The sequence below is a fragment of the Mycolicibacterium rhodesiae genome, assembly GCF_002086695.1.
Classification (GTDB): domain Bacteria; phylum Actinomycetota; class Actinomycetes; order Mycobacteriales; family Mycobacteriaceae; genus Mycobacterium; species Mycobacterium rhodesiae.
On record NZ_MVIH01000021.1, the window covers coordinates 1 to 56,141 of the forward strand.

General features: G+C 67.3%; 57 protein-coding genes and 1 tRNA gene (1 of these 58 running past the window's edge). 32 read left to right on the top strand and 26 right to left on the bottom strand.

Annotated elements, in window-relative coordinates; all coding sequences use genetic code 11:
* Positions 1 to 230 precede the first annotated feature (230 nt).
* From murG to BST42_RS25965, 11 genes are all read left to right on the top strand, one after another.
* Positions 231 to 1,361, top strand: coding sequence for an undecaprenyldiphospho-muramoylpentapeptide beta-N-acetylglucosaminyltransferase (murG, locus tag BST42_RS25915; RefSeq protein WP_110918790.1), 1,131 nt, complete (start codon positions 231 to 233; stop codon positions 1,359 to 1,361).
* A gap of 50 nt (positions 1,362 to 1,411) precedes the next feature.
* Positions 1,412 to 2,821: a UDP-N-acetylmuramate--L-alanine ligase gene (gene murC, locus BST42_RS25920; RefSeq protein WP_083122636.1), complete on the top strand. Its 1,410-nt coding sequence runs from the start codon at positions 1,412 to 1,414 to the stop codon at positions 2,819 to 2,821.
* Positions 2,818 to 3,759: a cell division protein FtsQ/DivIB gene (locus tag BST42_RS25925; RefSeq protein WP_083122579.1), complete on the top strand. Its 942-nt coding sequence runs from the start codon at positions 2,818 to 2,820 to the stop codon at positions 3,757 to 3,759. The genes murC and BST42_RS25925 overlap by 4 nt, the downstream gene beginning before the upstream one ends.
* Positions 3,760 to 3,946: 187 nt before the next feature.
* Positions 3,947 to 5,113: a cell division protein FtsZ gene (ftsZ, locus tag BST42_RS25930; RefSeq protein ID WP_083122580.1), complete on the top strand. Its 1,167-nt coding sequence runs from the start codon at positions 3,947 to 3,949 to the stop codon at positions 5,111 to 5,113.
* 30 nt (positions 5,114 to 5,143) lie between these two features.
* Complete coding sequence (pgeF, locus tag BST42_RS25935; RefSeq protein ID WP_083122581.1) at positions 5,144 to 5,848, top strand: peptidoglycan editing factor PgeF; 705 nt, start codon at positions 5,144 to 5,146, stop codon at positions 5,846 to 5,848.
* Positions 5,845 to 6,591 (top strand): YggS family pyridoxal phosphate-dependent enzyme, encoded by a 747-nt coding sequence (locus tag BST42_RS25940; RefSeq protein WP_083122582.1) that lies wholly within the window; start codon positions 5,845 to 5,847, stop codon positions 6,589 to 6,591. Before pgeF ends, BST42_RS25940 begins: the two co-directional genes overlap by 4 nt.
* Positions 6,592 to 6,655: 64 nt before the next feature.
* Positions 6,656 to 7,336 (top strand): cell division protein SepF, encoded by a 681-nt coding sequence (locus tag BST42_RS25945; RefSeq protein WP_036344684.1) that lies wholly within the window; start codon positions 6,656 to 6,658, stop codon positions 7,334 to 7,336.
* A 112-nt stretch (positions 7,337 to 7,448) separates the two neighbouring features.
* On the top strand, positions 7,449 to 7,739 hold the full coding sequence (locus BST42_RS25950; RefSeq protein ID WP_005144500.1) for a YggT family protein: 291 nt from the start codon (positions 7,449 to 7,451) through the stop codon (positions 7,737 to 7,739).
* 205 nt (positions 7,740 to 7,944) lie between these two features.
* Positions 7,945 to 8,763 carry a DivIVA-like cell division protein Wag31 gene (gene wag31, locus BST42_RS25955; protein WP_083122638.1) on the top strand — a complete coding sequence of 273 codons (819 nt, stop codon included), beginning with the start codon at positions 7,945 to 7,947 and terminating at the stop codon, positions 8,761 to 8,763.
* A gap of 26 nt (positions 8,764 to 8,789) precedes the next feature.
* Positions 8,790 to 9,185, top strand: a complete 396-nt coding sequence (locus BST42_RS25960) for a phage holin family protein (RefSeq protein WP_083122583.1) — start codon at positions 8,790 to 8,792, stop codon at positions 9,183 to 9,185.
* A gap of 62 nt (positions 9,186 to 9,247) precedes the next feature.
* The gene (locus BST42_RS25965; RefSeq protein WP_083122584.1) at positions 9,248 to 10,600 is read left to right on the top strand and encodes a TIGR01777 family oxidoreductase; all 1,353 of its coding nucleotides are present in this window, start codon (positions 9,248 to 9,250) and stop codon (positions 10,598 to 10,600) included.
* A gap of 2 nt (positions 10,601 to 10,602) precedes the next feature.
* Here BST42_RS25965 and BST42_RS25970 read toward each other — a convergent pair whose 3' ends face one another.
* The 10 genes from BST42_RS25970 to BST42_RS26015 all read right to left on the bottom strand — a co-directional run bounded on the left by BST42_RS25970 (position 10,603) and on the right by BST42_RS26015 (position 21,562).
* Complete coding sequence (locus BST42_RS25970) at positions 10,603 to 12,417, bottom strand: pyruvate kinase (protein ID WP_083122585.1); 1,815 nt, start codon at positions 12,415 to 12,417, stop codon at positions 10,603 to 10,605.
* A gap of 98 nt (positions 12,418 to 12,515) precedes the next feature.
* Positions 12,516 to 13,739, bottom strand: coding sequence for a serine hydrolase domain-containing protein (locus BST42_RS25975; RefSeq protein ID WP_083122586.1), 1,224 nt, complete (start codon positions 13,737 to 13,739; stop codon positions 12,516 to 12,518).
* A 5-nt stretch (positions 13,740 to 13,744) separates the two neighbouring features.
* Entirely contained in the window at positions 13,745 to 14,458 is a 714-nt protein-coding gene (locus BST42_RS25980) for a type 1 glutamine amidotransferase (RefSeq protein ID WP_207569579.1), read from the bottom strand.
* 26 nt (positions 14,459 to 14,484) lie between these two features.
* Entirely contained in the window at positions 14,485 to 15,234 is a 750-nt protein-coding gene (locus BST42_RS25985) for an SDR family NAD(P)-dependent oxidoreductase (RefSeq protein ID WP_083122588.1), read from the bottom strand.
* Positions 15,231 to 16,433 (bottom strand): alkyl sulfatase dimerization domain-containing protein, encoded by a 1,203-nt coding sequence (locus BST42_RS25990; protein ID WP_083122639.1) that lies wholly within the window; start codon positions 16,431 to 16,433, stop codon positions 15,231 to 15,233. Before BST42_RS25990 ends, BST42_RS25985 begins: the two co-directional genes overlap by 4 nt.
* A 48-nt stretch (positions 16,434 to 16,481) precedes the next feature.
* Positions 16,482 to 17,750 (bottom strand): sulfotransferase family protein, encoded by a 1,269-nt coding sequence (locus tag BST42_RS25995; protein ID WP_083122640.1) that lies wholly within the window; start codon positions 17,748 to 17,750, stop codon positions 16,482 to 16,484.
* Positions 17,751 to 17,807: 57 nt separating this feature from the next.
* Entirely contained in the window at positions 17,808 to 18,212 is a 405-nt protein-coding gene (locus BST42_RS26000; RefSeq protein ID WP_083122589.1) for a RidA family protein, read from the bottom strand.
* Positions 18,209 to 19,243: an acetamidase/formamidase family protein gene (locus BST42_RS26005; protein WP_083122590.1), complete on the bottom strand. Its 1,035-nt coding sequence runs from the start codon at positions 19,241 to 19,243 to the stop codon at positions 18,209 to 18,211. Before BST42_RS26005 ends, BST42_RS26000 begins: the two co-directional genes overlap by 4 nt.
* A gap of 47 nt (positions 19,244 to 19,290) precedes the next feature.
* Positions 19,291 to 19,956, bottom strand: a complete 666-nt coding sequence (locus tag BST42_RS26010) for a response regulator (RefSeq protein WP_083122591.1) — start codon at positions 19,954 to 19,956, stop codon at positions 19,291 to 19,293.
* Complete coding sequence (locus tag BST42_RS26015) at positions 19,949 to 21,562, bottom strand: sensor histidine kinase (RefSeq protein WP_083122592.1); 1,614 nt, start codon at positions 21,560 to 21,562, stop codon at positions 19,949 to 19,951. Before BST42_RS26015 ends, BST42_RS26010 begins: the two co-directional genes overlap by 8 nt.
* A gap of 102 nt (positions 21,563 to 21,664) precedes the next feature.
* Between BST42_RS26015 and BST42_RS26020 the strand changes: the two genes are divergently transcribed.
* The 5 genes from BST42_RS26020 to BST42_RS26040 are packed head-to-tail and all read left to right on the top strand — an operon-like array spanning position 21,665 to position 26,111.
* Entirely contained in the window at positions 21,665 to 22,654 is a 990-nt protein-coding gene (locus tag BST42_RS26020) for a Bug family tripartite tricarboxylate transporter substrate binding protein (RefSeq protein WP_083122593.1), read from the top strand.
* Entirely contained in the window at positions 22,651 to 23,175 is a 525-nt protein-coding gene (locus BST42_RS26025; RefSeq protein WP_083122594.1) for a tripartite tricarboxylate transporter TctB family protein, read from the top strand. Before BST42_RS26020 ends, BST42_RS26025 begins: the two co-directional genes overlap by 4 nt.
* Positions 23,176 to 24,717: a tripartite tricarboxylate transporter permease gene (locus BST42_RS26030; RefSeq protein ID WP_083122595.1), complete on the top strand. Its 1,542-nt coding sequence runs from the start codon at positions 23,176 to 23,178 to the stop codon at positions 24,715 to 24,717.
* Positions 24,714 to 25,100: a universal stress protein gene (locus tag BST42_RS26035; protein WP_083122596.1), complete on the top strand. Its 387-nt coding sequence runs from the start codon at positions 24,714 to 24,716 to the stop codon at positions 25,098 to 25,100. Before BST42_RS26030 ends, BST42_RS26035 begins: the two co-directional genes overlap by 4 nt.
* 18 nt (positions 25,101 to 25,118) lie before the next feature.
* On the top strand, positions 25,119 to 26,111 hold the full coding sequence (locus tag BST42_RS26040) for a TerC family protein (RefSeq protein WP_083122641.1): 993 nt from the start codon (positions 25,119 to 25,121) through the stop codon (positions 26,109 to 26,111).
* A 2-nt stretch (positions 26,112 to 26,113) separates the two neighbouring features.
* Here the strand turns inward: BST42_RS26040 and BST42_RS26045 are convergent, their stop codons facing one another.
* The 5 genes from BST42_RS26045 to BST42_RS26065 form a co-directional block, all read right to left on the bottom strand.
* Entirely contained in the window at positions 26,114 to 26,641 is a 528-nt protein-coding gene (locus BST42_RS26045; protein ID WP_083122597.1) for a hypothetical protein, read from the bottom strand.
* 1 nt (position 26,642) lies between these two features.
* A complete protein-coding gene (locus BST42_RS26050; protein ID WP_083122598.1) occupies positions 26,643 to 27,980 on the bottom strand; it encodes a molybdopterin-dependent oxidoreductase in 1,338 nt (445 codons plus the stop codon).
* A 5-nt stretch (positions 27,981 to 27,985) separates the two neighbouring features.
* On the bottom strand, positions 27,986 to 28,294 hold the full coding sequence (locus BST42_RS26055; RefSeq protein WP_133057514.1) for a hypothetical protein: 309 nt from the start codon (positions 28,292 to 28,294) through the stop codon (positions 27,986 to 27,988).
* Positions 28,295 to 28,399: 105 nt separating this feature from the next.
* A complete protein-coding gene (locus BST42_RS26060) occupies positions 28,400 to 28,639 on the bottom strand; it encodes an anti-sigma factor family protein (protein ID WP_207569580.1) in 240 nt (79 codons plus the stop codon).
* Positions 28,636 to 29,271: an RNA polymerase sigma factor gene (locus BST42_RS26065; protein WP_083122600.1), complete on the bottom strand. Its 636-nt coding sequence runs from the start codon at positions 29,269 to 29,271 to the stop codon at positions 28,636 to 28,638. The genes BST42_RS26060 and BST42_RS26065 overlap by 4 nt, the downstream gene beginning before the upstream one ends.
* Before the next feature lie 181 nt (positions 29,272 to 29,452).
* Here BST42_RS26065 and BST42_RS26070 point away from each other — a divergent pair, with 181 nt between their 5' ends.
* Complete coding sequence (locus BST42_RS26070; protein WP_083122601.1) at positions 29,453 to 29,962, top strand: YkgB family protein; 510 nt, start codon at positions 29,453 to 29,455, stop codon at positions 29,960 to 29,962.
* On the opposite strand, the gene BST42_RS26075 is transcribed toward BST42_RS26070, so the two are convergent.
* A complete protein-coding gene (locus BST42_RS26075; protein WP_083122602.1) occupies positions 29,938 to 30,825 on the bottom strand; it encodes a LysR family transcriptional regulator in 888 nt (295 codons plus the stop codon). The two genes, BST42_RS26070 and BST42_RS26075, sit on opposite strands and share 25 nt — an antisense overlap.
* A 104-nt stretch (positions 30,826 to 30,929) precedes the next feature.
* Here BST42_RS26075 and BST42_RS26080 point away from each other — a divergent pair, with 104 nt between their 5' ends.
* Complete coding sequence (locus BST42_RS26080; RefSeq protein ID WP_083122603.1) at positions 30,930 to 31,598, top strand: O-methyltransferase; 669 nt, start codon at positions 30,930 to 30,932, stop codon at positions 31,596 to 31,598.
* 5 nt (positions 31,599 to 31,603) lie between these two features.
* Here the strand turns inward: BST42_RS26080 and BST42_RS26085 are convergent, their stop codons facing one another.
* Together BST42_RS26085 and BST42_RS26090 are read right to left on the bottom strand one after the other, a co-directional pair.
* A complete protein-coding gene (locus BST42_RS26085; protein ID WP_083122643.1) occupies positions 31,604 to 32,425 on the bottom strand; it encodes an alpha/beta hydrolase in 822 nt (273 codons plus the stop codon).
* 102 nt (positions 32,426 to 32,527) lie between these two features.
* On the bottom strand, positions 32,528 to 33,556 hold the full coding sequence (locus tag BST42_RS26090) for an alpha/beta fold hydrolase (RefSeq protein WP_083122604.1): 1,029 nt from the start codon (positions 33,554 to 33,556) through the stop codon (positions 32,528 to 32,530).
* Positions 33,557 to 33,638: 82 nt separating this feature from the next.
* Between BST42_RS26090 and BST42_RS26095 the strand changes: the two genes are divergently transcribed.
* Positions 33,639 to 34,583, top strand: coding sequence for a LysR family transcriptional regulator (locus tag BST42_RS26095; protein ID WP_083122644.1), 945 nt, complete (start codon positions 33,639 to 33,641; stop codon positions 34,581 to 34,583).
* Here the strand turns inward: BST42_RS26095 and BST42_RS26100 are convergent.
* Both BST42_RS26100 and BST42_RS26105 read right to left on the bottom strand, forming a co-directional pair.
* A tRNA-Leu gene (locus BST42_RS26100) sits at positions 34,537 to 34,622 on the bottom strand. The two genes, BST42_RS26095 and BST42_RS26100, sit on opposite strands and share 47 nt — an antisense overlap.
* A 62-nt stretch (positions 34,623 to 34,684) precedes the next feature.
* On the bottom strand, positions 34,685 to 35,374 hold the full coding sequence (locus BST42_RS26105) for a sensor domain-containing protein (RefSeq protein WP_083122605.1): 690 nt from the start codon (positions 35,372 to 35,374) through the stop codon (positions 34,685 to 34,687).
* A gap of 114 nt (positions 35,375 to 35,488) precedes the next feature.
* Between BST42_RS26105 and BST42_RS26110 the strand changes: the two genes are divergently transcribed.
* The 4 genes from BST42_RS26110 to BST42_RS26125 are packed head-to-tail and all read left to right on the top strand — an operon-like array spanning position 35,489 to position 39,902.
* Positions 35,489 to 36,814: a M20/M25/M40 family metallo-hydrolase gene (locus BST42_RS26110; RefSeq protein ID WP_207569581.1), complete on the top strand. Its 1,326-nt coding sequence runs from the start codon at positions 35,489 to 35,491 to the stop codon at positions 36,812 to 36,814.
* A gap of 22 nt (positions 36,815 to 36,836) precedes the next feature.
* On the top strand, positions 36,837 to 37,367 hold the full coding sequence (locus BST42_RS26115) for a YbhB/YbcL family Raf kinase inhibitor-like protein (protein WP_083122607.1): 531 nt from the start codon (positions 36,837 to 36,839) through the stop codon (positions 37,365 to 37,367).
* Positions 37,327 to 38,841 carry an alpha/beta hydrolase gene (locus BST42_RS26120; protein WP_083122608.1) on the top strand — a complete coding sequence of 505 codons (1,515 nt, stop codon included), beginning with the start codon at positions 37,327 to 37,329 and terminating at the stop codon, positions 38,839 to 38,841. Before BST42_RS26115 ends, BST42_RS26120 begins: the two co-directional genes overlap by 41 nt.
* Positions 38,835 to 39,902, top strand: a complete 1,068-nt coding sequence (locus BST42_RS26125) for a hypothetical protein (RefSeq protein ID WP_083122609.1) — start codon at positions 38,835 to 38,837, stop codon at positions 39,900 to 39,902. Before BST42_RS26120 ends, BST42_RS26125 begins: the two co-directional genes overlap by 7 nt.
* On the opposite strand, the gene BST42_RS26130 is transcribed toward BST42_RS26125, so the two are convergent.
* From BST42_RS26130 to BST42_RS26140, 3 genes are read right to left on the bottom strand one after another with little or no spacing between them, the layout of a single operon-like run.
* Complete coding sequence (locus tag BST42_RS26130) at positions 39,860 to 40,954, bottom strand: quinone-dependent dihydroorotate dehydrogenase (RefSeq protein WP_083122610.1); 1,095 nt, start codon at positions 40,952 to 40,954, stop codon at positions 39,860 to 39,862. The genes BST42_RS26125 and BST42_RS26130 overlap by 43 nt on opposite strands.
* Positions 40,954 to 41,208 (bottom strand): DUF5703 family protein, encoded by a 255-nt coding sequence (locus tag BST42_RS26135; RefSeq protein WP_083122611.1) that lies wholly within the window; start codon positions 41,206 to 41,208, stop codon positions 40,954 to 40,956. The genes BST42_RS26130 and BST42_RS26135 overlap by 1 nt, the downstream gene beginning before the upstream one ends.
* Positions 41,205 to 42,173 (bottom strand): YncE family protein, encoded by a 969-nt coding sequence (locus tag BST42_RS26140; protein ID WP_237159597.1) that lies wholly within the window; start codon positions 42,171 to 42,173, stop codon positions 41,205 to 41,207. The genes BST42_RS26135 and BST42_RS26140 overlap by 4 nt, the downstream gene beginning before the upstream one ends.
* Before the next feature lie 204 nt (positions 42,174 to 42,377).
* On the opposite strand from BST42_RS26140, the gene BST42_RS26145 reads away from it, so the two are divergent.
* The 7 genes from BST42_RS26145 (at position 42,378) to mshC (ending at position 47,880) form a co-directional block, all read left to right on the top strand.
* On the top strand, positions 42,378 to 42,689 hold the full coding sequence (locus BST42_RS26145; protein ID WP_083122646.1) for a hypothetical protein: 312 nt from the start codon (positions 42,378 to 42,380) through the stop codon (positions 42,687 to 42,689).
* A gap of 46 nt (positions 42,690 to 42,735) precedes the next feature.
* Positions 42,736 to 43,569: an undecaprenyl-diphosphate phosphatase gene (locus tag BST42_RS26150; RefSeq protein WP_083122647.1), complete on the top strand. Its 834-nt coding sequence runs from the start codon at positions 42,736 to 42,738 to the stop codon at positions 43,567 to 43,569.
* Complete coding sequence (locus BST42_RS26155; protein WP_083122612.1) at positions 43,566 to 44,258, top strand: histidine phosphatase family protein; 693 nt, start codon at positions 43,566 to 43,568, stop codon at positions 44,256 to 44,258. The genes BST42_RS26150 and BST42_RS26155 overlap by 4 nt, the downstream gene beginning before the upstream one ends.
* A 54-nt stretch (positions 44,259 to 44,312) precedes the next feature.
* The gene (locus BST42_RS26160; protein WP_083122613.1) at positions 44,313 to 44,897 is read left to right on the top strand and encodes an Rv2134c family protein; all 585 of its coding nucleotides are present in this window, start codon (positions 44,313 to 44,315) and stop codon (positions 44,895 to 44,897) included.
* Positions 44,894 to 45,721 carry an Rv2133c family protein gene (locus BST42_RS26165; protein ID WP_083122614.1) on the top strand — a complete coding sequence of 276 codons (828 nt, stop codon included), beginning with the start codon at positions 44,894 to 44,896 and terminating at the stop codon, positions 45,719 to 45,721. Before BST42_RS26160 ends, BST42_RS26165 begins: the two co-directional genes overlap by 4 nt.
* Before the next feature lie 58 nt (positions 45,722 to 45,779).
* Positions 45,780 to 46,541 (top strand): 3'(2'),5'-bisphosphate nucleotidase CysQ, encoded by a 762-nt coding sequence (locus BST42_RS26170; RefSeq protein WP_083122615.1) that lies wholly within the window; start codon positions 45,780 to 45,782, stop codon positions 46,539 to 46,541.
* Positions 46,542 to 46,641: 100 nt separating this feature from the next.
* A complete protein-coding gene (gene mshC, locus BST42_RS26175; protein ID WP_083122616.1) occupies positions 46,642 to 47,880 on the top strand; it encodes a cysteine--1-D-myo-inosityl 2-amino-2-deoxy-alpha-D-glucopyranoside ligase in 1,239 nt (412 codons plus the stop codon).
* Positions 47,881 to 47,885: 5 nt separating this feature from the next.
* Here mshC and BST42_RS26180 read toward each other — a convergent pair whose 3' ends face one another.
* Positions 47,886 to 48,989: an acyl-CoA dehydrogenase family protein gene (locus BST42_RS26180; RefSeq protein ID WP_083122617.1), complete on the bottom strand. Its 1,104-nt coding sequence runs from the start codon at positions 48,987 to 48,989 to the stop codon at positions 47,886 to 47,888.
* Positions 48,990 to 49,002: 13 nt separating this feature from the next.
* On the bottom strand, positions 49,003 to 50,178 hold the full coding sequence (locus BST42_RS26185) for an acyl-CoA dehydrogenase family protein (protein WP_083122618.1): 1,176 nt from the start codon (positions 50,176 to 50,178) through the stop codon (positions 49,003 to 49,005).
* Positions 50,179 to 50,315: 137 nt separating this feature from the next.
* On the opposite strand from BST42_RS26185, the gene BST42_RS26190 reads away from it, so the two are divergent.
* A complete protein-coding gene (locus BST42_RS26190; protein WP_083122619.1) occupies positions 50,316 to 51,596 on the top strand; it encodes an HNH endonuclease signature motif containing protein in 1,281 nt (426 codons plus the stop codon).
* A 1-nt stretch (position 51,597) separates the two neighbouring features.
* Here BST42_RS26190 and BST42_RS26195 read toward each other — a convergent pair whose 3' ends face one another.
* A complete protein-coding gene (locus BST42_RS26195) occupies positions 51,598 to 52,488 on the bottom strand; it encodes a PAC2 family protein (RefSeq protein ID WP_036344710.1) in 891 nt (296 codons plus the stop codon).
* 280 nt (positions 52,489 to 52,768) lie between these two features.
* Between BST42_RS26195 and metH the strand changes: the two genes are divergently transcribed.
* Positions 52,769 to 56,141, top strand: the 5' portion of a protein-coding gene (gene metH, locus BST42_RS26200) for a methionine synthase (RefSeq protein WP_083122620.1). Its footprint extends 392 nt past the window's final position; the window shows 3,373 of its 3,765 coding nt (coding positions 1–3,373); its start codon is at positions 52,769 to 52,771; its stop codon lies beyond the right edge, outside the window.

A 56,141-nucleotide genomic window follows, 5' to 3' on the forward strand; every position in this document is an offset into this window, starting at 1 on the left:
GGTTTCTTCTCCGGCCCGGCCCGCCCGGCCAGGCCGGAGAAGAAACCGGCCAAGAAGTCGGCCCGCACAACCCGGTCCACGCGTGACCGCGCCGCCCTATCTGCCGCTTCAACTGCTAAAACGAGGACGGCCCAGCGACCCACCCGACGCTCAGGGCATCATGGTGACGCTCCGCGTAACAGCGCGCAGCAGCCGGATCAGGGAAGCAGTCGCGCACGGCGGTCCCGCACATTGGAAGGTCAGCGTTACGGGTGAGTGACTCGGTGTCGGTTGTGCTTGCCGGTGGAGGCACCGCCGGGCATGTCGAACCGGCCATGGCGGTGGCTGATGCGCTCAGAGCGCTGGACCCGGGCGTCCGGATCACCGCACTGGGCACCGCGCGCGGTCTGGAGACCAGGCTGGTTCCGGACCGCGGCTACGACTTGGAACTCATCACGCCGGTGCCGCTGCCGCGCACAGTCAATGGCGATCTGATGCGTCTGCCGCTGCGGGTCCGCCGCGCGGTGCGGGAAACCCGCGCCGTGCTCGATGATGTCGCCGCCGACGTGGTGATCGGGTTCGGCGGGTATGTCGCCGTTCCCGCCTACCTGGCGGCACGGCGCCGTCGCATCCCCGTCGTCGTGCACGAAGCCAACGCGCGCGCCGGCATCGCCAACAAACTCGGCGCCCGCAACGCCCGCACAGTGCTGGCCGCCGTACCCGATTCGGGACTGCGGCACGCCGAGGTGGTGGGCATGCCGGTGCGGGCGTCGATCACCTCGCTGGATCGGGTCGGGCTGCGCGCACAGGCCCGCGAGTACTTCGGCTTCGCCGAGGACGCCACCGTGCTGCTGGTGTTCGGTGGGTCGCAGGGCGCGGCCTCGATCAACCGCGCGGTGTCGGCCGCCGCGGCCGATCTGGCCGGCGCGGGCATCGCGGTGCTGCACGCCCACGGCCCCAAGAACACCCTCGACCTGCGCAGCGCCGAGCCCGGGGAGCCGCCCTACGTCGCGGTGCCCTACCTGGACCGGATGGACCTGGCCTACGCCGCCGCCGACCTGGCGATCTGCCGGTCGGGCGCCATGACGGTGGCCGAGGTGTCGGCGGTCGGGCTGCCCGCGGTCTACGTCCCGCTGCCGATCGGCAACGGCGAGCAGCGGCTGAACGCGCTGCCGGTGGTCAACCCCGGTGGCGGGCTGCTCGTCGAGGATGCCCAGCTGACCCCGGAGTTCATCGCCAACGACGTGGTCGGGCTGCTGACCGACCCGCCGCGACTGCAGGCGATGACGGCGGCCGCCGCACGGGTCGGACACCGGGACGCCGCGCAGCGGGTCGCCGAGGTGGCCCTCGACATCGCACGCGGCGGAAAGGGTCGCCGGTGAGCGCGCCGGCGGGTCCCCGGGAGCTGCCGCCGGAGCTGCAGCGCGTGCACATGGTGGGCATCGGCGGCGCGGGGATGTCGGGTATCGCGCGGATCCTGCTGGACCGCGGGGGACTGGTGTCGGGTTCCGACGCCAAGGACTCCCGCGGTGTGGTGGCGTTACGGGCCCGCGGCGCGGTGATCAGCATCGGTCACGACGCGGCCAATCTGGACCTGTTGCCGGGCGGCCCGACCGCGGTGATCACCACCCACGCGGCGATCCCGAAGACCAATCCCGAACTGGTCGAGGCCCGCAAGCGGGCGATCCCGGTGATCCTGCGCCCGGTGGTGCTGGCCAAACTGATGGCCGGTTTCCGCACGCTGATGGTGACCGGCACGCACGGCAAGACCACGACCACCTCGATGCTGATCGTCGCGTTGCAGCATGCCGGACTGGATCCGTCCTTCGCCGTCGGCGGCGATCTCGGCGAGGCAGGTACCAACGCGCACAACGGAAGTGGCGACTGCTTCGTCGCCGAGGCCGACGAGAGTGACGGCTCGCTGCTCGAGTACACCCCGGATGTGGCGGTGGTGACCAACATCGAGGCCGACCACCTCGATTTCTTCGGCAGTGCCGACCGCTACACCGCGGTGTTCGACGCGTTCGTCGAACGCCTTGCTCCCGGCGGGGCGCTGGTGGCCTGTGCAGACGATCCGGGTTCGGCCGCATTGGCCGAACGCAGTGCGGCCCTTGGGGTTCGGGTCTTGCGCTACGGTGAAGGCCCCGCGGACGGACTGGCCGGTGCGCTGATCGGCTGGGAGCAGCACGGCACCGGCGCGGTCGCCCACATCCAGTTGGCCGGCGAGGCGCATCAGCGGGTGCTGCGGCTGGCGGTGCCGGGCAGGCACATGGCACTCAACGCCCTGGCTGCGCTGCTGGCGGCGGTCGAGGCCGGTGCGCCGATCGGCGAGGTGCTCGACGGGTTGGCCGGGTTCGAGGGGGTGCGGCGGCGCTTCGAGCTGGTCGGCACGGCCGACGGGGTCCGGGTCTTCGACGACTACGCCCATCACCCGACCGAGGTCAGGGCCGCTCTGACCGCGCTGCGGGCGGTCGCCCAGCAGGACCGGACCGGTCACCCCACGATCGTCGGCGCGCGCAGCATCGTGGTGTTCCAACCGCATTTGTATTCGCGCACAAAGACTTTCGCGCGTGACTTCGGCAGCGCGCTCGACACCGCCGACGAGGCGTTCGTACTCGACGTCTACGCGGCGCGTGAGCAGCCGATCGCCGGGATCAGCGGTGCGACGGTGGCCCAGCACGTCAGCGTGCCGGTGCACTACGTTCCCGACTTCTCGGCGGTGGCTGCGCAGGTCGCCGCGTCGGCCCGCCCGGGTGACGTGGTGGTCACGATGGGCGCTGGTGACGTCACGATGCTGGGGCAGGAGATCCTGGCGGCGTTGCAGGCCAAGGGGAATCGATGACCGAGCCCGAGGACGGGGAGGGCAGCGCCGAGGCGCCGCCCATCCTGCCCAAACCGACGAACGGCAGTGAAAGTGCGGGTGACGACGAGCAAAACGTCGATCTCGGCGAAGAAAATCAGGTCGTCGAAGGCCCCCGCATGCGGGAACGCCGCGAGCGGGCCGAGCGCCGCGCCGCGCAGCTCCGCGCCACCGCGATCGAAGAGGCACGCCGGGAGGCCAAGCGCCGGGTTCGCGGTGAGACCACCGACGCGCCGAAACCCCTGGGCAAGAGGACTGTCCGCGGTCTGCGGCTGTTCATCTGGCTGATCGTTCTCGCGATCATCAGTGTCGGGCTGGGATTGATCCTCTACTTCACGCCGGTCATGTCGGCGCGTTCGCTGGTGATCACCGGAATCGGTGCGGTGACGCGTGAGGAGGTCGTCGACGCCGCGAAGGTTCAGTTGGGCACGCCGCTGCTGCAGATCAACACCGACCAGGTGGCCGATCGGGTGGCCGGCATCCGGCGGGTGGCCAGCGCGCGGGTGCAGCGCGAATATCCGTCGACGTTGCGGATCACGATCGTCGAGCGGATCCCGATCGTGGTCAAGGACTATCCCGACGGCCCGCATCTGTTCGACAAGGACGGGGTGGATTTCGCGACGGCCCCGCCGCCGCCGGGGCTGCCCTACATCGACGTCGACAAGCCCGGCCCGAGCGATCCGCCGACGCGGGCCGCACTTGAGGTGATGACGGCGTTGCGCCCGGAGGTGGTGGGCCAGGTCAGTCGGGTGGCCGCGCCGTCGGTGGCGTCGGTGACGTTGACGCTGACCGACGGGCGCACGGTGGTGTGGGGGACCACGGACCGCACCGAGGAGAAGGCGGAGAAGCTGGCCGCGCTGCTGACCCAGCCGGGCAAGGTCTACGACGTCTCGAGTCCGGATCTGCCGACGGTCAAGTAGCCGGTCGGCGCAGGCCGGTGAGGAAATTCGCCGACGACACCCCGGCGCGCCTCCCACATCCAGACACCACCGGCCATACCGTTCTGGTTGCACGGCACTACTTGACATAACTCTAAGCCTCTGGTTGAGGTTGAGGGTTTGCCGGAAGGGCCGAAGACCCGATCCCCACCTGGGAGGAAGACAGACGATGACCCCCCCGCATAACTACCTCGCCGTCATCAAGGTCGTTGGCATCGGCGGCGGCGGCGTCAACGCCGTCAACCGCATGATCGAGCAGGGACTCAAGGGCGTGGAGTTCATCGCGATCAACACCGACGCCCAGGCGCTGTTGATGAGCGACGCCGACGTCAAGCTCGACGTCGGCCGCGACTCCACCCGTGGTCTCGGCGCCGGCGCCGACCCCGAAGTCGGCCGCAAGGCCGCCGAGGACGCCAAGGACGAGATCGAGGAGCTGCTGCGCGGCGCCGACATGGTCTTCGTCACCGCCGGCGAGGGCGGCGGCACCGGCACCGGTGGTGCACCCGTGGTGGCCAACATCGCCCGCAAGCTGGGCGCGCTGACCGTCGGCGTGGTGACCCGCCCGTTCTCCTTCGAGGGCAAGCGCCGCTCCAACCAGGCCGAGAACGGCATCCAGGCGCTGCGCGAGAGCTGCGACACCCTGATCGTCATCCCCAATGACCGGCTGCTGCAGATGGGCGACGCCCAGGTGTCGCTGATGGACGCGTTCCGCAGCGCCGACGAGGTGCTCCTCAACGGCGTGCAGGGCATCACCGACCTGATCACCACCCCGGGTCTGATCAACGTCGACTTCGCCGACGTCAAGGGCGTGATGAGCGGTGCGGGCACCGCCCTGATGGGCATCGGCTCGGCCCGCGGTGACGGCCGCGCTCTCAAGGCCGCCGAGATCGCGATCAACTCGCCGCTGCTGGAAGCCTCGATGGAAGGTGCGCAGGGCGTGCTGCTGTCGGTGGCTGGCGGCAGCGACCTGGGCCTGTTCGAGATCAACGAGGCCGCCTCACTGGTGCAGGACGCCGCGCATCAGGATGCCAACATCATTTTCGGCACCGTGATCGACGACTCGCTCGGCGACGAGGTCCGGGTTACGGTCATCGCCGCCGGATTCGACTCCGCGGGCCCGAGCCGCAAGCCGGTGGTCGGTGCCGCCGGTGCCGCCACCGGGGCGCAGCCCATCGCGCCCGGTGCGGCGGGCAAGCTCAGCTCGTCGCTGTTCGACCCGATCGACGCCTCGAGCGTGCCGGTGCACACCAACGGCGCGACGGTGAGCATCGGTGGCGGCGACGACGGGGGCATCTCCGACGACGACGTCGACGTGCCGCCGTTCATGCGGCACTGACGCTTTCCGCACTGCCGCAATACTGGGTTTGTGACAGTCATCCGCCGCGTGACCACCACCCGTGCCGGTGGTGTCTCGGTCCGACCGTTCGACACCTTCAATCTCGGTGACCACGTCGGCGACGATCCGAAAGCGGTCGCCGCCAACCGGAAACGGCTGGCCGCCGCGATCGGGCTGCCCGAGGACCACGTGGTGTGGATGAACCAGACCCACAGTGATCATGTCGCCGTCGTCGACGCTCCGCGTACCGACGCCGTGGACGACACCGATGCGCTCGTGACGACGACGCCCCGACTCGCCCTGGCCGTGGTGACCGCGGACTGCGTGCCCGTGCTGATGTCCGACGTCCGCGCCGGGGTGGTGGCCGCCGTCCACGCCGGCCGCGTCGGTGCCGCCGACGGCGTGGTGCTGCGAACCCTGGACACCATGCTGGCCAACGGTGCTCACGCGCACGACATCTCGGTGCTGTTGGGCCCGGCTGTCAGCGGCGCCAACTATGAGGTGCCCGAACAGATGGCCGCCGACGTCGAAGCACGGCTGCCCGGCAGCCGGACCCGGACCGCGAAGGGCACCCCGGGCCTGGATCTGCGGGCCGGGATCGCCAGGCAACTGCGCGACGCCGGGGTCACGGCCATCGACGCCGATCCGCGCTGCACGGTGGCCGACACCAAGCTGTTCAGCCACCGACGTGACGCTCTGACCGGTCGCCTGGCGTGTTTGGTGTGGATGGAATGACGAGCCCCACGGACCGGGAAGCTGAACTCGCCGGCGCCCTGGCCGCGCTGACCGATCGGCTCGCGGCAGCCGCGCGTGCCGCCGGTCGCGATATCGACGAGATCGACCTCCTGCCGATCACCAAGTTCTTCCCGGCGACAGATGTCGCCATCTTGTGGCGGCTGGGTTGCCGGGTGTTCGGTGAATCCCGCGAACAGGAGGCGTCGGCGAAGATCGCCGAGGTGGCCGATCTCACCGGGGTGAGCGACCTGCGCTGGCACATGGTCGGTCAGATCCAGCGCAACAAGGCCAAAGCGGTTGCGGCATGGGCGGACACGGTCCACTCGCTGAGCACCACCAAGGTGGCCGCCGCGCTGGATCGCGGTGCCGCGCTGGCCATCGAGGAGGGGGTACGGAGTGCGCCGATCAATGTGTTCGTCCAGATCAGCCTCGACGGGGACACCTCACGCGGCGGTGTGGACATCGGGGATCCGGCCGCCGTCGACGAGCTCTGCGCCCTGGTCGCCGAGGCCGGCGGATTGCGGCTGGCCGGCTTGATGGCCGTCCCGCCGCTGGGCGCCGATCCCGACGCGGCTTTCGCCGCGCTGGCCGACGAACACCGGAGGATATTGCGCAATCACCCTGCTGCGACAGCGTTGTCGGCGGGGATGTCCGGTGACCTGGAGGCGGCGGTGCGACACGGTTCTACGTGTGTGCGTGTCGGAACCGCGCTTATGGGACAACGTCCTCTAACGTCTCCCTGAGTAGTCACTCCAGTCACATCTTCATCACAGACACCGCACTTCACGCTTTCAGAAGGGTCCAGCGATGAGCACTCTCCACAAGGTCAAGGCCTACTTCGGTATGGCCCCGATGGACGACTATGACGACGAGTACTACGACGACGACGACCGCGGCGCTCACCGCGGTTACGCGCGCCGTGAGCGCTTCGCCGACGACGAGTACGAGCGCCCGGGCCGCTTCGACGACCGCGACCCGCGGATGGGTCGCGAGTACGAGGATCTCCGGGACCCGCGCGAGGCCGACTACGCGCCCACCGGCGGTTTCCGCGCCCAGTACGGCGACGAGCCGCGGTTCCGTCCGCGCGAGTTCGAGCACCCCCACGACATGCCGCGCTCGTCGCGGTTCGGCTCGCTGCGCGGTTCGACCCGCGGCGCACTGGCGATGGACCCGCGCCGGATGGCCGAGCTGTTCGAGGCGGGCAGCCCGCTGTCGAAGATCACCACTCTGCGCCCCAAGGACTACAGCGAGGCCCGCACCATCGGCGAGCGCTTCCGCGACGGCCAGCCGGTGATCATGGACCTGGTCTCGATGGACAACGCCGACGCCAAGCGGCTGGTCGACTTCGCCGCCGGTCTGGCCTTCGCCCTGCGCGGGTCGTTCGACAAGGTGGCAACCAAGGTGTTCCTGCTGTCGCCGGCCGACGTCGACGTCAGCGCCGAGGAGCGCCGGCGGATCGCCGAGGCGGGTTTCTACAGCTACCAGTGACCACATGGACGAACGACGCCACAGGCCTTAGGTAGGCTGACTGCGTCGCGCTGGCCTCAAACCAGCGATGTCGGCAATGTCACATCCGCTGTTGATTAAGGACCGGCTTTAGTTGTCGCTGTTCTTCGAAATCCTTGGCTTCGCGCTGTTCGTGTTCTGGCTGCTGCTGATCGCCCGGGTCGTCGTCGAGTTCATCCGGTCGTTCAGCCGGGATTGGCACCCCCGAGGACTCACCGTGGTGATCCTCGAATTGATCATGACGGTCACCGACCCACCGGTGAAGCTGCTACGTCGGCTTATCCCGCAGCTGACCATCGGTGCGGTCCGGTTCGACCTGTCGATCATGGTGCTGCTGCTGGTCGCGTTCATCGGAATGCAGCTGGCATTCGGCGCCGCCGCGTGAGGGCGGCAATCTACCCCAACGGGCCGCGAAATGCGATTAGCCACGCCGTGGAAGCGGTATCCAGAAAATTGAAATTAGCTCTTAATTAGGCAACCGGCGGTTCTGGTGTGACAGGATGGACGCCAGTTACAGTACGGACCGACGAACGTTCGACACGTTCTAGACTTTGCACCCGTTCAACCGTTCAGACCCGAGGGGGCAGATGATGCCACTTACACCGGCCGACGTGCACAATGTGGCGTTCAGCAAGCCGCCCATCGGCAAGCGAGGCTACAACGAGGACGAGGTCGACGCCTTCCTCGACTTGGTGGAGAACGAGCTGACCAGGCTCATCGAGGAGAACTCGGATCTGCGCCAGCGGGTCGCCGAGCTCGACCAGGAGTTGTCGTCCGCCCGCTCCGGCGGCGCGGTCCCGCAGCCTACGCAGGCCATTCCGGTCTATCAGCCCGAGCCGGAGCCCGAGCCCACCCCGGCTCCCGCGCCGCAGGCGGCCCCCGCCCCGGCGCCGAGCCCGGCCGCCAGCGAGGAGCAGGCCATCAAGGCGGCTCGCGTGCTGGCCCTGGCCCAGGACACCGCCGACCGGCTCACCGGCACGGCCAAGGCCGAGGCCGACAAGCTGCTCGCCGATGCGCGCACCAACGCCGACCAGATCCTGTCGGAGGCCCGGCACACCGCGGAGACCACGGTCGCCGACGCCAAGCAGCGCGCCGACGCACTGCTCAGCGATGCGCAGAACCGTTCGGAGACCCAGCTGCGGCAGGCGCAGGAGAAGGCCGACGCCCTGCAGGCCGACGCCGAGCGCAAGCACACCGAGATCATGGGCACCATCAACCAGCAGCGCACTGTCCTCGAGGGACGGCTCGAGCAGCTGCGGACGTTCGAGCGCGAATACCGCACCCGGCTCAAGACCTACCTGGAGTCCCAGCTCGAGGAGCTGGGTCAGCGTGGATCGGCCGCACCGGTCGATTCCGGCGCTGCCAGCGACGGCGGTGGCTTCAACCAGTTCAACCGGGGCAATAACTGAGCGCTGCACGCGCTGGAGGTTGATCGATGCTGATCGTTGCGCTGGTGCTGGCGGTGATCGGCCTCGCGGCCCTGGTCACCGCAGTCGTCACCAGCAATGAGCTGGTTGCGTGGGTATGCATCGCGGCCAGCGTGGTCGGAGTCATCCTGCTGATCGTCGACGCGATCCGGGAGCGCCAGCAGCGTCGTATCGATGACGCGGAACCGGCGGCCGTGACGGCACCCGACGAGTTGGTGGAGTCCTCGGCCACCGCCGAGACCACTGCGTACTCGGAAACCGACGAGACGGTCGACACGACCTATTCGACGTTCGACGCCGACTACCCCGAGGACGAGGGGCCGGCCGCGGCGGAGCCCGAAACTGTCGAGGACGCCGCCGAGGAGCCTGACGAGCAGAAGTCCGGCGAGTCCGGCTCACGCTGACCTTTTCGTGACCCCTGCGGTGCGCGCAGTCAATCGTGTGCCCGCACGGGTAAAAGTGAGCCATGGGCATCCACTACTCGAGCATCGTCGACCATCCTGTCGACGAGGTCTTCGCCTGGCACACCCGGCCCGGCGCGATGCGGCGGCTGGTTCCGCCCTGGCAACCGATGCAGGTCATCGCCGAAACCGAGTCGCTGGCCGACGGCCGCGCGGTTCTCGGCCTGCCCGGCGGCCTGCGCTGGGTGGCCCGGCACGATCCCGCGGGCTATCACCCGCCGCACCAGTTCGTCGACGTGCTGTCCTCGGACGGAGTGATGACGCTGCCGCCGCGAATCATCGGCTGGTGGCGGCACACCCACATGTTCGCCGACGCCGGTAATGGCCGCACCGAGATGCGTGACGAGGTGGACACCACAGTGCCCGGCGCTGCGCTGCGCTCGACGTTCGTCTACCGGCACCGGCAGGTGGCCGACGACCTCGCCGCCCACCGGGATGCCAGGCACGCCGGGGCCCGCCAGTTGTCCGTCGCCGTCACCGGGTCCGGCGGTCTGGTGGGTACCGCGCTCACCGCCCTGCTCACGACCGGCGGGCACCGGGTGATCCGGCTGGTGCGCCGCGAGCCGGTCCGGCCTGACGAAAGACAGTGGGAGCCAAGTGCTCCCGCGGCCGATCTACTCGCGGGGGTCGACGCTGTCATCCACCTGGCCGGCGAGTCGATCGCCGGGCGCTTCACCGAGGCCCATCGCCGCGCGATCCGCGATTCCCGCATCGAGCCGACCCGCAGGCTTGCCGAATTGGCCGCCGGCGCGCGGGTGAGTGCATTCGTCAGTGCCTCGGCGATCGGGATCTACGGGTACGACCGCGGCGACACCGAGCTGTCCGAGGACAGTGCGCGTGGTGACGGTTTCCTCGCCGACGTGGTGGCCGACTGGGAGGCCGCCATCAAGCCCGCCTCGGACGCGGGCGTTCGGACGGTCTGCGTGCGCACCGGGATCGTGCAGGCCGCGCGCGGCGGCACGCTGCGGCTGATGCGCCCGCTCTTCGCCGCCGGCCTCGGTGGCCGGTTGGGCAGCGGCGAGCAGTGGCTGTCGTGGATCGGCCTCGACGACCTGCTCGACGTCTACTACCGCGCCGTCTACGACGAGGCGATGGTGGGTCCGGTCAATGCCGTCGCGCCGAATCCGGTGCGCAACAAGGCATATACCAAGGCGCTCGCGGCGACGCTGCATCGCCCGGCGGTACTGCCGGTGCCGTCGCTCGGTCCGCGGGTGCTGCTGGGTAGGCAAGGCGCCCGGGAACTGGCCGAAGCGAATCAGCGCGTGCTGCCTGCCAAGCTGGCAGAACTGGGCCACCGATTCCGGTATCCGGAGGTCGAGAGCGCGCTGGCCCACGAGCTCGGGCACGACCCCGGCTAGCCTCAGTCGGTGGCCCGCCACGACTGCAGACTGCGCAGCAGCGAACTCTTCTTGTGCTCGTGGCCGGCCATCCGCCCCAGCACATCGTCGAGCGTGACGACCGCGTCGGTGATGTAGGGGCCTTTGTTGAGCATCACGCACTCGGCGCGTTCCGCCGTTGCCGCATCGGTGATTTCGGCCCGGGACGGAAGCCCGGTGGTGGCGAGCTGCTCGAGCACCTGGGTCGCCCAGATCACCGGCAGGTGCGCGGCTTCGCAGAGGCACAGTGTCTCCTCCTGCAACTCTGCCAACCGTTCGTAGCCGACCTCGACGGCCAGATCACCGCGGGCGATCATCACCCCGACCCGGCGTCGGCGCATCGCGGTGAGCAGCAGCCGCGGCAGATGCTCGAAGGCCAGCCGTGTTTCGATCTTGAGCACCACGCCGAGATCGCGGTCGCCGAGACGGTCCAGTTCGTCGAACAGCCGGATCACGTCGGCCGGTTCGCGGACGAAGGACAGTTCGACGAAGTCGGCCAGCTCGACCACTGTCGCCAGGTCCTCGATGTCCTTCTCCGTCAGTGCCGAGATCGGAAGGTCGGTGTCGGGAACGTTGATTCCCTTGCCGGCGCGCAACTTTGCCGTGCCGTGTGCGGGACGATCGATTCGCACGTCGAGGGCGTCGGCGGTCACCGCGACCACCACGCCGCCGAGTTTCCCGTCGTCGAAGAACACGCGTTCGCCCACCTCGGCGGTGTCGAACACCTCGGGCAGTGTGCAGCCGATCCGCGGCGGCTGGCCCTCGTCGACCGGTGCCGGCGTGCAGTCGCGGGTGACCCGCACGACGTCGCCTGCGGCCAGCCGCAGGCTCTGCTCGACCGCAGGCAACTCGCCGACCTTGGTGGAGTCTTTCCGTCCGGCCTTCAGAACTGTTCCGCTGCCCACATACGTGGTCTTCTCGGTGGTGACGACGAAGCCGCCGGGCGTTGCGGCGGCCAGCAGCAGCCGTCGCTTCGATCCGCGGGTGTCGCGCAGCACCAGCTCGTCACCCTCGGCGCGGTTGGCCAGCCAGTCCGCTTTGACCGGCAGAGTGACCAGATCCGGCTCCGGCGGGCGGGCCGGCCGTCGCGCCGAGGTCAGCCAGCCGCGTCCGGCGGCCACCACCTGCCCCTGGGCGTTGCGGGTCGGCCGAAGACGCACCACCCGGGGTCCCGGCTCCAGCGGACCGGTGCGCAGTTTCGGCCCGCCCAGGTCCATCGCCACCAGGCAGGGCCGATCCGCGGCTGCGGCGGCGGCACGGACGTTGGCCGCCATGGCTTTCCACGCGACGGCGTCGTCATGGGCGCAGTTGATCCGGGCGATCCGCATACCGGAGTCGATAAGTGTGCGCGACAGGCCGGGATCGGTGGCCGCCTCGGTAGGCAGGGTGACCATGATCCGGGCCGCGCGGTCCTCGGCTGCCGGCCCCAGCAGCTCGGTGGCGTTGCGCTCGAGAAGTCGGGTGCCCTCGGCGACCTCCACGCAGACCTGGTCGTTCGGAGTCCAGCCTTGACCGCGCATCGCCGCGATCGCCGCCGACACCAGGCGCAGCGTCGCCTGGACGTGTGCTTCGCTGCGGCCCAGCGAGGAGAGTCCCAGTTCGCTCAGCTGCTGTTGGGTATCGCGAAGGTCGACCTGGCGCATCGCCCAGTAGTGCACCAGGTTCGTTGCACTGCAACGGTTCTCATCGGCTACCGGGTCGGTCCACGGTTGCCATCGCAACTCGGCATCGGCCAGCTGGGCCAGCAGCGCGTCGACATCACTGTGCAGCTTCGCCAGCTGCTGCGCGTCTGCGGACATGGTCTGGGACGCTAGTCACTCCAGGTTGCGGTTAGGTGAACGGTTGCCTGTCGGCAGTCGGCCCACACCGGGCTGACCATGTAATCGTCGGCGCGGACCTATTTCGCGGGCGGCAGGGGTGGGGCGTCGTCGGGAGCCATTTCCGCACCGATCTTGCGGAACAGCGTGTCGGCGGCGTTGGTGTAGTCGCCCGACGCATCGAACGCGTCCTGGTCGTAGGTCACCGCCACGGCGATCGCTATCTTCCGGCTCGGCAGATAGCCCTCCACAGCGGCGTAACCCGAGAACAGCGGGTTCTGCAACAACCAGCTCCCGGAGACGACGATTCCCAGCCCGTATGTGTATACGTCATTTTGGACCGCGCACGTGGCGCAGCCCGATAGCGCGGTGGTCTTCCCGCGCAGCTGTGGCGAGATCATTCGTTGGTACGACTCATGCGAGAGCAGGCGTCCCGAACCGATGCCCTCGGCGGAGGCGGCCAAGTCGTAGATATCGGTGGTCTGGATTGCGCCATGGGTGATCGTCCAGGACGGATTCCAGAACGTGGATTCCTCGTAGAACGGCGTGCCGGCCGGGATGCCAAGGGCAGCGCGTCGCTCCGAGGAGAACGCATGAAGCACCGGATCAGGGATGTTCGGTGTGAACGAATTCGACGTATTCTTCAGCCCGAGAGGGTCGAGCACCTTCTGGCTCAACAGCGTCGGCATGGCCTGGCCCGTCGCTTTTTCCAGGGCCAGTCCGAGCAGCACATAGTTGGTATGGGCATAGTTCCAGTTCGTGCCCGGTTCGTAGAGCAACGGCTTGTCTACGGCGTAGCTCAGCAGCTCATGGGTCGTCCACTGCCGGAACGGGTTGCGGTACAGCTCGGCGTTCATCGGCCCGTTGCCGATGACGTAGTCGACGTAGCCGGAGGTCATCTGGGCGAGTTGACCCAGGGTCACCTGATCGGAGTGGGGTACTTCTGGCAGCCATCGGGAGAGCTTGTCGGAGAGGGCGACCTTCTTTTCGTCGACGAGCCTCAGCAGCAGGGTGGCCACATACGAGATCGCCACAGCACCGTTGCGGAAGTGCATTGCGGTCGTGGCGGGAACACCGGTCATCGATTCGCCGTCTGCCCGGGTCAGCACCTCCTTGCCGTCCACGGTGACCCGCACCAGCACCGCCCTCAGATGCGCCTGCGCCATCGTGTCGCGCACGATTGTCGTGATTGCCGCGGCGTGAGGCGACGGGTGTGGCGCACTCGGGGTGGCCGGCGACCCGCAGGCGGTCGCCACCAGCAACGCTGCCAACGCGGCCGCGAGGGTGGACCGGACTGCCGTCATGGCAGTCAGCGAGCCACCTTGGCGACGAATCCGCGCACCAGCTGCCTGAGTCGTCGTGCCGCATCGTCGACATGAGTGGTGGTGTCGGCACGCAGGTCCTCGGCGCGCAGCCCGAGCCGGGTCAGATCCCCGTCGCCGCGGGTGCGGTCATCGTCGATCCACAGCTCCAGCAGCTTATGGTCGAGCTCGGGGTGAAACTGCAGGCCGAGCACCGGGCCGTGAACGAAAGCCTGTGTGGCGCGCCCATTCTGGGCGATCACGGTGGATCCGGGCGGGGCGGTGAAGCGGTCGAAGTGCCACTGGAACCACGGTCCGTCGTCCGGCACCAGTTCGGGGTCGCTGCTGTGCACCTGATGCCAGCCGATCTCGGGGTCGGGGGAGCGCTGCACCGAGCCGCCGAGCGCGGTCGCCACCAGCTGACCACCGAAGCACACTCCGAGCACACCGACACCGGAGTCGGCGGCGCGTCGCACGACGTCGATCTCACCGGCCACCCATGGCAGCCGGTCGTCGTACACCGCCCACCGCGAGCCCAGCGGCACGATCACGTCGTAGCGGGTGGGATCAGGGAAGGTGACGTCGACAGTGGGGTCCGACGCGCGCTGCGCCGGGACGACCTCGAATGTGTCGACGTCGAAACCGAGTTCGGTGAACGTCTCGCCGAGCAGCGCCTCGGGGGCGATCGGATCGTTGTAGATGAACAGGACCTGGCGGGGCACCCGCATACGGTACGGCAGGTGGGCGGCTACACGCAGTCCGAGGCGCCGTCGACGACCAGGACCGCGCCGTTGATGTAGCTGCTCTGGGCCGTGCACAGGAACGCGACGGCCGGTGCGACCTCGTCGACCCGGCCCATCCGTCCGGCCGGGATGTGTGCGATCTCGGTTGCCATGATCTCCGGGACGGCATGCATCGGCTCGGTCATCGCGGTCTCGATGGTGCCCGGCGCGATCGCGTTGACCCGGATCCCGTACTTCGCCCACTTGACCGCGAGGTTGCGGGTGATGTTGACGATCCCGGACTTGGCCGCACCGTAACCAGGAACCATCGTGACCGCACGCAGCGCCGACATCGAGGCGAGGTTGACCACGCTCGCCCCTCCCGCGGCGGTTGACGCCGTGAGTGCGCGACGCAACCCGACGGTGAGGCGGTAGGGCCCGGTGAGGTTCAGTGCGACGGAGGCGGCGAACCCGTCGGGGGCGGACTCGTCCAGACCGCCGGGGAAGTTGGCGCCGGCGTTGTTCACCAGCACGTCGAGCGCCGGGATGCTCTCGGCCAGGTTGTCGATGGATGCATTGTCGGTGAGCACAAGTTGCCGGTAGGTCATCCCGGACAGGTCGGTGTCATAGTCCGCGGCAGCGGATCTGGTACCGGTGGCGACGACGTCGGCCCCGGCATCGCGCAGGAGTATGGCGACGGCGTGCCCGATACCGCTGGTCGCTCCGGTGACCAGGGCGCGGGTTCCGGTGAAGTCGAAGCTCAGCTGGGCGGTCATGTGTACCTTTCGATCTGCTTGGTCAGCCAGGCGCTTTCCCAGAAGTTGATGCTGGCGGCCAGCAGCTGTTCGTGGGCGTCCTTGAGCACCGACCGCGCCGCGGCGTCATCGGGTGCGGTGTGGGTGACGAGTTCGGCCAAGTAGATGGCCTCCAGCGGACGGCCACCGGCGAGGTGAGCGCGAGCCCGTGCGGTCAGGGCCTCGGCGCCGGCGAGTTCCACGAGGTCCGCACTGACGGCCTCAGGCCCGGTCGGGTACAGCTCGGTGGTCGACCGGTGATGGAACCACCCGGAATAGTTCTCCCAGATCGCCCGCACATCCCAGGCCACCTTGCCGTAGCCCTGGCCGACCTCCAGGTGGGCGGGCAGCGTGATCTCGCGCATCAGGGTCCGGACGTCTTTACCGGCGTTCATCCCGGCCACCGTCTCGTCATGGAGGTACTGCACGGCATCGCGCAGCCGGGTCAACTCGGCGTCGATCAGATCGGCCCCACGGATGGGATTGAAATGTCCGGTGAGCAGCACCTCGGGTTGCAGTGATCGAACCCGCTCGACGGTGTCGATGACGGTCAGCGCATCCCGGTAGCGGTCACCACGAATGGTGACCAGATTGGGAATGTGGCCGAATACAGGTCCGAAGGTGTTGCTGCACAAGCAGATCCGCTCATCGGGGAGCCAGATCACCATCGAGTCGGTGGTTTCCCCGCCCGGAGTGGCGATCAGCTCGAAACGTCGGTCTCCGACAGTCAGCGACAACCGGTCGTCGACCACGATGTCGGCGGTGGCGCTGCTCTGCGCGGGGAGTTTCTTTCCGAACCGCTGCTGGATGTGCGTGATGCCGTCCGCGAGGCGACCAGAGAACGCGAACGCACTGCGATTGGCACGGTAGGGCAGCAGCCGCTCGTTGTCGTCGCGCCAGTGCTCCCAATTCGCCTGTGCCACAACCTTGGTGTCCGGATCGCGCAGAGTGTCCAGTCCACCGACGTGGTCGTAGTGGCCCTGGGTGATCAGGATGTAGCGCACCGGCGAGGAATCGACGGCGTCGAACACCGCGCGGTGCACCGGGCCCTCGAATCCCATCCCGGTGTTGACGACCACCCGGCCGTCGGAGGTGGTGAGCAGGTAGGCGTTGGTCAGTCCGGGTGAGCACCAGATCCCGGGCGCGACTTCCTCGGCATGTTCGGCGGCGGCAGGAGCCATGGCGTCGGCGCCGGGCCTGCTGCGGTAGACGGGTTCCACTACAGTTCCTCAGATCTCGGGGCGGACGTCGAAGCGGTCGAAGTAGAACGCGAACCGCGACCGCAGGTCAGCGGGCTCGACGCCGAAGTGTCGCCTCAGGTCGTAGGGGATGCGGCCCTTGGCGCCGCGGCGGTTGTCGTCGATGTAGGCGCCGAATCGCTTGGCCACCTTGGGCGGGATATCGATACCCGCTTGTTCGTAGAACGCGGCGAGGACCGGCATTTCGTTGCCGTTGAGGTGGTGGAAACCGATGTCGACGCTGCGCTCGGCAGGCACGAGATCCCGGTCGCGCACGCAGGCGGTCAGCAGGCGGTGGATTCGGTCGCTCCAATAGTCGACCAGCCAGTCCGGGTCGATGCTGGTGCGGCGCAATCGATCCGAGTACGCCATCATCGTGATCGCCGACTGGATCACTGCGACCGGGTCGCGATGGGTGAAGGCGACGGTGGCATCGGGAAAGGTGGTCATCAGCGGACCGAGCTGCTCGGCATGCTGTGGTGACTTCAGCACCCAGGTGCGTGGGCCGCGCAGGAAGGTCAGCGCCTGCAGGATCTTCTTCAGGTATGCGTAGTGGCTGACGTGGTCGAGGCCGAGGTAGAAGTCCCGCCAGCCCGGGACGCGGGCGTGCCATTCCAGGACGTAGCCGGCCATGTCGAGGTCGAGGAGTTCGACCTCCTCTTCGATCGCCTCGGGGAATCGGTCGTGCATCGCCGCGACGTACGGTGTGCTGGCCATCAGCGCCTCGTGCTCGGCCTTCACGCGGGTGTAGCGAGGGTCGACACCGAACACGTCGGGCCCCTGCCCGAGCGCGGGAATCGGATCCTCGGCCTCCCAGTACGGCAGGGCACGACGGCGCGGATCCTGGGCGATCAGGTTGACCAGGTGCGTGGTGCCCGAGCGCGGCATGCCGACCACGATCAGCGGCCGCTCGATGGGGATGGACTCGATCTCCGGGTAGCGCGTGAGCAGGTCGGTCAGCGACAGCCGGTTGCGAACCTTACGGATCACCCTGGCGCGCAGGCTGCTTCGGACCAGCTGGCGCAGCCCGGTGTCCGACTCGATGGCTGCCACGTGGGCGGTGAGCCGGTCGGCGAAACCGCCATCATCGGCCAGGTCATCGCTGCCGGCTTGCTGCACCGCTTCGGCGAGTATCTCGTCGATGTCGAAGGTGACGTGCTGTGACTCGGTGTAGTCGAGGATCTGGCGCTGGGTGTCGGTCAACACCGGGTCGGTCAAGTCGTCGAGGTTGAGGGCCTCCAGTGATGACCACGTCGCCATGACCACGCACCTTAATGCTCGGTGCGGCTCCCGGTCGCCGGTTCTCGCTGGCCGGGATCAGCCCCAGCCGTCGTCGCGCCAGCACACCCAGTCGATCTCGACGAGCGCGCCGACGGCAAGTCCGGTGGTGCCGACGCAGGTTCGGCTGGGCAGCCGGTCCGGGAACCACGGCGCGTAGGCGGCGTTGAATGCGGCGTAGTCGTCCCAGTCGAGCAGAAAGGCCCGCACCGAGACCACGTCGCCCAGACCTCCACCGCACAGTTCGGTGACGCGCAGCAAGTTGGTCAGCACCTGATCGGTTTGGGCCGCGACGCCCCCTCCGACCACCGTTCCGCTGGTGTCGGTCGGCATCTGGCCGGTGACGTAGAGGTTTTGGCCCGCGGCCGTCGCGTGGGCGAACGGGGCCACCGCGGGCGGCACGCCGTCGGCCGGGGTGAACGTGAACTCCCGAATACCGGTCATGCAGCGGGATTCTGCCACCGCGGGAAGCATCGCTTGTCGATTCGGCCGTGTACGCCCTGGCGCTGGTCGACCACCTGGGTCACGGTGAAGTCGACCGCCACCGACATGAACGAGTACGCGTCGGCGCGCGACAAGCCGAAGTGGCAACGCAGCAGTTGCAGTGTGCGCAGTGTCGCGCACTTCATCGCCGCGTCGAGGCTGTCCCCGAAGCCGTGCACCAGCAGCTCGGTCGCGGTTTCCAGGACCGGCACCGTGAACGGCAGATCGCGGCGAATCGTCAAGCGCAGCAATCCGTTCAGCGATGATTCCAGCGCGGTACCGCTGACTTCACCATCACCTTGTGAGACATGCGGGTCGCCGACCGAGAGCAGCGCACCGGGTACCTGAACGGGGTAGTACATCCGGCCGCCCGCGCCGATGCGCCAGTTGTCGACGTTGCCGCCGTGATCACCCGGTGGCACCGAGGAGACGCGCACCGGATCCGCCGGCGCCACACCCATGGTGCCGAAGTGCGGCCGCAGCGGAACGACGACTCCCGGCAGCGCAGGCTCGCGGGTCGCAGGATCGGGCGCCACGATCGTGCCCGGCTCGTTGGCCAGCGGGGTCGCGGTCCAGTCGTAGCCGAACAGTGCCCGTCCCAACAGTGCATGGGTGTCGAGTTCGTAGACGGTGACCCGCTCGACGGGGATCTCGTTGTAGAGGTAGCCCCAATGCCCGGCCAGGTTGGATCCGTAGGGCAGGCGCGGAGTGGCTTCCAGGATGTCGACCTGCAGCACGTCACCCGGTCGGGCGCCGGTGACGGCGATCGGACCGGTGAGGATGTGCGGTCCCGGCCCGCGGTCGTCGACCTCGGCGAATACCCGCGAAATGCCCTCGTCCATCAGCAGATCGGGGGCGTCGCCGGCATGATGGGTCAGCGTCTCGATCGCCACCAGGTCGCCGGATTCGACGGTCAATGCGGGGGCCTGCCGTGGGTCGAAGAAGCCCCACTGCACCGACTGCGCGGTCGCCGGGAGATGGTGGGATGCCATAAGCGTCAGATCATGCCAGCAGCCCGGCCCGGGCGCGCGTTGGAGAATTACACCGCGTGGTAGCGGCGCTCGGGCCGCCCCGCCCCGTACTGCAATCGCAGACCCACCGCACCGGTGGTGAGGAAGTGTTCGAGGTAGCGGCGCGCGCTGACCCTGGAGATGCCCACCAGGTCAGCGCATTCGGCCGCCGACAGCTCGTCGGCTCCGCGTACGGCGTCGAGGACCAGTCGCGCGGTTTCGGCGCCGAGCCCCTTGGGCATCGGCGGTGAGTCGCCCGATGTGTGGGCGTGTCCGAACAGGGTGTCGACGAAGTTCTGATCGATGCCACGGTCTGCGCCCAGCGCATCGGCGCGGGCGGCGAATGCCACCAATTTGGCTCTCAACTGCTCGAATTCGAAGGGCTTGATCAGATAGTCGGCCGCGCCGCCGTCCAGGGCGCCGCTCACGGTGTCCAATTCCCGTGCGGCGGTGATCATGATGACGCCCACCGGATCACCTTCGGCCCGCAATGTCTGCAGCACCTGCAGGCCGGTCATGTCGGGGAGGTAGACGTCGAGCAGGATCAGATCCGGGCGCACGATTCGGGCGGCATCCAGTGCGGCGGCGCCGGTATGGGCCACCTCGACGGTGTGGAATCCGTCGATGCGGTCGACGAAGCGACGATGGATGTCGGCGACCATGAAATCGTCGTCGACGACCAGCACCTCACGCATGACTCACCGACTCGATCCTCGGCAACCTGGCGACGAACAATGCGCCGCCACCGTCGGCGTCGTGTACCTCGGCGGTGCCGCCGTGCTGGGCGGCGATCAACCGCACCAGCGCAAGGCCGATCCCGCGACCGCCGGGGACATCGGGCTTCGACGTCACGCCCCTGGAGAAGATCTGGCTGCGTTGTGCTTGCGGCACACCGGGTCCGGAGTCGGCAACCTCGATGGTCAGGCCGTCGGCGTCATCGATTCTCACTTCGACGCGCGACGCGACAGTGCCCTCGGAGACGTCGACGGCGTTGTCGATCAGGTTGCCGAGCACAGTGATGACATCGGTTGCCAGTGCCGGGCTCAGCGCGCAAAGGTGCGAGTCGTCGGCCAACTGCAGCGCCACGCCGCTCTCGGCGGCCAATGTGGTCTTCGCTATCAGTAGCGCGGCCACGGCGGGATCCGAAATGCGCTGTGTCACAGCGGCATCGATCTCGGCACGGCGACGAGTCAACGCGCCCACCAGATCCCGTACCGAGTCGTACTCGCCAAGCTGGACCAGACCGGAGATGGTGTGCAGTTGGTTGGCGAATTCGTGGGTCTGCGCCCGGAGCGTGTCGGTCACGCTCTTGTGCGAGGACAACTGACCCTGCATGGACGCCAGCTCGGTGCTGTCGCGCATGGTGGTGACCGTACCGATGCGCTGACCCTGGCTGGTCGCCGCCCGCCGGTTGAGTGCCAGCACCCGATTCGGCGTGGCGATGACGACGTCGTGGCCGTCCTCGCCGGACACCAGGAAGTCGGCAACGGCCGGATCGATGCCTGCGTCGCGGACCCGGCGGTTGACCGCGTCGGCGCCGATCCCCAGCAATTCCTGGGCGCTGTCGTTGACCACGGTGATCACCCCGTCGGTGTTCACTCCGATCACACCTTCACGAATGCTGTGCAGCAACGCTTCTCGATGTTCGGCCAACCCGGCGATCTCGGCGACCTCCAGACCTCTGGTGTGCCGCTTGATCCGCCGCGACAACAACCACGAGGCGACCAGGCCCAGCGCCGCGCCCAGACCGAGGTACACCAGCAGCCGCTCGCCGGCACCGCTCAGCAGCTGCCAGACCGAGGGATAGGGCTCGCTGACCGACACCACCGACAGCACCGAACCGTCGGTGGACAGGATCGGCACCTGGCCGGTCAACGTGTGACGGCCGTCGATGTCGAGGTCGCCGAACCAGGCCCTGCCCTCGACGACCCGGCTGGGGCCGAAGTCCGCGGTGCGGCCCACCCGCGACGGATCGGTGGACACCCGCACCCGCCCGGAAGGGTCGATGATCTCGGCGAGTCCGGCACCGGACAGTGCGACCGCCCGGTCGACGTCGGGCGCGAGCACCTGGGCCGCGAAGGGATCGCCGTACCGGTCCCGCACGAGCGGTGTGGACGCCACATTCTCGGCGACGGCGATCATCCGCTGCCCGCGCACGTCGCGGAACTCCTTGGTCGACTGGGCGATCGACACCGCGCCGACGGCGACCAGCACGACCGCCACCACGAGCAGCTGGAAGGCGAGGAACTGGCCCGCGAGGCTACGGCCGCTACGTACCAGCGATGACCACAACGACCACAACTTCCTCTGCGTCCGAAAGAGTGACTGCCGTCACGTCCTCGACCAGTATTGCTGAACATCACATGTGGACGAACTCTTCCCATCAGGAAACGGGGTCGACGAATGGTGCGACGAAGCACGAAGCGGTTAGCGGCGATCGTCGCCGCACTGGCCGTGACGTTGCTGCTCGCCGGTTGCGGCGTGACGCGGGGCGACGACCCGTCCGGCCTGCACCGGCTGCGGATGATGGTGCCGAACAGCCCGGGTGGCGGCTATGACCTGACGGCGCGAACGGCCGTGAAGATCATGGAGGACCGCGACATCACCGGACGCGTCGAGGTGTTCAACGTCCTCGGCGCAGGCGGCACGGTTGCGATGGCCCGGCTGATGAACGAGCGGGGCAACAACGACCTGATGATGACGATGGGCCTGGGCGTCGTCGGCGCCACCTACACCAACGGGTCCAAGGTCAAGGCCTCCGACGCGACGGCGATCGCCAAATTGATCGAGGACCCCGGCGCGATCTTCGTGCCCGCCGATTCGCCGTTCAAGACAGTGCAGGACTTCGTCGCGGCCTGGAAGGCCGACCCGAGCACGATGACGATCGGCGGGGGATCCTCACCGGGCGGGCCCGATCACCTGTTCCCGATGGAAGTCGCCGAGAAGGTCGGCGTCGACCCGAAACAGGTCAACTTCATCACCTACGACGGCGGCGGAGACCTACTGACCGCGCTGCTCGGCAAGAAGATCACCGTGGGCACCTCCAGCCCGGGCGAGCTCATCGACCAGATCGAGGCGGGCCAGTTGCGGGTGCTCGCAGTGTCCAGCGAGCAGCGCGTCGAAGGCATCGATGCGCCGACGCTCAAGGAGGCCGGCATCGATCTGACCTTCGCCAACTGGCGTGGTGTCCTTGCGCCGCCGGGTATTTCGGACGGCGCCAAGAACGACATGGTCAAGGCGCTCGAAGAGATGCATGGCACTAAGGAATGGAAAGAGGCGTTGGCCAAGAACGGGTGGACGGACGCCTTCGTGACCGGCGCGCAGTTCGAACAATTTCTCAAAGACCAGGACAACCGGGTCGCGTCGACGCTGACCGAATTGGGGCTGCTGTGAGCATCGATGAGAAGCAATCACCGGAATCGACGGCCCGCAGCGTCGATTATGCGCAGTACATCGTGGTCGCCGTGCTGGCGCTCGTCGGCGGATTCCTGGTCTACAGCGGCATGACCCTGGACGAGGGTTTCGCCAAGGTGGATCCCGTCGGGCCCAAGTTCTTTCCGTTGGTCATCGGTGTGGCTGCACTGGTGCTCGCGGTGGTCCTGGCCGTCGCCATCCCGCGCGGCAGCAAGGGCGAAGCCGACGCCGGTGAGGACATCGATCCCGAAGCGCCGGGGGACTGGCGGACCGTCGGACTGCTCATCGCGCTGTTCGTCGCGATGATCCTGTTGGTCAACCCGGTGGGTTGGGTGATCACCAGCGCGCTGTTCTTCGCCGGTGCGGCAACGATTCTGGGTGCCAAGCACTACGTGCGCAACATCGTCATCGGTGTCGTGCTCGCACTGGCCAGCTTCTATGCGTTCTACTCCGGGCTCGGAATCCCGCTGCCCGCAGGCATCTTGGACGGGATTCTGTAGATGGACAACGTCAACTGGCTGCTACAGGGGTTCGCCGAGGCGGCGACCCCGATGAACCTGCTCTACGCCGTGATCGGGGTGCTGCTGGGCACCGCGGTCGGGGTGCTACCGGGCATCGGACCCGCGATGACGGTGGCACTGCTGCTGCCCATCACCTACAACGTGAGCCCCAGTGCGGCGTTCATCATGTTCGCCGGGATCTTCTACGGCGGTATGTACGGCGGATCCACCACGTCGATCCTGCTGAACACACCGGGGGAGTCGTCGTCGGTGATCACCGCCATCGAGGGCAACAAGATGGCGAAAGCGGGCCGGGCCGCGCAGGCACTGGCCACCGCGGCCATCGGCTCGTTCGTCGCCGGGACCATCGGCACGGTGTTGCTGGCCGCGTTCGCGCCCGCGATCTCGCGGTTCGCCGTGACCCTCGGGGCGCCGTCGTACCTGGCGATCATGCTCTTCGCGCTGGTGGCGGTGACCGCGGTATTGGGTTCATCGAAGTTGCGCGGGGCCATCTCGCTGGTGCTCGGCCTGGCGATCGGCATCGTCGGCATCGACTTCCTGACCGGGCAGCCGCGGGCCACGTTCGGTATTCCGCAGCTGTCCGACGGCATCGACATCGTGGTGATCGCCGTTGCGATTTTCGCTGTGGGAGAGGCACTCTGGGTGGCCGCGCATCTGCGGCGCAGGCCTGCCGACGTCATCCCGGTCGGGCGGCCGTGGATGGGCCGGGACGACTGGCGTCGGTCCTGGAAGCCGTGGCTGCGCGGCACCGCGTTCGGGTTCCCGTTCGGTGCGTTGCCCGCCGGCGGTGCCGAGTTGCCCACGTTCTTGAGCTACATCACCGAGAAGAAGCTCTCCAAGCATCCGGAGGAGTTCGGCCGGGGCGCCATCGAAGGGGTGGCCGGACCCGAGGCTGCCAACAATGCCTCGGCCGCAGGCACTCTGGTGCCGATGCTGTCGTTGGGCCTGCCGACCAACGCCACCGCAGCGGTGATGCTCACCGCCTTCGTCTCCTACGGGATTCAGCCCGGGCCAACGCTGTTCAGCAAAGAGCCGCTGCTGATCTGGACGCTGATCGCCAGCCTGTTCATCGGCAACTTCCTGCTGTTGGTGCTCAACCTGCCGCTGGCGCCGCTGTGGGCCAAGTTGCTGCGCACGCCGCGGCCCTACCTGTATGCCGGCATCCTGTTCTTCGCCACCCTCGGGGCGTTCGCGGTGAACATCCAGCCGCTGGATCTGGCATTGCTGCTGCTGTTCGGTGTGCTCGGCCTGATGATGCGCCGGTTCGGGCTTCCGGTGCTGCCGCTGATCATCGGCGTCATCCTGGGTCCGCGCATCGAACGTCAACTGCGCCAGAGCCTGCAGCTCGGCGGCGGCGACTGGTCGAGTCTGTTCACCGAACCGGTCGCGATCGTGACCTACGTGTGCATGGCCGTGCTGCTGATCATCCCGTTGGTATTGCGGCTGCTGCACCGCAACGAGGAGACACTGCTGGTCGTCGAGGATGACAAGGATCAGAGAGAGAAGGCGCAGACGTCATGATCGTCGTGGGATACACCAACGACCAGTACGGCCGGGCGGCGGTCGACGCCGGCATCGCCGAGGCCACCCTGCGCAACACCGACCTTCTGGTGGTCAACTCGACGCCGGGGGACTCCTACGTCGACGCAGCGTTCGCCCAGCCCGGCCAGGTGCGCACCATTACCGAGCACCTGCGCGAATGCGGGGTGCGCTACGAGCTGTCCCAGCCGGTCGGGGTGTACGCCGCGGACGCGCTGCTGCAGGCGATGGAGCGCCCCGAAGCCGAGCTGCTGGTGATCGGCCTGCGGCACCGCAATCCTGTCGGCAAACTGCTTCTGGGCAGCGTCGCGCAACAAGTGCTGATGGAATGCCCTAAACCTGTGCTCGCGGTGAAGGCTGGCTAATACCGAATAATGGATGTCATGGACATCAGCGGATCGGTCTGGTTCATCACGTGCGCAGTCATCCTCGGACTGTTCGTGTTCGACTTCTTCGCCCACGTGCGGGTGCCGCACGAACCCACGTTCAAAGAGTCCGCGATCTGGTCGTCGGTGTACATCGGCCTGGCGGTGGCGTTCGGATTCGTCGTGTGGTGGCTATGGGGCGGGACGTTCGCCGGCGAGTACTTCGCCGGGTACGTCACCGAGAAGGCGCTGTCCGTCGACAACCTGTTCGTGTTCACGGTCATCATGGGCACGTTCGCGGTGCCGCGGGAATTCCAGCAGAAGCTGCTGCTGATCGGAATCGTGCTGGCGTTGGTGATGCGCGCCGGGTTCATTGCCGTCGGCGCCGCGGCCATCAGCACGTTCAGCTGGGTGTTCTACCTCTTCGGGCTGTTCCTGGTGCTCACCGCGATCAAGCTCGCGAAGGAGGCGGGGCACGAGAAGGAGGTCGAGGAGAAGCGCGACAGCCGGATCATCGCCCTGGTGCGCCGTCTCGTCCCGACGACCGACACCTACGACGGCGACAAGTTTCTCACCAAGGTCGACGGTAGCCGCGCCGTCACACCGATGTTGTTGGCGCTCATTGCAATCGGATTCACCGACGTGCTGTTCGCTCTCGACTCGATCCCGGCGATCTACGGGCTGACCGAGCAGCCCTACATCGTGTTCACCGCCAACGCCTTCGCGTTGATGGGGCTGCGACAGCTGTACTTCCTGATCGGTGGTCTGCTGGATCGCCTGATCTACCTGTCCTACGGGCTGGCGCTCATCCTTGCGTTCATCGGCGTCAAGCTCGTACTGCACGCCTTGCACGAGAACAGCCTCCCGTTCATCAACGGCGGCGAACACGTTGCGGTCCCGGAGATCTCGACGGGCATGTCGATCGGCGTGATCGGCGTGGTGCTGCTGGTGACGACGGTGGCGAGCCTGGCCAAGACGCGGGGCCACGCAGCATCGCCTGATTCCGTGTAGGTCTAGCTCGCCGGGTGGGTGTGCACAGTCGACTTCATCGCCACGCCTGCCAGCCGGATCGCATAGGCGACCGCGCTTGCTCCGAACAGTGCCGCCGTCAGCAGAAGCCAGCGTCCCAGATACGGGTCCTGGGTCAATCCGGTGGCCGCGTGAAAGTTCACCGCGCCCTGCTCGATGATGCCGGGCAGGAAGACGAGCAATGTGAGTGTCGCACCCAGCAGTGGCACCCGTACGTAGTTGATCAGTGGCACACGGGTCTTGGTGGTGATGGTGGTAGGGCGGCGCCGGAGCGCAGCCACCAGCACACGATCGACGAGCGAATAGACGGGGAACAAGATGAGATCGTGAGCGATGATGGCCGCCGCGAACCACACCCCGATCGACTGCCACCACGTGGTGGGGTTCCACAGCTGGTCAGGACCCAGAGTGACGAGAGCATAAGTGAACAAGGCGAACCCGGCCGTCAACGTGAGCAGGTGAAACGGATGCGAGCCATAGACGTCGCGGAACACCGACGGTGCTGAGGCCATTTCACACCGTCCTGAAATCGATCGACGTGACCCACTTGGTGCTGTGCACACCGGGCAGCGCCGGCACGATGATGCGCGCGGGGAACCCGTGATCGGGGGACAGGTCGGCATCGTTGACCTTCAACGCCAGCAGGGCGTCCTGATGCGTTACCTGATTTCCTTGCAGCGTCGCCTGATTGAAGCCATACCGCTCGATGGAGCGGACGTAGGCCGAGCTGGGATTGGGTACTCCGGCCAACATGGCCAGATTACGTAGCGGTACGCCCGTCCAGCTCTGAGTGCTCGACCATCCCTCCACACAGGCGATCGGCAAGGTGGCGGTGTGCTGCGTCATTGCCAGCAGCGCCGCACGATCGAGCACCACGGCTCGCGGTCCACCGCTCAAGGTCAACCGCCAGACGTCACCGGTGGCGCGTGGATCGATGAGCGATGCCGCGAAAGTCTTGTTCACTTCGAAGTCGTTGGGTCCGTTGCCCAGGTCGCGGCCACGCGGCAGGAGGAGCGCTGCGTACCGCGCGATTCCTCCGATCGTCTGCCCCGCGGTGAGAACCGCCATGAACACCGAACCTGCGCCGACGAGAAGGAGCGCACCACGCCGGCTCACCGTCGCGGGCGCGGGTTCAACGGCGACCAACCCGTCAGGGTCCGCCGGCTCCGGAAGGGTTTCCGCCGCCGAGGTCCTCAACACCTGGCGAAACGGCAGTGACCGCAGGCCGGTTCGCATCTTCGGGATCTTGATGGCGATGTGGACGAGGAACCCCGCGATGAACACCCAGGCGCCGAAGTAGTGCGCAGTGTAGAAACTGAATCCAAAGATGTAGTCGTACTGGATGTTCAGTACCCCGGTCACGATTTCGAAGAGGATGCCGCCGACCAGCATGATCAGCGAGACACGTTCGATGAGTTGCGCGAGCGACCGCGAGGGCGGCCAGGAGAAGAAGCGTGGGATGACCGACCACAACTTCGCCAGGACGACCGGGATCAGAATCAGGCCCAGCCCCACATGGAGACCCTGCGTGAGCCGATACAACCAGGACGGGTCGGTCGGCCAGTTGAACGTCGGGAGCTTCAGCAACCCCACATCGGCTGGGATCGCCTGTCCGAACTGGGGGCCGTACGCGATGTACGAGAGCAAGCCGGTGATGACGACAACGGGCAGCGTGATCAGCAGCACCAGGCCGAATACCGAGGTCAACCAGGGCCCGCGCAACGGGCTTCGCCAGCGGCGGAGATGGTCGGCCCCGGGAGGCGGATGCTTATCCACGTTGCGCCACAGTATCTTTGGGAAGCCGTAACCGCCCGTGTCGGCGGGCGGTTCGCCGCGGTCGTCGCTGTCCATGTGGACTAGTTGCCGATCGGGCAGGAGAGGTCTACGTAGACGACACCGGCATTGCCCGGATCCATTCGCATCATGAGGGAGCCGTCGGCCATCATCATGACCGTCAGGCCGTGCACGCCGTTGACCGTACAGCGGGACAGCGGCATGGTCGTCGACGGTCCATTGAATTGCACGGTGTAGCCCTGGTCTTGCAGAGCTTTGACAACGTCTGCCGCCGATCCGCTGTTGATCGGGATGGCCGTCGCGACACCGGCAGTGCATAGGCCGACGCCCGCGGCGAGGCCCATCGCGGCAGCGAACAGGGTGATCTTCACAGGGAGTTCCTCCGGGTCGTGCGCCATGTCTGGTGAGGCGCGCTGGGTGGTACGACCTTGAGTGATGAGGACAGTCGGATGCGTTACAGCCGTGCGCGGGAGCGGTCAGCTCCAGTCACGGAATGCGTTGAGCAACCTGACGCGGAACTCGGGATCGACCTGTTCCTGGCTGATTCGGCCGACCGTCTCAATCGTGACCCGGAATTGCTGCAGATAGTTCTCGCACCCGTCGCAGTCGAGCAGGTGCATGTCGAAGCGCGCCCTTGCCGCTGGGTCCAGTGATCCGTCGAGGTATGCGGTGACGAGTTCGACCAACTCGGTGCAGTCCATGCCCCTGGTGTTCATCGTGCCTCCCGCACGTAGTCTTCGAGCGCCTGCCTGATCGCGGCACGGCCGCGGTGCAGCAGTACACGCTGGTTGGCCACACTCAGGTCCAGTAATTCGCACACCTCAGCGGAGCCGAATCCCAGCAGATCTCGCAGGCTGACGACCATACGTTGCCGCTCCGGGAGCTTGTCCAATTCGCGACGTGCGAGATCGAGGAACTCCGCTCCCAACACGGTGCCCTCGGGGGTGTCGGGGAATGGGACCGGGGCGCGGTCGTCCTTCCAATGTCCGGGCCACTCCGAGTCGCCCGGCGGGCGGAATCTATCCGGGTCGACGGTGCCTCCCGCCGCGGCCAGTTCGGCATCGGCGTCACGTCGGTCTCGGAGGCCGCGGGTCTTGGCGATGTTGATCATCACCGTGAAAAGCCAAGTGCGAAGCGATGATCGGCCTTCGAATTTCTCTATGCCTTTCATCAACGCGATCCAGGTCTCCTGGACCACCTCTTCGGCCGATTCGTGGGTGCGGACGTAGCCGCGTGCCACCCGCAGCAGCGCGGGGGTGTAGCGGTCGACCAACCGGGCGAAGGACAACTCGTCCCCGGCACGCAGTGCTGCGACGAGCGCTGTCTCGTCGTCTTCCGTCTCGACCATCGAGACGGAATGTTATCCGCTCAGCGGTAGTCGTATTCGGGGTCACCCATCGGGCCTGCTCCTTCCGTCTGCTGTTTGTGCAGTGGTCTGACCCGTCGAAACCGTTACGCCGTTGTGCGGATGTAACGCGCCGTGCCTTCGGCGGCACCAATCCGTCGAACAGACGACGAAAGGTTCCACGATGACCGCTTTCCAAGCACCACCGCACGTTCACATAACCGACACGGCCGCAACCACAGTCGGCTCACTGGCAGCGCGCTATGGACTCGTGATTGTGATCGCGTGGATCGGCGCGCTGAAGTTCACCGACTACGAAGCGCACGGCATCCAGCCCCTGGTGGCCAACAGCCCGATCATGAGTTGGGTGTACGGGATCTTTTCGGTGACGGCGTTCTCGACAGCGCTGGGTGTCGTCGAACTGGCCACGGCGCTGCTGCTCGCAGTCGCGCCGTGGTGGCCGAGGATCTCGATTCTGGGAAGTGTCGCGGCGATCGGACTCTTCCTCGCCACGCTCAGCTTCCTGGTCACCACACCCGGTATCGGCGAAGAGTCCGCCGGTGGCTTTCCGGCGCTGTCGTCCACCGGCCAGTTCTTGGTGAAGGACATCGCCCTTCTCGGGCTGGCGGTGTGGACGACGAGCGATGCGTTGAGCGCGATCCGCCGCGGTCAGAGCGCCTCCCGTACACACTGACGGAGCCAGCGGTGCGCGCCGTCGGCGTCGTGACGGGGATGCCAGGCCATGCTGATCGTCAACGGCGGCAGGTCGAGCGGGATGGCAAAGCTCTTGAGGTTCAGCGCTTCCATGGCATAGCGGCCCAGTCCGGCCGCCATCATTGCGACCAGGTCGCTACTGCGAACCAGGAATAACCCGCCGGCGGGGGTGGGTGCGCATACGACGACGCGGCGTTGCAGACCGTGCTCGGCGAGCAGGTCGTCGACCGGCCCGCGGAGTCGTCCCCGGCGGGAGAACACCACGTGCTCGGCGTCGGCAAAGCGTTTGACGGTGACCCGCTGCTTCAGCAGCGGATGTCCCGCGCGGGCGACGCCGACCATTCGGTCGGTGATCAGTTCCTCGACGCGGATCTCCGGGTCAAGGTGACTTGTCTGGCCCACTTCGAGGTCGACGCCGCCGTCGCGCAGCGAGTGCGTGTCCTCATGACTTTCGCCGACGAACCGCAGTGTCACACCGGGCGCTTCGGTGCGCACTCGCGCCAGCAACCGTTCGGCGACGGTGCTGAGCATGCCGATGTCGCCCATCTGCAATGAGAATGTGCGGGAGAGTCGACGCGGTTCGACGGTCTCGGGTGTGGCGAAAAGCGCTCGGGCGCGGGCGATCACATCATGGACCTCGGCCTGCATTGCCAGCGCGCGTGGTGTCGGCACCATCTGCCTGCCGGCTCGCACCAGCACCGGGTCGTCCAGCCTGCGCCGCAACCGCCCCAGCGTGCGACTCATGGCGGGGGCCGATGTGTGCAGGCGCTCGGCGGCCAGACCGACGCTACGCAACTCGAGTAGTGCGTCGAGCGCCAGCAGCAGGTTCAGATCGAGGTCCATCGTTGATTCCACTTTGGATAACCCTTACCTATCAATGATGCACTGGAGGTAATTCAGGCTCAAGGATACGTTGGGGTCATCGATCTGATTGGAAGGAACCCACGATGACCAATTCTCTGACGAACACCCCGATTTCTGTTGTCCTGCAACGCCTCCTGTCGAGCGAGCAGGCCGGCGACGAAGCCGCCGTCGCAGCGGTTCTCGACGGGTCGAGCTCACCCTGGGATCTCGACGCCGGCCGGCGTGCCGAAATGTTCAAGGACGTCTACATGTCCGTATCCGGTGTCGGTGGCCAGCTGCTCTACCTGCTGGCCAGGGCTACCGGTGCGCGCAACGTGGTCGAGTACGGCACGTCGTTCGGCGTATCGACGATCCATCTCGCGAGTGCGGTCCGTGACAACGGCGGCGGCCTGGTGATCACCACGGAAATGCAGCAGGACAAGGCCGATGCCGCGTTGCGGAACTTCGCCGAGGCCGGCGTCGCAGACCTGATCGAACTGCGCCTCGGCGATGCCCGCGAGACATTGGTGGACCTGCCGCACGAACCGGATCTGGTGCTGCTGGACGGCTGGCCCGATCTTGCGATCGACGTCCTGCGCGTGCTCGAACCGAACCTGCGCGCCGGCACGCTGATCCTGGTTGACGATGTGACGGCGGATTTCGGCCGCGATGTCCATGGCGCACTGTTGGCCTACCTCGCTGACGAGGCGAACGGCTACGCGACGATGACGCTGCCGATCGCCGACGGCATCGCGGTGGCCGTCCGCCTGTAGGGCTGCTATGAGTCGACGGCGCGACGAACGTGCTCGACGATGTGGGCGTAGCTTCGCCGGGTGACGTCGGCGGCGTCGCTCATGATGTTGTAGCCGTGGTCGACGCCGGGCACCTCGTGGTACTCCGCCAGCGCGCCGACGGCGTCGAGGCGGGTGGCGTATCGGCGTGCTTCGTCCCGCAGGCGGTCGTGCTCGGCGGTGACGATCAGGGCAGGCGCGATACCCGCCAGCTCTGCGGCGTTGCCTTCCCATGCCGGGGAAGCCAACCGGTCGCGGCGTTGGGCTGGATCGGGGATGTACGCGGTGTCGAAGACCTCACCCATCCACGGCTTCATCACCGCGCGGGGGCCGAGCGCCGAGGGTTTGTCGCGGGTCGGCGTCACCAGATCCAACGGGGCGTAATGCAAGACCTGCAAAGCGATATCGGGTCCGCCGTTTTCGAGGGCCAGCCGTGCCACCGCGGCGCTGAGGCTGCCGCCCGCGCTCTGACCACCGACGCAGAGTCGGGTTCCGTCCCAGTCCCGACCGGGGTCGGCGGCCCAGCACGCGATGTCGTAGAGCTGGTGCGGGGCGGCGGGGAAGCGGTGGCCGGGCGCAAGCACATAGTCGGTGTTGATCACGACCGCGCCGGAGTTGGCAGCCAGATACCGGCACCACGGATCGTCCTGCTCCCGGTGTCCGACCACGAAGCCGCCGCCGTGGACATTGACGTACACCGCCGGCGACTCGGCGCCGGGCGATGGGTGATACACCGTGGCCGGTGTCGGCCCGTATCTGGTGGGAATCGTGATCTCCGAGGTGCGGCCTGCGATTTCCGGAAATCGCACCGCGGCCTTCGGGGCCGGATTGACCGCCGCGGCGAACACGCGCGCGAGCGTGTCGGCGACGAATGGAAGGGACAGCAGCGACATTCGACGATGGTCCTTGAGCTAGTGGGTGATCATGCCGTCGACATCGACGACGGCCGCGGCGAATTGCTCCGGCGCCTCCTGAGGGACATTGTGTCCGATCCGGTTCAGGACGCGGTGCTGGTATGGGCCGGTGTAGATGGCGCGATACGCAGTGCCGTCTTTGGCGGCGCCGTCGAAGTCGCTTGCGATGGTGATGGTGGGCGCCGTGATGCGGGGCTTGCCGGCAAGCCGTTGTTCGTCTGCGTCGTAACGGGATTCGCCTTGGGCAAGGCTGAGGCGCCAACGGTAGTTATGGATCACGATGTCGGCATGGTCCGGGTTGTCGAATGCCGCGGCCGACAGGTCGTAGGCGGCGTCGTCGAAATGCCACAGCGGTGATGCGCTGGACCAGATCAGCCGATTGAACGCCTTGGTGTTGCGTCGGTATCCGAGTTCGCCACGTGGCGTGGCGAAATAGTACTGATACCACCAACCGTGTGCGGCCTCGGGAGGCAGCGGTTCGCGGTTGGCGGCCAGATCGACGACGATGTAGCCGCTGACCGCGACGAGTCCGGCGACGCGCTGGGGCCACAGCGACGCGACGACGTTCGCGGTGCGACCGCCCCAGTCGTAGCCGCCGAGGATTGCGCGGTCGATGTGTAGCGCGTCCATCAGCGCGATCACATCGGCGCCCAGAGCGGCTTGCTGACCGTTGCGAAATGCGTCTGCCGACAAGAATCGGGTCGATCCGAAGCCGCGCAGATAGGGCACGATGACGCGGAACCCTTGGTCGGCAAGGATCGCCGAGACGTCGGCGTAGCTGTGGATGTCGTAGGGCCAGCCGTGCAGCAGGATCACCGGTCGTCCGTCGGCAGGCCCTGCCTCGGTGTAGCCGACGTCGAGCAGACCCGCCTTGATCTGCTTGATCGGACCGAGCGCGTGCCGCGGCGAGCCGGGTGGGCTGGCGTCGGTGCGTGCCGGCGTGGTGGTCGCACACGCCGAGAGCAGCGCCGCGCCCCCGGCGACTGCCGTCAGCCGGCCGAGGCTTCGTCTGCTGATGCCGTTCATGCCTCCAGTTCACGCCATCCGGGTCATCGCGTCCAACGATTTGTATTGATGTGTGTCATCTATAGAACCGATAGACTCGGGTATGGAATTGCGCCAGATCGAACATTTTGTGTTCGTTGCCGAAGAGCTGAGCTTCACCCGCGGGGCGCAACGGGCACACATCGTGCAGTCGGCGTTGTCGTCGTCGATCGCCCGGCTCGAACGTGAGCTGGACGTCCAGCTTTTCGACCGATCACGCCAGCGGATACGTCTCACCGCCGCCGGCGAACGCTTCCGATCACACGCTTACGACGTGTTGAAGACGAGCCGGCTCGCCGCCGAGTCGGTCGGCGAGTTCACCGGAAAGCTCTCGGGCATAGTCGAATTCGGGTCGCTGATCTCGTCGGGACCGGTGGATGTGGCGGCTGCTCTCGGGCGATTTCACCGCGCCCATCCGTTTGTGGGGCTGCGGTTGCGCCTGAGCCAGACCGGAGCCTCGTCGTACTTGTCGGCCCTTCTCGAGGGTTCATTGGACCTGGCCCTGGTGTCGGTTCCGGACCGTCACCCGCCTGCGCTGGCCATGCGGTTGCTGTTCGAGGAGCCAATGGTTTTCGTGTGCCGCACCGACCATGAACTGGCCGCACGGTCGCGCCTCGACCTTGCCGATGTAGCGACCGAGGACCTGGTCGGCTTCCCGCCGGGCTTCGGGCTACGAAGGCTCATGGACGACACATTGCACGCAGCCGGCGTCAGCGCGCGCACGCAGTACGAAGTGCCCGCCGGCTTCGCCGCGATTGCCGAACTGGTACGCAATGGTCTGGGTACTGCCTTCATGCCGTGTTCGGAGGCTCGCCGGGTGGATGGACTGGCGTCGATCGAGCTGACCGATCCTGTGGTGTGGCAGGTGTACCTGGCGTCTCGGCAGGCAGAGCACTTGGCGCCGGCAACCGCCGTGCTGGCGCAGACGCTTCTGGAGGCTGCCGCCGACATACGCAAAAAAGTGTCCGAGGGGGGACTTGAACCCCCACGCCCGTTAATAGGGCACTAGCACCTCAAGCTAGCGCGTCTGCCATTCCGCCACTCGGACCTTCCCCTGAAGACCAGCCCAGGGGCGCTTAAGGCTAACGGATCAGGTACCGCAGCCCCAAACTAGGCGCTCGGCAGCCGGCCGGCGATCTGGCCGGCGATCGCACTGGCCGCCGCCGTCGGCCCATCCAGGCTGCAGGCCTCCACGTCGACCGCAACATTGCTGTGCACCGTCAAGGCCCGCTGGCAGGCCCACCGCTGCGGGCTCTGCTGCACCCGCGAGACGGCAAGCACGCCGCGGTCTGTGCTGGTCTGCCCGACTGACCACACCTGGGGAGGCCCGATCGGCTGGGCGTAGTTCAGCTCCCGGTTCGAGCACTGCGCCCAGCCGCGCTGCGACGCCGTGAAGAAGTCCGACGCCGCCTGCGCGCTGGGGAACGAGACCACCGCCTGCACCGCGTAGTGCTCCCACGCCGGCGCTGTCGGCGCCTCGCGCAGTACCTGGCCGTGAATGGCAGTCGAGCCGGTGCTCGCATACACCCCCTGCTGCGCGGCACCGGCAATGGCCAGGCAGTTCACGTCGGCGAAGTGGGCGCTGTCGTTCCAGGCTTTGCTCACGTCGGTGGTGACGACGACGTCGTCGCTGGCCAGTGCCGCGCCGACGTCGGGCGCTGACAGCAGCAGCGCAGGCAGGGCGTCCGGGCTGGTCAGCGGCGCACGCTCGGCCGGCTGCGCGCTGCCTACGGTGACAGCCGAGCAGCCGCTGAGCGACAGGCACAGCAGCGCCGCGATCGCGGGCAGGCGGGGAGTCATCCGCTAAATCAAACCCTAAAGCGGCGTGTTGCGCGAGTGGTTCTTGGGAAACATGTGGTAGAGGCTGACCTCCGCACCCCCGGGTGCCCCGCGCCAGTGGTAGGAAAGGGGACTGTGACACAAGCCGTCGACGAGGTCGTTGATCTTGTCAGTTCCCTGATCCGGTTCGACACCTCCAACACTGGCGATTTGGCGACCACCAAGGGCGAGGCGGAGTGTGCCCTCTGGGTTGCCGAGCAGCTGTCCGCCGTCGGATACGCAACCGAGTACATCGAGTCCGGTGCGCCGGGTCGCGGCAACGTCTTCGCCCGCCTGCCCGGTGCCGACCCCAGCCGTGGCGCATTACTGATCCACGGCCATCTCGACGTGGTGCCCGCCGAGCCCGCGGACTGGAGCGTGCACCCCTTCTCCGGCGCCGTCGCCGACGGCTACGTGTGGGGCCGCGGCGCGGTCGACATGAAAGACATGTGCGGCATGATGATCGCGGTCGCCAGGCATTTCAAGCGTGCCGGCATCGTGCCGCCCAGGGATCTGGTCTTCGCGTTCGTCGCCGACGAGGAGCACGGCGGCACGTACGGCGCTCAGTGGTTGGTGAACAACCGCCCCGACCTGTTCGAGGGCATCACCGAGGCCATCGGTGAGGTTGGCGGCTTCTCGCTGACCGTGCCGCACAAGGACGGCGGGGAACGGCGGCTCTACCTCATCGAGACCGCGGAGAAGGGCCTGTCCTGGATGCGGCTCACGGCCCGCGGCCGCGCCGGACACGGCTCGATGGTGCACGACGACAACGCCGTCACCGCGGTCGCCGAGGCCGTTGCCCGCCTGGGGCGGCACCAATTCCCGCTGGTGCTCACCGATTCTGTGCAGCAATTTCTCACCGCGGTCGCCGAGGAGACCGGCTACAGCTTCGATCTCGATTCGCCCGACCTTGACGGCACCATCGCCAAACTCGGTGGCATCTCGCGCATCGTCGGCGCGACCCTGCGCGACACCGCCAACCCCACCATGCTCAAGGCCGGCTACAAGGCCAACGTCATCCCGCAGACTGCCGAGGCGGTCATCGACTGCCGAGTGTTGCCCGGCCGCAAGGAAGCCTTCGAGCGGGAGATCGACGAGCTGATCGGTCCGGACGTCACCCGCGAGTGGGAGCGGGACCTGCCGTCGTACGAGACCACGTTCGACGGCGACCTCGTCGACGCGATGAACGACGCGCTGCTGGCCGTCGATCCGGAGGCGCGCACCGTGCCCTACATGCTTTCCGGCGGCACGGATGCGAAAGCCTTTGCCAGACTGGGCATTCGGTGTTTCGGTTTCATCCCGTTGCGGCTGCCGCCCGAGCTGGACTTCGCGGCACTGTTCCACGGCGTCGACGAGCGGGTACCCGTGGATGCGCTGCACTTCGGCACCCAGGTGCTCGAACACTTCTTGAAGAACTGCTGACACACGAAAGGAAGCCCGTCACATGGCATTTCCGTACAACCCTTACGAATTCCTACCCGAGCTGCCCAGTTTCACCCTCACCAGCACCGACTTCGCCGACGGTGAGCCGTGGAAGAACGCTCAGGTCAGCGGCATCATGGGCGCCGGTGGTGAGGACGTCTCACCGCAGCTGAGCTGGTCGGGCTTCCCGGAGGAGACCCAAAGCTTCGCGGTCACCGTCTACGACCCCGATGCGCCCACCGGTTCCGGCTTCTGGCATTGGGCGGTGGCCAACCTGCCCGCCACCGTCACAGACCTGCCGTCCGGTGTCGGTGACGGCTCGGTGCTGCCCGGTGATGCCCTGACTCTGGTCAACGACGCGGGCGCTCGCCGGTTCATCGGTGCCGCCCCGCCGCAGGGCCACGGCTACCACCGCTACTTCGTGGCCGTGCACGCGGTGAAGGTGCCGAAGCTGGAACTCGCCGAGGATGCCAGCCCGGCTTACCTCGGATTCAACCTGTTCATGAATTCCATTGCGCGCGCGGTCATTCACGGCACGTACGAGCAGAAGTAAGCTCCGCGCGGCGCTGGCCGTCGTCACGCTGGTAGCCGGCTGCAGCACGGCAGTCGAGGGCAGGCCCCAGGCAACGACGCCGGCACTGGGTCCGCCGGTGCCGGTGGTGTGGTCGCCGTGCCGCACGGCCGGCGCCGAGTGTGGCGAGGTCGAGGTGCCCGTCGACTACGCAGAATCAGGCGGCACCGTCGCGCGTCTGGCGCTCATCCGGTTTCCGGCGACCGGTCAGAAGATCGGTTCGCTGGTGGTCAATCCGGGTGGCCCCGGCGGGTCAGGTGTCGAGGCGGCGATCAAGTTGGTGAAAACGCTGCCGCCGGACGTCCGTCAGCGTTTCGATTTTGTCGGATTCGATCCTCGCGGGGTCGGGGCGTCGATTCCGGCGCTGCGGTGCAACTCCGATGCCGACGACGATGCGGCGCGGACCGATCCGCAGGTGGACTACAGCGCCATGGGCGTTGCCCACATCGAGGACACCCGCAAACAGTTCGCCCAGCGCTGCGTGGACAAGATGGGCACGGAATTCCTGGCCAACATCGGTACCGTCAATGTCGCCCGAGACCTCGATAGGATCCGGGTCGCGCTTGGCGACGAGAAGCTGAATTTCTTGGGGTACTCATATGGCACGGACATCGGCTCGACCTATGCCGAGGCTTATCCCGACAAGGTGCGGGCGATGGTCCTCGACGGTGCGGTGGACCCCGACGCCGATCCGATCCAGTCCAGCATCGACCAGGCCGCGGCCTTCCAGAAGGCATTCGACGATTTCGTCGGGGACTGCGTCGGCGACGGTGGCTGCCCGCTCGGCGCCGACCCCGCCAAGGCCGTCGACGTCTATCACCGACTGGTGGATCCACTGGTCGCCGCGCCTGCTCGCACGGAGGATCCTCGCGGGCTCGGCTATAGCGATGCGATCACCGGGACGGTGATGGCGCTGTACTCGCCGACGATGTGGTCAACTCTGAGCTACGGGCTGGACGAGTTGGCCCAGGGTGACGGCGACATCCTGCTCAAGCTGGCCGACGCCTACCTGGGCCGCGACAGCGACGGTCACTACGCGAACACCAATGACGTTCAGAATGCGGTCAATTGCGTCGATGCACCTCCGAACACCGATCGCGCGAAGGCCGTCGACAAGGACAGGCAGTTGCGGCAGGTCGCCCCCTTCGGGAGCTACGGCCAGTTCACCGGTAACGCGCCGCTCGACGTCTGCGCGTTCTGGCCGGTGCCGCCGTCCAGCGGCCCGCACAGCGTGTCGGCCCCGGGCCTTCCGTCAGTGTTGGTGGTCTCCACCACCGGTGATCCGGCGACGCCCTATCAGGCGGGTGTCGAGCTGGCCAAGGAGCTCGGGGGAAGTCTGCTGACCTATGACGGCACGCAACACACAGCGGTGTTTCGGGACCAACCCTGCGTCGACGCCTATGCGGCGGCGTACCTGATCGACCTCGCCGTTGCGCCCAAGGATGCTCGGTGCTGACAATGCGCGCGAGGTTCCTCGCCACGGTCGTCGCCACCGGCCTGGTAGCCGGATGTGGTTCTGGCGCAACCACTACGCCGCCGGCCGGTAGCCAGGCCCCCGCCTCGGCTTCCGCGACGTACGACGCTTACCAAGACAGCTACACCGTGCCGTGGGTCGGGTCGCCGGACTTCACGAACCTGCGCGCCACGCTCAAGGTCGAAGCGTCGGTCAATGGCGGCCCGACGTCGCCGTTCACGGTGGACACCGGGTCGGTGGGCGTGGTGGTGCCTGCCGCGGAAGTGCCGAATATTCCTGCCGACTCGCCACCCGGCAGCCTCACCTACAGCTCCAGTGGATTGGAGCTGACCGGAGTGTGGGTGACGGCCTCGGTGGCGTTCCCGCAGGCCGTGCACGCCACCGGTACCGGCGCGACGGCCCAGGCGGCAGTGCCGGTGCTCGCGGTGACCAGCTCGAGATGCCGGGGCGACGGGGTGAATTCGGGCCGCTGCACGGGGGCGATCCCGCACATGCTCGGCGTCGGCTTCGGCCGGGGAACCACCGCCCGCGCCGCGCCCACCCACAACCCGTTCCTGAACCTCGCCGCGATGAATGCGGGGACGATGCGGCGCGGGTACCTCATCGGCCGGGACGGCCTGTCACTGGGCCTGACGACCGCCAATGTCACCGGCGCGTGGGACATGCAGCAGCTGACCAGTGCCGGCGCCCCGGTAGAGGGTCCGCACAACGACTGGCTGACCCCGACGGGCGGCTTCCAATCAGGCTCAGGGCCAATGCATTCCGGGAAGGTTCTGATCGACACCGGTCTGCTGGACATGATCGTGGAGGCCGATGGTCTGCCGTCGGGTGGGACCGTGCCCGCCGGCACTGCGATGACGGTCACCGTGGGCGACCTGCGCTACAGTTTCGCGGTCGGCGACGGCGGACCGCAGACGCCGACCGACGTGCACCGCGCTCCTGCGCGAAACGGCACGTTCGTGAACACCGGGCTTCGGGCACTGGGCCACTACGACCTGCTCTACGACGCGGACGGCGGAATCCTGGGATTGCGCCCGGAGTGAGCCGAACCGACGGCCTGCGCCAGCGATGAAAAGCCGCCGGCGTGCAGCCGGGCGGCGATGCCGTCGTGAATCTCCTTGGCCCACAAGCCACCGCCGTAGATGAACCCGGTGTAGCCCTGCAGCAGGGACGCGCCGGAGGTGATGCGCTCCCACGCATCGTCGGCGGTCTCGATGCCGCCCACACTGATCAGCACGAGGTCGCTGCCGACCCGGCTGTACAACCGCCGCAGGATCTCCAGGGACCGGCGTGCCACCGGTGGACCGGAGATGCCACCCGGCCCCAGCTCGTCGACACCCGGTGTGCGCAGGCCGGCTCGCGAGATCGTGGTGTTGGTGGCGACGATCCCGGCCAGTCCCAGCTCGACGGCCAGGTCGGCGACGGCGTCGACGTCCTCGTCGGACAGGTCCGGCGCGATCTTGACCAGGACGGGTGTCGAGGTCTCGGCCAATACGGCCGACAGGATCGGGCGCAGCGATTCGACGGCCTGGAGGTCGCGCAAACCGGGGGTGTTGGGGGAGCTGACGTTGACCACCAGGTAGTCGGCCAGCGGGCCGAGGAGCCGTGCGCTGGCACGATAGTCGTCCGCGGCCAGCTCGGGCGGGGTGACCTTCGACTTGCCGATGTTGACGCCGATCGGCGAGTCGGGCCGGTAGCGGGCCAGCCGCAGAGCCAAATGCCCCGCGCCGCGGTTGTTGAAGCCCATCCGGTTGAGCAGGGCCCGGTCCTCGGGGAGGCGGAAGAGTCGCGGCAACGGGTTGCCCGGCTGAGCACTCGCGGTCACCGTGCCGACCTCCGCGTAGCCGAATCCCAGCGCGTCCCAGGTCTTCAGCCCGAGGCCGTCTTTGTCGAACCCGGCGGCCAAGCCCATCGGGCCGGGGAACCGCACGCCGAACACGGTGCTCGCCAGCATCGGATCGCGGGGTGCGAGCCTACGGTGCAACGGTCCTCGAGTGGCGTTCGTGGCCGTGACGGCGCGCAGCGAGCCGAACACGAACGTGTGGATGCGTTCGGCGGGCACCAGGAAGAAAGCCCGCCGCAGCGCGTCGTACATCACAGCTCGGGTTGATCAGTGGTCTGGCCGTTGATTCGAGACTTCTTGCGTCGCAAGAGGACTCGACGGCTGCCGTCGGTGTAGAGACGCACCCGGGTCAACTCCCAGCCCCGGTACTCGGCTTCGATCGACAGTCGGGTCGACGCGCTGATGCGGGTGACGTCGGGCGGCAGCCGCAGGGGGATCCACTCGTAGTCATCGGAGAGTTCGACTTCCCAGCTCGCCGGCATCCGGCCGCGGTACGCCGCGCTCACCGGCCGCCCGCCGCATTGCGGATCACCTGCACACCCGCGCCGGCGGCCGACACCACATAGAGCGTGTCGGATTTGTCGTCGAAAGCCAGCGAGTTCGGTTGCTGCACGGTCGGGTAGCGCACTTTCTCCACAGGAATACCGGTCGTTAAATCGTATCCAACAACCATGTTCGACGCGGTCTGCGAAACCCAGGCCAGATTCCGCGATCCGGCCAGGCCGTACGGCGCATCCGGAACCGGGTAGGCCTGCCGCTCGATCAGCGGATCGACGCCGAACACCAGCAGTTGTCCGCCGCGGGTGTCGGTCACCAAGACCCGGCCCAGCGGGTCGGCCACCATCGATGTGGCGCCCTGGCCCGCCCGCAACGCCTGCTGGGTACGGCCGTCGGCGTTCAGGGATGTCACCGAGGTCTGACCACGGTCGAGGACCACGGCATTGTTTCCTTCGGCGACCACGGCGTCGACCCGCGCGAAAATCTTCACCTTTTCGGCGACCGCAGTGTCCGAACCCAGGGTGTAGGCGGTGCCGTCGGCGCTGCCGAGCACCAGACGACCGTCCGCGCGACGGGCGATCGCGGTGAAGTCGGTGTCGGTCTCGTCGTTGATCGACACCGGGCTGGCCGTGCCCGCGGCAAGGTCGACGGTGACGTAGCCACCCCTGGTGGACAGGAACGCCGAGCCCTGTCCGTCGCCGGCGATCGCGGTGGCCGGGCCTGGCAGGGTGAGCTCGCGGGGCACGCCGTTGGAGCTGAACAGTGTCAGTGTGGCGGCGGCCTGAGGGTCGGCGCCCGGGGTCAACACCGCCAGTGACTCGGTGCGTTCGTCGAAGATCGCGGCGTCCGGATTCCCGCCCAGCGGGAGGATCTCACCCGCAGGACGGGTGGCCGCCGGCGGGGAGATCGCGGGTGCGGCCGGCTCGATTGTCGGAGGCGTAGACGCCAGCGGATTGGACGAGCAACCGCCCATAACGGTGGCGCACGCCAGAAAGATGGCGGTTGACCTGCGCAAACCAGCGCGGTTTACGTTCTTTGTCAACGGGTAGCCCCCGGTTGTGTTCAAGATCGAGCGACCGAGTCGCCCCCTGTCGATCAGAAAGTCTAGGCGGGCGGTGGGAAGACAAATTGACGTAATTGTCTTCTCATGTCCCGTAACTCGCGTTATGGTGACCTCATGACACTGGCCGTGACGCGAGAGTCCGATGGGCGGGAGTTCGCTATCGAGGACATTTCCACTGGTGTGTTCGCCAGCGGTTTTGGCCAGCTCGGGGACGGTCGCAGCTTCTCGTTCCAGGTCCATCGCGGGCAACTCCTCGTCGAGGTCTACCACCCCCGGTTGGCCGGTCCGGTGCCTCTCGAAGAGGACGTGGTCGCCACCGCGGCTCGCAGCCTCACCGACTTCGACGTCGACGACGAGCGCAGCCTGACCGCCGCAGTGCGGGACGCGGTCGCGCATGCTGTCCCGGTAGCCCGCCCTTCACGCTGAATCACCAGCTCTATCCAGTACGGTCGGCGACGTGAACGTCGCGTCGATGTCGTGGTTGCAGGTCGTGGTCTTGTCGATCGTCCAGGGTCTGACCGAGTTCCTGCCGATCTCGTCGTCGAGCCATCTCGCGATCGTGTCGCGGGTCTTTTTCTCCGCCGACGCCGGCGCATCGTTCACCGCCGTGTCCCAGCTGGGCACCGAAGCCGCCGTGGTCATCTACTTCGCCCGCGACATCTGGCGGATTCTGAAGGCCTGGTTCAACGGACTGTTCGTCAAAGCGCACCGGGACAACATCGATTACCGGATGGGCTGGTACGTCATCATCGGCACGCTGCCGATCGTGGTGGTCGGCCTTTCGTTCAAGGAAGCGATCCGCGGTGACGTCCGCAATCTCTGGGTCATCGCCACCGCGATGCTGTTGTTCTCGGCCGTGATCGCCGCCGCCGAGTACTTCGGAAAGCAGACCCGCCACGTCGAGCAGCTGACCTGGAAGGACGGCCTGATCGTCGGCATCGCGCAGTGTCTGGCCCTCATTCCGGGGGTGTCCCGGTCCGGCTCGACGATCAGCGCCGGGCTATTCCTCGGCATTGACCGCCCGCTGTCGGCCAGATTCGGCTTCCTGCTTGGCATTCCGGCTGTGCTGGCCTCCGGCCTGTTCTCGCTTCCAGACGCATTCCATCCGGTCACCGAGGGCATGAGTGCCTCCGGCCCACAACTGCTGGTGTCGGTGATCATCACGTTCGTCGTCGGCTATATGGCGATCGCCTGGCTGCTGCGCTTCGTCGCCAACCACGCGATGTACTGGTTCGTGGGCTACCGCGTGGTGTTGGCACTGGTCGTGATGGCGCTGCTGGCGTCGGGCGTGGTGGCGGCCAGTTGACCGTCATCCTGCTGCGGCACGGCCGTTCGACGTCCAACACGGCGCACACCTTGGCCGGGCGGACCGAGGGCGTCGAACTCGACGACAAAGGACAGGATCAGGCCAGCGCCCTCGTCGACCGGGTCAAGGGGCTGCCGATCAAGGCACTCGTTCGGTCCCCGCTGCTGCGCTGCCGCCTCACTTTGGAGCCGTTGGCCGCCGAACTGGACCTCGAGCCCGTGGTCGACGACCGGCTCGCCGAGGTGGACTACGGGCAGTGGACCGGTCGGGCGCTGAAGGATCTGGTGAAGGAGCCGCTGTGGGCGGTGGTTCAACAACAGCCCAGCGCGGCCGTCTTCCCCGACGGTGAGGGCCTGGCGCAGGTTCAGGCCCGCGCGGTGACGGCGGTACGCGAGCACGACCGCCGACTCGCCGACGAGCACGGCCACGACGTGCTCTGGATCGCCTGCACGCATGGCGATGTGATCAAAGCTGTCGTCGCCGACGCACTCGGCGCCCACTTGGACAGCTTCCAGCGGATCACCGCCGACCCGGCGTCGATGAGCGTGATCCGCTACACGGCGTTGCGCCCATTTGTCGTGCACGTCAACCACACCGGCGCCGAGCTGGCGTCGGCGCTCAGCGCGCCGCCGCCGGCCGAGGGCGACAAAACCGCCGACGACGCCGTCGTCGGTGGAACCACCGACTGAACCGGCTGCCGCCGATTACGGCTGGCTGCGTCAAGCCGGTATTTTGGACATAACATGGCCCGCGCAATTCACGTTTTCCGTACACCCGACCGTTTCGTCGCCGGGACCGTTGGGCAGCCCGGAAACCGCACCTTCTATCTTCAGGCCGTTCACGACACCCGGGTCATCTCCGTCATCCTGGAGAAACAACAGGTGGCGGTGTTGGCCGAACGCATCGGCGCGCTGCTGGTCGAGATCAACCGCCGGTTCGGCACCCCGCTGCCGCCGGAGAAGGACGTCGACGATCTGAGCCCCCTGATCACGCCGGTGGACGCGGAGTTCCGGGTCGGCACGATGGGCCTCGGGTGGGATTCCGAGGCGCAGACCGTCGTGGTCGAACTGCTGGCGGTCAGCGACGTCGAATTCGACGCGTCGGTGGTGCTCGACGACGCGGAGGAGGGTCCGGACGCGGTGCGGGTTTTCCTCACACCCGAGTCGGCCCGTCAATTCGCGTCCCGCTCGACCCGGGTCATCTCGGCCGGACGTCCGCCCTGCCCGCTGTGTGACGAGCCACTGGACCCCGAAGGCCACATCTGTGTGCGCACCAACGGTTATCGGCGTGGCGCGTTCGGCGAGACCGACGACGATCTCGACTCGTGACAGCTGCCGACGAGGCCTCGGCCCGCGACGCGCTGCGCTGCGGTGAGCTGACCATCCTCGGGCGGATCCGCTCGGCGAGTAACGCCACCTTCCTGTGCGAGGCGACCGGGCCGGCGGGGCCCGGCCATCCGGTGCACTGCGTCTACAAGCCGGTCGCCGGTGAGCAGCCGCTGTGGGATTTCCCCGACGGCACCCTGGCCGGCCGCGAGGTGGGCTCGTACCTCGTCTCGGCCGCGCTCGGCTGGAACATCGTGCCGTACACCATCATTCGGGACGGTCCGGCAGGCCCGGGGATGGTGCAGCTGTGGGTTGATCAACCCGGTGACAGCGACGACGCCGAGCCGGAAGGGCCCGACCTGGTCGACATCTGCCCGCCGGGATCCATTCCGCCGGGCTACCTTTCGGTGCTGCGCGCGTACGACTACGCCGGCAACGACGTCACGCTGGTGCACGCCGACGACGTGCGGCTGCGGCGGATGGCGGTGTTCGACGTGATCGTCAACAACGCCGACCGCAAGGGTGGCCATATTCTGGCCGGCGTCGACGGCCGGGTGTACGGCGTCGACCATGGCGTGTCGCTGCATGTCCAGGACAAGTTGCGGACCGTTCTCTGGGGCTGGGCCGGAAAGCCGATCGACGACGAGACGCTGGGGGCGGTCGCCGACCTCGGCGAGCAGCTGGCCGGCACGCTCGCCGACCAGCTGCGCGAACACATCACCCCCGCGGAGGTCGCGGCGTTGCGGCGGCGGGTCCGGACGCTGGTCGCCGAGCCTGTCATGCCCGGGCCCGACCGGCACCGGCCTATTCCCTGGCCGGCCTTCTGATCACCGGTCCCGCGGGGCGACCGACGGGACTGATCATGATTCGGCGATACTGACTCAGATGAGCATGACCGACGCGGAGCTGGCCGCCGACCTCGCCGAGGAGGCGGGCCGGCTGCTGCTGTCGGTTCGTGACGAGGTCGGTTTCGACTTCCCGCCCGCGCTCGGAGACGCCGGCGACGTGCGCGCCAATGCCCTGATTCTGCGTCGGTTGCGCGCCGAGCGTCCCGGTGACGCTGTGCTCTCCGAAGAGGCCTACGACGACCTCAAGCGGCTGCAGGCCGACCGGGTGTGGATCATCGACCCGCTCGACGGCACCCGCGAATTCTCCATGCCTCGCCGGACCGACTGGGCCGTGCACATCGCGCTCTGGCAGCGGACCGGGGGACCGGACGGCACGATCACCGACGCAGCCGTCGCGCTGCCGGCGATGGGCGAGGTGCACCGCTCGGACACGGTGTCCGCTCCGCCGCCGCCGCCACCCGGCCCGATCCGCATCACCGCGAGCTCCAACCGGCCGCCTGCGGTGCTGTGGCGACTGCGGGACCGCCTCGACATCGAATTTCTGCGGATCGGATCGGCCGGCGCCAAAGCCATGGCCGTGGTCCGCGGCGACGCGGACGCCTACATCCACGCCGGTGGTCAGTGGGAGTGGGACTCGGCAGCGCCTGCCGGGGTGCTGCAGGCCGCGGGCCTGCACGCCACCCGGATCGACGGGTCGCCGCTGCGCTACAACCGGCCGGACCCGTATCTGCCCGATCTGCTGATGTGCCGGGCCGAGGTCGCTGACCTCCTGCTCGATGCCATGTGGCTGGCCAGTTAGGGAATCAAACATGCCGCCGTGTTGTCTCTCTAACGCGAGACAGCCGGTCACCACACCACCTGAGAGCGCCGTGAACAGCGAACCCCCTAGAGTCGAGGCCATGCAGTCCTGGTCGGCCGTCGACATCCCTCAGCTGCCCGGCCGCGGGCCGGCCCTGCGGCTGTACGACACCGCCGACGGCCAGGTCCGTCCGACCTCGCCGGGGGAGACCGCGACGATGTACGTCTGCGGGATCACGCCCTACGACGCGACGCACCTGGGTCATGCCGCCACGTACCTGACGTTCGATCTGGTGTACCGGGTCTGGCTGGACAGCGGTCATCAGGTCCATTACGTGCAGAACATCACCGACGTCGACGACCCGCTGTTCGAGCGGGCCAATCGCGACGGCGTGGACTGGCGCGAGCTTGGCGCACGCGAGATTCAGTTGTTCCGCGAGGACATGGCCGCGCTGCGGGTACTCCCGCCGCGCGACTATGTTGCCGCCACCGACGCGATTGGTGAAGTGGTCGAGTCGGTGGAGAAGATGCTGGCGTCCGGGGCGGCCTATGTGGTCGACGACGACGAGTTCCCGGACATCTATTACCGCGCCGACGCCACCACCCAATTCGGTTACGAGTCGGGCTATGACCGCGACACGATGATGCGGCTGTTCGCCGAACGCGGTGGCGACCCGGATCGGGCGGGTAAGGCCGACCCGCTGGACGCGCTGCTCTGGCGCGCCGCCCGCCCGGACGAGCCGAGTTGGTCCGCGCCGTTCGGTCCCGGCCGGCCGGGATGGCATGTGGAGTGTTCGGCGATTGCGCTGAGCCGCATCGGTTTTGGTTTCGACGTGCAGGGTGGCGGCAGCGACCTGATCTTCCCGCACCACGAGTTCTCCGCCGCGCACGGTGAATGTGTGGTCGGCCAGCGCCGGTTCGCGCGGCACTACGTGCACTCGGGGATGATCGGCTGGGACGGGCACAAGATGTCCAAGAGCCGCGGCAATCTCGTCCTGGTGTCCCGGTTGCGTGAGCAGGGCGTGGACCCGGCGGCCATCCGGTTGGGCCTGCTGGCGGGGCACTACCGCAGCGACCGGTCGTGGAGCGATGCGGTGCTCGACGATGCCAACACCCGTCTGCACCGGTGGCGGACCGCCGCGGCACTGCCTGCCGGTCCCGACGCCGCGGACGTCATCGGGCGGCTGCGACAGTATCTTGCCGACGACCTGGACACACCCAAAGCCCTTGCCGCCGTTGATGGTTGGGTCACCGACGCGCTGGAATACGGCGGCCACGACGCCACCGCGCCCGCCGCGGTGGCGGCCGCGGTCGACGCCCTGCTGGGTGTGCCGCTCTAGGGGGCCTACAGCGCGACGGCGCCGTAGTTGCCCACCTGCGAGGACAGGAAGCGCAGCTGATCGGTGGCCGACCCGAGGGTCTGATCGATCGCGGTGAGCCGGGCGGCGTAGTGGGCCACCGGATATTCGGCGGTCACGCCGATACCGCCGTGCATCTGAATCGACTCCTGGGCGATGTGCTTACCCGACCGCCCGATCTGGAGCTTGGCCCGGGCCGCGACCACCGGATCCAGCCGGCCGTCGCTGATGCACATCGCGGCGTAGTAGTTCATGCTGCGGGCCAGCTCGAGCGAGACGTACATGTCGGCAGCGCGCTGGGTGAGCGTCTGGAACGTCTTGAGCGGCACGCCGAACTGCTTGCGGGCGTTGAGGTAGTCCGTGGTCAGCCGCAGCGATTCATCCATGGCGCCGACAGCTTCGGCGCACAGGGCCGAGGAGTAGCGGATCAGTGTTGCATGGATGCGTTCACTGGCGTCGCCGCCGTCGCCGAGGGGCTGCGCCGGGGCGTCGGTGAAGTCGATCTCGGCGCCACGCTGCCCGTCGAAGGTCCGGTAGCCGCGGCGGGTGGTCGCCGCGGCGTCGACGAGGAACGCGCCGATGCCACCGTCGGGCAAGGTCGCGGTGACGACCAGCACGTCGGCGCTGTCACCGGCGAGCACCGGGTTCTTGCGGCCGGTGATCGTCCAGGAGTCTCCGGTTTTGGTTGCGCGCGTCGACAACTCGTCGAGCCCGCGCAGTCCCTTCTCGGTGTGCGCCAACGCCAGCAGTCGCTTACCGGCGGCGACGTCGTCGAGTTGAGCGCGCTGAGAGTCGCTGCCGAGTTCGGCGATGAGGCCACCCGGGATCAGCGCGGCCGCGGCGACCGGCTCGGGTGCCAGGCGGCGGCCGAGCTCGGTCATCACGACGATGATCTCGATCTGGCCGGATTCCTCCGGCTCGAAACCCAGTCCGAGGATGCCGATCTCGGCCAGCTGGCGCCACACGTCGCGGCTCCACCCGAGCTCGGAGTCGACGGTCTTGTTGCGGGTCTCGATGTCATAAGTGCGGGAGAACACCTCGCGAGCGGTGTCGCGCAGCAGTTCTTGTTCGTCGGTCAAATCAAAGTTCATGGCTGGCCGGCCCTCACAGTCCCAGGATCGTCGAGGAGATGATGGTGCGCTGGACCTCGTTGCTTCCGCCGTAGATCGAGGTCTTGCGGTAGTTCAGATACTTCGGCGCGGCATGCTGCGCCCAGAGCGGAGATTCGATGTCTGCGCCGCCGTCGAACGGCAGCGCATCCGGTCCGGCGACCTCCACGGCCAGCTCGGTGACGGCCTGCTGCAACTGGCTGCCGCGCAGCTTCAGGATCGACGAGGCCGGGTTCGGCTTGCCGGTACCCTCGTCGCCGCTGACCCGCAGCTGCGTGAGTTCCAGTGCCAGCAGCTCGTTCTCGACCTCGGCGACCTTGGCGGCGAACAGCGGATCATCGAGCAGGCTGCCCGCGCCGACCTTCGTCTGCGCGGCGTTCTCCTTGACGTCGGCGAGCCACAGCTTGGTGGTGCCGATCCGGGCGATGCCGGTGCGCTCGTTGGACAGCAGGAACTTGGCGTAGCTCCAGCCCTGGTTCTCCTCGCCGACAAGCTGATTGGCGGGCACCCGGACGTCTTCGAAGAACACCTCGTTGACCTCGTAGCTGCCGTCGATCAGCTTGATCGGCCGCAGCGTGATGCCGGGGGTGTTCATCTCGACGAGGATGAAGGAGATGCCTGCCTGCTTCTTCGGGGCGTCCGGGTTGGTGCGGGCCAGCACGAAGATCCAGTCGGCGTACTGGCCGAGCGTCGTCCAGGTCTTCTGGCCGTTGATGACGTAGTCGTCGCCGTCGCGGACCGCGACGGTCCGCAGCCCGGCCAGGTCGGAGCCGGCCTCCGGCTCGGAAAAGCCCTGGCACCACCAGATGTCGAGGTTCGCCGTCGGCGGCAGGAAGCGTTCCTTGATCTCCTGCGAACCGAAGTGCGCGATCACCGGCCCGACCATGCTGGCGTTGAAGGCCAGCGGCTCGGGGACGCACGCCATGCGCATCTCGTCGGCCCAGATCTGGCGCTGCAGCGGGGTCCAGTCCTTGCCGCCCCACTCCACCGGCCAGTTGGGCACACCCAAGCCGGCCTCGTTGAGGATCCGCTGCGTCGTGATCGCGTCGTCAGGGAAGTTCAGGCTGTCCGTCCGGGCCCGTTCGCGGATGTCGGCGGGGACCTGGGTGGTGAAGAACTCGCGGAGTTCGTCGCGGAACTTTGCGTCCTCGTCACTGAGTGCCAGCTTCACGAGCGCAACCTCGATTCTTGTTACTCGGCAGTATCTATTGCTCGATCCATTGCACGGTAGCGCAGCCCTACCAACTGGTCGGCAGGACCACCCCCGAGTGGGCTCAACATGTCAGTGCCTGGTCATAGTATTCGAACATGGGTTCGATTGTCGCGGCGCTGGACGCGCTCGATGCGGCGATCGAGCGTGTGGGTGCCGCAGACATCGAGGAGTTGCCCCCGCCCGAGCGATTCGTGGCTCTGGAACGGTTGGAGCACGCCGTGCGCCGTCAGGTCGCGATATCCCACGAGCAGCTGACGCGTGTGGAGCGCTATGAGGGCTGCCCGCCGATCCCAATCGTGTTGGCTGACGCGTTGCGGATTAGCCGTGCCGCCGCCAAGCGCCGGATGCGGGATGCCGAGCAGTTGGCGCCGCGGACCACGTTGACCGGTGAGCAGTTGCCGCCGCTGTTGCCCGCGACGGGTAAAGCCTGGGATGCCGGGCTTCTCGACGGCGAGCACGTGCGGGTCATCCAGAAGTTCTTCCGTGACCTGCCCGATCACGTCGGGCCGGTCGAGATCGAGAAGGCCGAACGCACCCTGGCCGAGCATGCCCAGACCATGCGGCCTGATCAGCTGGAGAAGATCGCCGACCGGCTGGCCGTCCACCTCAACCCCGATGGGAAGTACTCCGAGGAGGACCGGGCGCGCAAGCGCGGGTTCCTGTGGTGCGGCGGCCAACGCGGCGACGGGATGAGCGTGGGCAAGCTGGTGGCCGATCCGCAGCTGCGGTCGATGCTGGAGGCGTGGTTCGCCAAATTCGCCGCGCCCGAGTCCGACGATCTGCGTAGCCACGGCCAGCGGCAACACGACGCACTGAGCAGATTGGTCCGCGACCGGCTGGGGGATCCGAAACTCGGACAGCACAACGGACTTCCCGTGACCATGATCGTGACCACGACCCTGCAGGACTTGCAGGCCGGTGCCGGTCACGCGGTCACCGCGGGCGGGATTCTGCTGCCGATGACCGATCTGATCCGGATGGCGACCCCCGCCAACCACTACCTGGCGGTGTTCGACGGAGTGACCGGCCAATCACTTTGGCTGGGCCGCAGCAAAAGACTGGCCTCCGCGGATCAGCGCATCATGTTGCTGGCCAAATACCGCGGCTGCACTGCGCCCGGCTGCACGGTGCCCGGTTACAACAGCCAAGTCCATCACGCCGCCAAGGATTGGAAACACGGCGGCACAACCGACATCGACGACCTCACCCTGGCCTGTAGGTGCGACAACCTCTTGGTGGAGAACGAAGGCTGGACCACTGGCCAACTTTCGAACGGTCAGACCGCATGGCACCCACCGCCCGGCGTACCCCTCATCGGCGGCACCAACGACTACCACCACCCGGAACGACTACTGGGTGACGAGGACGACCCATGAGCTAGCCGCGGAAGCCCGGACCCCGCCGGCGCAGGTATCGCTCGAACTCGGCGGCCAGCGCGTCGCCGTCGACCTTGGACAGCGCCTCGTTGACGTCGACCTCGGCGTCGCCGCGCTGTTCCAAGGAGGCCACGTACTCCGCGATCTCCTCGTCCTCGGCTGTCATCTCGGTGACGGCCTGCTCCCACTCCTCGGCCTGCGCGGGCAGGTCGCCCAGCGGCACCTCGATGTCGAGCACATCCTCGACGCGACGCAGCAGCGCGACGGTGGCCTTCGGGTTGGGCGGTTGCGACACGTAATGCGGCACCGCCGCCCAGAACGTCACCGCCGGGATGCCGGCCGCCACGCAGGCGTCCTGGAACACCCCGGCAATCCCGGTGGGGCCTTCGTAGCGGGTTTCCTCGAGGCCGAAGAACTTCGCGGATTCGGGGGAGTAGGCCGCTCCGGACACCGGGACGGGCCGGGTGTGCGGGGTGTCGGCCAGCAGCGCACCCAGGATCACCACGGTGTCCACGTTCAGCTTGTCGGCAATCGCGAGCAGCTCGGCGCAGAACGTGCGCCACCGCATGTTGGGTTCGACCCCGTGCATCAGCACGATGTCGCGGTCCGATCCGGGCGGCCGGCAGTGCGAGATCTGCATCGACGGCCACACCAGTTCGCGGGTCACACCGTCCACCTGCCGGATCACCGGACGATTCACCTGGTAGTCGTAATACGCCTCGTCGTCGATCTCGACGATCGTGTCGGCCTCCCAGATGGCGTCCAGGTGCTCGAGCGCGTCGCTGGCCGCGTCGCCTGCGTCGTTCCAGCCTTCGAAAGCCGCGACAATGATCGTGTTCTGCAATTCGGGCAGATCCGGGCCTTTCGCGCCGCTGAAATTCGACGGGGTCACAACTTCAGCCTAAGGGTTGCTCGGCTTCGATGAGCCTTCTCGGACCGACTACCCTGGTGTCGTGGCGTGTGCTAGTAGACGCGTCATCGGCACGTGGTTGCGAGCCCGGGCGTCCTCGGCGCGAAATACGTTCGGCTGCAATCTGGTTAACCCGACGGGTTAGGCGCCCAGAAGTCGATTGCGCGACGACGTAGACTTTTCACCGTCGAGAGGCGTTGCAACGGGTCCGGCCGGCTGCCGGTATCCGCCACGCTCGGCAGAGTTAAGGACGCCTTCCGTCATGGAAGGAACGTTTGTGAGCACCCCTGAGTCGAACGGCTTCACGCCGAACATCCGCCCGGACTGCACTGATGCGTTGGCAGCTGCCATGCGCGAGCGGATCCTGGTGATCGACGGTGCGATGGGCACGGCGATTCAGCGCGACCGGCCGGACGAGGCCGGGTATCGCGGCGAACGGTTCTCCGACTGGCCGAGCGACCTGGTCGGCAACAACGACCTGCTCACGCTGACCCAGCCGCACATCATCTCCGGCATCCACCGCGAATACCTCGACGCGGGCGCCGACATCCTGGAGACCAACACGTTCAACGCGAACGCGGTCTCGCTCTCCGATTACGGAATGCAGGAGTTCAGCTACGAGCTCAACTACGCAGGCGCGGCCCTGGCCCGCACGGCCTGCGACGAGTTCAGCACTCCCGACAAACCGCGCTATGTCGCGGGCGCGCTGGGACCGACGACCCGGACCGCGTCGATCTCCCCGGACGTCAACGACCCCGGCGCGCGCAACGTCTCCTACGACCAGCTGGTGGCCGCCTACCTCGACGCGGCCAAGGGGCTGGTCGACGGTGGTGCCGACCTTCTCATCGTCGAGACGATCTTCGACACCCTGAACGCCAAGGCCGCGATCTTCGCCATCGAGACACTGTTCGAGGAGCGTGGTCGCCGCTGGCCGGTGATCATCTCGGGCACGATCACCGACGCGTCCGGGCGGACGTTGTCCGGTCAGGTCACCGAGGCGTTCTGGAACTCGATCCGGCACGCCAAGCCACTCGCGGTGGGTCTGAACTGCGCCCTGGGTGCACCCGAGATGCGGCCGTACCTGGCCGAGATCTCGCGTATCGCGGACACCTTCGTCTCCTGCTATCCGAATGCCGGTCTGCCCAACGCCTTCGGCGAGTACGACGAGTCCCCGAAGCGTCAGGCCGGATACGTCGAGGAATTCGCCGACGCCGGTCTGGTCAACATGGTCGGTGGCTGCTGCGGAACGACACCGGCGCACATCGCCGAGATCGCGAAGGTCGTCGAGGGCAAGACGCCCCGCGAGGTGCCGCAGATCGAGGTCGCCACTCGGCTGGCCGGTCTGGAACCGCTCAACATCACCGACGAGTCGCTCTTCGTCAACATCGGTGAGCGCACCAACATCACCGGTTCCGCCCGGTTCCGCAACCTGATCAAGGCCGAGGACTATGACACCGCGTTGTCGGTGGCGCTGCAGCAGGTCGAGGTCGGTGCGCAGGTCATCGACATCAACATGGACGAAGGCATGATCGACGGCGTCGCCGCGATGGACCGGTTCACCAAGCTGATCGCCGCCGAGCCCGACATCAGCCGCGTCCCGGTGATGATCGACTCCTCCAAATGGGAGGTCATCGAGGCCGGCCTGAAGAACGTCCAGGGCAAGCCGATCGTCAACTCGATCTCGATGAAGGAGGGCGAGGAGAAGTTCGTCCGCGAAGCCCGGCTGTGCGGCAAGTACGGTGCCGCCGTCGTGGTGATGGCCTTCGACGAGCAAGGGCAGGCCGACAACCTGGAACGCCGCAAGGAGATCTGCGGGCGCGCCTACCGGGTCTTGACCGACGAGGTCGGCTTCCCGGCCGAGGACATCATCTTCGACCCGAACTGCTTCGCCCTGGCGACCGGCATCGAGGAGCACGCGTCCTACGGGATCGACTTCATCGAGGCCTGCGCCTGGATCAAGGAGAACCTGCCGGGAGTGCACATCTCCGGCGGCATCTCGAACGTGTCGTTCTCGTTCCGGGGCAACAACCCGGTCCGCGAGGCGATCCATTCGGTGTTCCTGTTCCACGCCATCAAGGCCGGCCTGGACATGGGCATCGTCAATGCCGGCGCACTGGTGCCGTACGACTCGATCGACCCCGAGCTGCGGGACCGCATCGAGGACGTCGTGTTGAACCGCCGCGAAGATGCCGCCGAACGTCTCCTCGAGATCGCCGAGCGGTTCAACAGATCGGAGAAGGGTGAAGATCCGGCGGCTGCCGAATGGCGGTCGCTGCCGGTCCGCGAACGGATCACGCACGCTCTGGTGAAGGGCATCGACGCGCATGTCGACGACGACACCGAGGAGTTGCGGGCCGAGATCGCCGCGGCAGGCGGTCGTCCGATCGAGGTGATCGAGGGGCCGCTGATGGACGGCATGAACGTCGTCGGCGGCCTGTTCGGCTCCGGCAAGATGTTCCTGCCGCAGGTGGTGAAATCAGCGCGGGTGATGAAAAAGGCGGTGGCATACCTGCTGCCGTTCATCGAGGAGGAGAAGGTCAGCTCGGGCGCCGCGGCCGGAAAGGACACAAACGGCACGATCGTGATGGCGACCGTGAAAGGCGACGTCCACGACATCGGCAAGAACATCGTCGGGGTCGTGCTGCAGTGCAACAACTTCGAGGTGATCGACCTCGGTGTGATGGTGCCCGCACAGAAGATCCTCGATGCGGCCAAGGAGCACGACGCCGACATCATCGGGCTGTCCGGGCTGATAACCCCGTCGCTGGACGAGATGGCCAACTTCGCCGTCGAGATGGAACGCCAGGGCTTGCAGATCCCGCTGTTGATCGGTGGTGCGACGACCTCGCGCGCCCATACCGCCGTGAAGATCTCGCCGCGCCGCAGCGGCCCGGTGGTGTGGGTCAAGGACGCATCCCGCTCGGTGCCCGTGGCCGCCGCGCTGCTCGACGACAAGCAGCGGCCGGCTCTGCTGGAGGCCACCGAGAAGGACTACGCATCGCTTCGGGAACGGCACGCGCAGAAGAACGAGCGGCCGATGCTCACCCTGGAGAAGGCCCGCGCCAACCGGACGCCGATCGAGTGGGACGGCTACACCCCGCCGGTGCCCGCCCAGGGCCTGGGCGTGCGCGAGTTTCTCGACTACGACCTCGCCGAGCTGCGCGAGTTCATCGACTGGCAGCCGTTTTTCAACGCCTGGGAGATGAAGGGCCGATTCCCCGACATCTTGAATAACCCGGCTTCGGGTGAGGCCGCTCGCAAGCTGTACGACGACGCGAGTGAGATGCTCGACACCGCGATCAAGGAGAAATGGCTGACCGCCAACGGCGTGATCGGCTTCTTCCCCGCGAACGCGGTCGGTGACGACATCGAGGTCTACACCGACGAGACCCGCAGCGAGGTGCTGACCACCCTGCACAACCTGCGCCAGCAGGGCGAGCACCGCGACGGCATCCCGAACCGGAGCCTCGGCGATTTCATCGCGCCGAAGGACACGGGGCTGGCCGACTACGTCGGAGCCTTCGCCGTCACGTCAGGACTCGGCGGCGGTGAGAAGATCGCGGAGTTCAAGGCTGCTCTCGACGACTACAGCGCGATCCTGCTCGAGTCGATCGCCGACCGCCTGGCGGAGGCGT

What these genes read in the sequence shown, in the direction of transcription:
- BST42_RS26005 (WP_083122590.1), bottom strand. Translation starts at nt 19,243, where the DNA reads ATGGCATCCCACCATCTCCCGGCGACCGCGCAGTCGGTGCAGTGGGGC.
- BST42_RS26105 (WP_083122605.1), bottom strand. Translation starts at nt 35,374, where the DNA reads ATGACTCCCCGCCTGCCCGCGATCGCGGCGCTGCTGTGCCTGTCGCTC.
- BST42_RS25965 (WP_083122584.1), top strand. Translation starts at nt 9,248, where the DNA reads ATGGGCATCCACTACTCGAGCATCGTCGACCATCCTGTCGACGAGGTC.
- BST42_RS26075 (WP_083122602.1), bottom strand. Translation starts at nt 30,825, where the DNA reads ATGGACCTCGATCTGAACCTGCTGCTGGCGCTCGACGCACTACTCGAG.
- BST42_RS26010 (WP_083122591.1), bottom strand. Translation starts at nt 19,956, where the DNA reads ATGCGTGAGGTGCTGGTCGTCGACGACGATTTCATGGTCGCCGACATC.
- BST42_RS26070 (WP_083122601.1), top strand. Translation starts at nt 29,453, where the DNA reads ATGACCGCTTTCCAAGCACCACCGCACGTTCACATAACCGACACGGCC.
- BST42_RS25970 (WP_083122585.1), bottom strand. Translation starts at nt 12,417, where the DNA reads ATGTCCGCAGACGCGCAGCAGCTGGCGAAGCTGCACAGTGATGTCGAC.
- BST42_RS25995 (WP_083122640.1), bottom strand. Translation starts at nt 17,750, where the DNA reads ATGGCGACGTGGTCATCACTGGAGGCCCTCAACCTCGACGACTTGACC.
- mshC (WP_083122616.1), top strand. Translation starts at nt 46,642, where the DNA reads ATGCAGTCCTGGTCGGCCGTCGACATCCCTCAGCTGCCCGGCCGCGGG.
- BST42_RS26020 (WP_083122593.1), top strand. Translation starts at nt 21,665, where the DNA reads ATGGTGCGACGAAGCACGAAGCGGTTAGCGGCGATCGTCGCCGCACTG.
- BST42_RS26115 (WP_083122607.1), top strand. Translation starts at nt 36,837, where the DNA reads ATGGCATTTCCGTACAACCCTTACGAATTCCTACCCGAGCTGCCCAGT.
- BST42_RS26180 (WP_083122617.1), bottom strand. Translation starts at nt 48,989, where the DNA reads ATGAACTTTGATTTGACCGACGAACAAGAACTGCTGCGCGACACCGCT.
- BST42_RS25975 (WP_083122586.1), bottom strand. Translation starts at nt 13,739, where the DNA reads ATGACGGCAGTCCGGTCCACCCTCGCGGCCGCGTTGGCAGCGTTGCTG.
- BST42_RS26145 (WP_083122646.1), top strand. Translation starts at nt 42,378, where the DNA reads ATGACACTGGCCGTGACGCGAGAGTCCGATGGGCGGGAGTTCGCTATC.
- BST42_RS25985 (WP_083122588.1), bottom strand. Translation starts at nt 15,234, where the DNA reads ATGACCGCCCAGCTGAGCTTCGACTTCACCGGAACCCGCGCCCTGGTC.
- BST42_RS26095 (WP_083122644.1), top strand. Translation starts at nt 33,639, where the DNA reads ATGGAATTGCGCCAGATCGAACATTTTGTGTTCGTTGCCGAAGAGCTG.
- BST42_RS26065 (WP_083122600.1), bottom strand. Translation starts at nt 29,271, where the DNA reads ATGGTCGAGACGGAAGACGACGAGACAGCGCTCGTCGCAGCACTGCGT.
- BST42_RS26170 (WP_083122615.1), top strand. Translation starts at nt 45,780, where the DNA reads ATGAGCATGACCGACGCGGAGCTGGCCGCCGACCTCGCCGAGGAGGCG.
- wag31 (WP_083122638.1), top strand. Translation starts at nt 7,945, where the DNA reads ATGCCACTTACACCGGCCGACGTGCACAATGTGGCGTTCAGCAAGCCG.
- ftsZ (WP_083122580.1), top strand. Translation starts at nt 3,947, where the DNA reads ATGACCCCCCCGCATAACTACCTCGCCGTCATCAAGGTCGTTGGCATC.
- BST42_RS26190 (WP_083122619.1), top strand. Translation starts at nt 50,316, where the DNA reads ATGGGTTCGATTGTCGCGGCGCTGGACGCGCTCGATGCGGCGATCGAG.
- BST42_RS26140 (WP_237159597.1), bottom strand. Translation starts at nt 42,173, where the DNA reads ATGGGCGGTTGCTCGTCCAATCCGCTGGCGTCTACGCCTCCGACAATC.
- BST42_RS25945 (WP_036344684.1), top strand. Translation starts at nt 6,656, where the DNA reads ATGAGCACTCTCCACAAGGTCAAGGCCTACTTCGGTATGGCCCCGATG.
- BST42_RS26130 (WP_083122610.1), bottom strand. Translation starts at nt 40,954, where the DNA reads ATGTACGACGCGCTGCGGCGGGCTTTCTTCCTGGTGCCCGCCGAACGC.
- BST42_RS26045 (WP_083122597.1), bottom strand. Translation starts at nt 26,641, where the DNA reads ATGGCCTCAGCACCGTCGGTGTTCCGCGACGTCTATGGCTCGCATCCG.
- BST42_RS25940 (WP_083122582.1), top strand. Translation starts at nt 5,845, where the DNA reads ATGACGAGCCCCACGGACCGGGAAGCTGAACTCGCCGGCGCCCTGGCC.
- BST42_RS26060 (WP_207569580.1), bottom strand. Translation starts at nt 28,639, where the DNA reads ATGAACACCAGGGGCATGGACTGCACCGAGTTGGTCGAACTCGTCACC.
- BST42_RS26090 (WP_083122604.1), bottom strand. Translation starts at nt 33,556, where the DNA reads ATGAACGGCATCAGCAGACGAAGCCTCGGCCGGCTGACGGCAGTCGCC.
- BST42_RS26000 (WP_083122589.1), bottom strand. Translation starts at nt 18,212, where the DNA reads ATGACCGGTATTCGGGAGTTCACGTTCACCCCGGCCGACGGCGTGCCG.
- BST42_RS26160 (WP_083122613.1), top strand. Translation starts at nt 44,313, where the DNA reads ATGGCCCGCGCAATTCACGTTTTCCGTACACCCGACCGTTTCGTCGCC.
- BST42_RS25960 (WP_083122583.1), top strand. Translation starts at nt 8,790, where the DNA reads ATGCTGATCGTTGCGCTGGTGCTGGCGGTGATCGGCCTCGCGGCCCTG.
- BST42_RS26030 (WP_083122595.1), top strand. Translation starts at nt 23,176, where the DNA reads ATGGACAACGTCAACTGGCTGCTACAGGGGTTCGCCGAGGCGGCGACC.
- BST42_RS26080 (WP_083122603.1), top strand. Translation starts at nt 30,930, where the DNA reads ATGACCAATTCTCTGACGAACACCCCGATTTCTGTTGTCCTGCAACGC.
- BST42_RS26035 (WP_083122596.1), top strand. Translation starts at nt 24,714, where the DNA reads ATGATCGTCGTGGGATACACCAACGACCAGTACGGCCGGGCGGCGGTC.
- murC (WP_083122636.1), top strand. Translation starts at nt 1,412, where the DNA reads ATGGTGGGCATCGGCGGCGCGGGGATGTCGGGTATCGCGCGGATCCTG.
- BST42_RS26050 (WP_083122598.1), bottom strand. Translation starts at nt 27,980, where the DNA reads ATGGACAGCGACGACCGCGGCGAACCGCCCGCCGACACGGGCGGTTAC.
- BST42_RS25990 (WP_083122639.1), bottom strand. Translation starts at nt 16,433, where the DNA reads ATGGCTCCTGCCGCCGCCGAACATGCCGAGGAAGTCGCGCCCGGGATC.
- BST42_RS26040 (WP_083122641.1), top strand. Translation starts at nt 25,119, where the DNA reads ATGGACATCAGCGGATCGGTCTGGTTCATCACGTGCGCAGTCATCCTC.
- BST42_RS25925 (WP_083122579.1), top strand. Translation starts at nt 2,818, where the DNA reads ATGACCGAGCCCGAGGACGGGGAGGGCAGCGCCGAGGCGCCGCCCATC.
- BST42_RS26150 (WP_083122647.1), top strand. Translation starts at nt 42,736, where the DNA reads ATGTCGTGGTTGCAGGTCGTGGTCTTGTCGATCGTCCAGGGTCTGACC.